This is a genomic window from Micromonospora sp. DT231 (assembly GCF_049847025.1).
GTDB lineage: Bacteria > Actinomycetota > Actinomycetes > Mycobacteriales > Micromonosporaceae > Micromonospora.
This window is the reverse complement of the sequence record NZ_JBNCNO010000002.1, coordinates 167,997-223,565: the sequence shown is the minus strand read 5'-3', so window position 1 is coordinate 223,565 and position 55,569 is coordinate 167,997. Positions and strand designations below refer to the sequence as shown.

Annotated in this window: 45 protein-coding genes and 2 pseudogenes (1 of these 47 cut by a window edge); 23 read left to right on the top strand and 24 right to left on the bottom strand. The window is 70.1% G+C overall.

Going from position 1 to position 55,569, the window contains the following annotated elements; all coding sequences use genetic code 11:
- Window positions 1-105: 105 nt before the first annotated feature.
- Window positions 106-2,052 (bottom strand): DNA topoisomerase (ATP-hydrolyzing) subunit B, encoded by a 1,947-nt coding sequence (gene gyrB, locus ACPXBU_RS05820; protein WP_393365084.1) that lies wholly within the window; start codon window positions 2,050-2,052, stop codon window positions 106-108.
- A 523-nt stretch (window positions 2,053-2,575) separates the two neighbouring features.
- Between gyrB and ACPXBU_RS05815 the strand changes: the two genes are divergently transcribed.
- Entirely contained in the window at window positions 2,576-3,130 is a 555-nt protein-coding gene (locus ACPXBU_RS05815; RefSeq protein WP_393365082.1) for a hypothetical protein, read from the top strand.
- Here ACPXBU_RS05815 and ACPXBU_RS05810 read toward each other — a convergent pair.
- Window positions 3,115-3,645 carry a MarR family winged helix-turn-helix transcriptional regulator gene (locus tag ACPXBU_RS05810; RefSeq protein ID WP_425756960.1) on the bottom strand — a complete coding sequence of 177 codons (531 nt, stop codon included), beginning with the start codon at window positions 3,643-3,645 and terminating at the stop codon, window positions 3,115-3,117. The two genes, ACPXBU_RS05815 and ACPXBU_RS05810, sit on opposite strands and share 16 nt — an antisense overlap.
- Window positions 3,646-3,763: 118 nt before the next feature.
- Here ACPXBU_RS05810 and ACPXBU_RS05805 point away from each other — a divergent pair, with 118 nt between their 5' ends.
- A complete protein-coding gene (locus ACPXBU_RS05805; RefSeq protein WP_393365078.1) occupies window positions 3,764-3,988 on the top strand; it encodes a hypothetical protein in 225 nt (74 codons plus the stop codon).
- A 9-nt stretch (window positions 3,989-3,997) separates the two neighbouring features.
- Here the strand turns inward: ACPXBU_RS05805 and ACPXBU_RS05800 are convergent, their stop codons facing one another.
- From ACPXBU_RS05800 to dnaA, 5 genes are all read right to left on the bottom strand, one after another.
- A complete protein-coding gene (locus ACPXBU_RS05800) occupies window positions 3,998-4,612 on the bottom strand; it encodes a DUF721 domain-containing protein (protein ID WP_425756958.1) in 615 nt (204 codons plus the stop codon).
- Window positions 4,602-5,735, bottom strand: coding sequence for a DNA replication/repair protein RecF (recF, locus tag ACPXBU_RS05795; RefSeq protein ID WP_393365074.1), 1,134 nt, complete (start codon window positions 5,733-5,735; stop codon window positions 4,602-4,604). Before recF ends, ACPXBU_RS05800 begins: the two co-directional genes overlap by 11 nt.
- Window positions 5,736-5,751: 16 nt before the next feature.
- Window positions 5,752-6,624, bottom strand: coding sequence for a phosphogluconate dehydrogenase (NAD(+)-dependent, decarboxylating) (gene gnd, locus ACPXBU_RS05790; RefSeq protein WP_425756956.1), 873 nt, complete (start codon window positions 6,622-6,624; stop codon window positions 5,752-5,754).
- Between the two features lie 40 nt (window positions 6,625-6,664).
- Window positions 6,665-7,798 (bottom strand): DNA polymerase III subunit beta, encoded by a 1,134-nt coding sequence (dnaN, locus tag ACPXBU_RS05785; RefSeq protein ID WP_393365070.1) that lies wholly within the window; start codon window positions 7,796-7,798, stop codon window positions 6,665-6,667.
- A 772-nt stretch (window positions 7,799-8,570) separates the two neighbouring features.
- Entirely contained in the window at window positions 8,571-10,397 is a 1,827-nt protein-coding gene (gene dnaA / locus ACPXBU_RS05780; RefSeq protein ID WP_393365068.1) for a chromosomal replication initiator protein DnaA, read from the bottom strand.
- A gap of 632 nt (window positions 10,398-11,029) precedes the next feature.
- On the opposite strand from dnaA, the gene rpmH reads away from it, so the two are divergent.
- From rpmH to ACPXBU_RS05735, 9 genes and pseudogenes are all read left to right on the top strand, one after another.
- Entirely contained in the window at window positions 11,030-11,167 is a 138-nt protein-coding gene (gene rpmH, locus ACPXBU_RS05775) for a 50S ribosomal protein L34 (protein ID WP_007453904.1), read from the top strand.
- 33 nt (window positions 11,168-11,200) lie between these two features.
- The gene (rnpA, locus tag ACPXBU_RS05770; RefSeq protein ID WP_425756954.1) at window positions 11,201-11,617 is read left to right on the top strand and encodes a ribonuclease P protein component; all 417 of its coding nucleotides are present in this window, start codon (window positions 11,201-11,203) and stop codon (window positions 11,615-11,617) included.
- Window positions 11,614-11,904 carry a membrane protein insertion efficiency factor YidD gene (gene yidD, locus ACPXBU_RS05765; RefSeq protein WP_393365064.1) on the top strand — a complete coding sequence of 97 codons (291 nt, stop codon included), beginning with the start codon at window positions 11,614-11,616 and terminating at the stop codon, window positions 11,902-11,904. The genes rnpA and yidD overlap by 4 nt, the downstream gene beginning before the upstream one ends.
- Window positions 11,905-11,906: 2 nt before the next feature.
- The gene (gene yidC, locus ACPXBU_RS05760) at window positions 11,907-12,902 is read left to right on the top strand and encodes a membrane protein insertase YidC (RefSeq protein WP_393365062.1); all 996 of its coding nucleotides are present in this window, start codon (window positions 11,907-11,909) and stop codon (window positions 12,900-12,902) included.
- A gap of 211 nt (window positions 12,903-13,113) precedes the next feature.
- Window positions 13,114-13,737 (top strand): protein jag, encoded by a 624-nt coding sequence (locus tag ACPXBU_RS05755; protein ID WP_425756951.1) that lies wholly within the window; start codon window positions 13,114-13,116, stop codon window positions 13,735-13,737.
- 142 nt (window positions 13,738-13,879) lie between these two features.
- On the top strand, window positions 13,880-14,590 hold the full coding sequence (rsmG, locus tag ACPXBU_RS05750) for a 16S rRNA (guanine(527)-N(7))-methyltransferase RsmG (protein WP_425757540.1): 711 nt from the start codon (window positions 13,880-13,882) through the stop codon (window positions 14,588-14,590).
- 605 nt (window positions 14,591-15,195) lie between these two features.
- Window positions 15,196-16,167, top strand: a complete 972-nt coding sequence (locus tag ACPXBU_RS05745; RefSeq protein WP_393367011.1) for a ParA family protein — start codon at window positions 15,196-15,198, stop codon at window positions 16,165-16,167.
- A gap of 195 nt (window positions 16,168-16,362) precedes the next feature.
- A pseudogene (locus tag ACPXBU_RS05740) lies at window positions 16,363-17,208 on the top strand (ParB/RepB/Spo0J family partition protein); the annotation flags it as partial.
- A gap of 2,129 nt (window positions 17,209-19,337) precedes the next feature.
- Window positions 19,338-20,198 (top strand): annotated as a pseudogene (locus ACPXBU_RS05735) (hypothetical protein); the annotation flags it as partial.
- Between the two features lie 574 nt (window positions 20,199-20,772).
- Here ACPXBU_RS05735 and ACPXBU_RS05730 read toward each other — a convergent pair.
- Both ACPXBU_RS05730 and ACPXBU_RS05725 read right to left on the bottom strand, forming a co-directional pair.
- Window positions 20,773-21,777, bottom strand: a complete 1,005-nt coding sequence (locus ACPXBU_RS05730; RefSeq protein WP_425756949.1) for a D-alanine--D-alanine ligase family protein — start codon at window positions 21,775-21,777, stop codon at window positions 20,773-20,775.
- A 7-nt stretch (window positions 21,778-21,784) separates the two neighbouring features.
- The gene (locus tag ACPXBU_RS05725) at window positions 21,785-23,098 is read right to left on the bottom strand and encodes a PLP-dependent aminotransferase family protein (RefSeq protein ID WP_393365054.1); all 1,314 of its coding nucleotides are present in this window, start codon (window positions 23,096-23,098) and stop codon (window positions 21,785-21,787) included.
- 293 nt (window positions 23,099-23,391) lie between these two features.
- Between ACPXBU_RS05725 and ACPXBU_RS05720 the strand changes: the two genes are divergently transcribed.
- The gene (locus tag ACPXBU_RS05720) at window positions 23,392-24,057 is read left to right on the top strand and encodes a GNAT family N-acetyltransferase (protein ID WP_393365052.1); all 666 of its coding nucleotides are present in this window, start codon (window positions 23,392-23,394) and stop codon (window positions 24,055-24,057) included.
- Window positions 24,058-24,073: 16 nt separating this feature from the next.
- Here ACPXBU_RS05720 and ACPXBU_RS05715 read toward each other — a convergent pair whose 3' ends face one another.
- The 7 genes from ACPXBU_RS05715 to murJ form a co-directional block, all read right to left on the bottom strand.
- Window positions 24,074-25,237 (bottom strand): N-acetylmuramoyl-L-alanine amidase, encoded by a 1,164-nt coding sequence (locus tag ACPXBU_RS05715; protein WP_393365049.1) that lies wholly within the window; start codon window positions 25,235-25,237, stop codon window positions 24,074-24,076.
- A gap of 186 nt (window positions 25,238-25,423) precedes the next feature.
- A complete protein-coding gene (trxA, locus tag ACPXBU_RS05710; RefSeq protein WP_053651673.1) occupies window positions 25,424-25,747 on the bottom strand; it encodes a thioredoxin in 324 nt (107 codons plus the stop codon).
- Window positions 25,748-25,778: 31 nt separating this feature from the next.
- Window positions 25,779-26,729, bottom strand: a complete 951-nt coding sequence (gene trxB, locus ACPXBU_RS05705) for a thioredoxin-disulfide reductase (RefSeq protein WP_425756946.1) — start codon at window positions 26,727-26,729, stop codon at window positions 25,779-25,781.
- A gap of 182 nt (window positions 26,730-26,911) precedes the next feature.
- A complete protein-coding gene (locus ACPXBU_RS05700) occupies window positions 26,912-27,898 on the bottom strand; it encodes a hypothetical protein (protein ID WP_425756944.1) in 987 nt (328 codons plus the stop codon).
- The gene (gene sigM, locus ACPXBU_RS05695) at window positions 27,895-28,611 is read right to left on the bottom strand and encodes an RNA polymerase sigma factor SigM (protein ID WP_425757538.1); all 717 of its coding nucleotides are present in this window, start codon (window positions 28,609-28,611) and stop codon (window positions 27,895-27,897) included. Before sigM ends, ACPXBU_RS05700 begins: the two co-directional genes overlap by 4 nt.
- Before the next feature lie 43 nt (window positions 28,612-28,654).
- On the bottom strand, window positions 28,655-30,256 hold the full coding sequence (locus ACPXBU_RS05690) for a protein kinase family protein (RefSeq protein WP_425756942.1): 1,602 nt from the start codon (window positions 30,254-30,256) through the stop codon (window positions 28,655-28,657).
- A gap of 445 nt (window positions 30,257-30,701) precedes the next feature.
- Complete coding sequence (gene murJ / locus ACPXBU_RS05685) at window positions 30,702-32,441, bottom strand: murein biosynthesis integral membrane protein MurJ (protein ID WP_425756940.1); 1,740 nt, start codon at window positions 32,439-32,441, stop codon at window positions 30,702-30,704.
- 126 nt (window positions 32,442-32,567) lie between these two features.
- On the opposite strand from murJ, the gene ACPXBU_RS05680 reads away from it, so the two are divergent.
- The 7 genes from ACPXBU_RS05680 to ACPXBU_RS05650 all read left to right on the top strand — a co-directional run bounded on the left by ACPXBU_RS05680 (window position 32,568) and on the right by ACPXBU_RS05650 (window position 40,721).
- Window positions 32,568-34,028 carry a CCA tRNA nucleotidyltransferase gene (locus ACPXBU_RS05680; protein WP_393365034.1) on the top strand — a complete coding sequence of 487 codons (1,461 nt, stop codon included), beginning with the start codon at window positions 32,568-32,570 and terminating at the stop codon, window positions 34,026-34,028.
- A 190-nt stretch (window positions 34,029-34,218) separates the two neighbouring features.
- Complete coding sequence (locus ACPXBU_RS05675) at window positions 34,219-34,617, top strand: hypothetical protein (RefSeq protein ID WP_425756938.1); 399 nt, start codon at window positions 34,219-34,221, stop codon at window positions 34,615-34,617.
- Window positions 34,610-35,320, top strand: coding sequence for a Crp/Fnr family transcriptional regulator (locus tag ACPXBU_RS05670; RefSeq protein ID WP_425756936.1), 711 nt, complete (start codon window positions 34,610-34,612; stop codon window positions 35,318-35,320). Before ACPXBU_RS05675 ends, ACPXBU_RS05670 begins: the two co-directional genes overlap by 8 nt.
- Window positions 35,321-35,529: 209 nt before the next feature.
- The gene (locus ACPXBU_RS05665) at window positions 35,530-36,183 is read left to right on the top strand and encodes a hypothetical protein (RefSeq protein WP_425756934.1); all 654 of its coding nucleotides are present in this window, start codon (window positions 35,530-35,532) and stop codon (window positions 36,181-36,183) included.
- A gap of 73 nt (window positions 36,184-36,256) precedes the next feature.
- Window positions 36,257-38,296 carry a hypothetical protein gene (locus ACPXBU_RS05660; protein WP_425756932.1) on the top strand — a complete coding sequence of 680 codons (2,040 nt, stop codon included), beginning with the start codon at window positions 36,257-36,259 and terminating at the stop codon, window positions 38,294-38,296.
- Between the two features lie 33 nt (window positions 38,297-38,329).
- The gene (locus ACPXBU_RS05655) at window positions 38,330-39,313 is read left to right on the top strand and encodes a hypothetical protein (RefSeq protein WP_425756930.1); all 984 of its coding nucleotides are present in this window, start codon (window positions 38,330-38,332) and stop codon (window positions 39,311-39,313) included.
- A gap of 7 nt (window positions 39,314-39,320) precedes the next feature.
- On the top strand, window positions 39,321-40,721 hold the full coding sequence (locus ACPXBU_RS05650) for a DUF4407 domain-containing protein (protein ID WP_425756928.1): 1,401 nt from the start codon (window positions 39,321-39,323) through the stop codon (window positions 40,719-40,721).
- 63 nt (window positions 40,722-40,784) lie between these two features.
- On the opposite strand, the gene ACPXBU_RS05645 is transcribed toward ACPXBU_RS05650, so the two are convergent.
- Genes ACPXBU_RS05645 through ACPXBU_RS05630 form a run of 4 tightly spaced genes read right to left on the bottom strand, consistent with a single transcriptional unit; the run spans window position 40,785 to window position 44,539 of the window.
- Complete coding sequence (locus tag ACPXBU_RS05645; protein WP_425756926.1) at window positions 40,785-42,317, bottom strand: flotillin family protein; 1,533 nt, start codon at window positions 42,315-42,317, stop codon at window positions 40,785-40,787.
- Between the two features lie 28 nt (window positions 42,318-42,345).
- Window positions 42,346-42,867, bottom strand: coding sequence for a hypothetical protein (locus ACPXBU_RS05640; RefSeq protein WP_393367007.1), 522 nt, complete (start codon window positions 42,865-42,867; stop codon window positions 42,346-42,348).
- A 41-nt stretch (window positions 42,868-42,908) separates the two neighbouring features.
- Window positions 42,909-44,024 carry a TolB family protein gene (locus ACPXBU_RS05635; protein ID WP_425756924.1) on the bottom strand — a complete coding sequence of 372 codons (1,116 nt, stop codon included), beginning with the start codon at window positions 44,022-44,024 and terminating at the stop codon, window positions 42,909-42,911.
- Complete coding sequence (locus ACPXBU_RS05630; protein ID WP_425756922.1) at window positions 44,021-44,539, bottom strand: SigE family RNA polymerase sigma factor; 519 nt, start codon at window positions 44,537-44,539, stop codon at window positions 44,021-44,023. Before ACPXBU_RS05630 ends, ACPXBU_RS05635 begins: the two co-directional genes overlap by 4 nt.
- Before the next feature lie 69 nt (window positions 44,540-44,608).
- On the opposite strand from ACPXBU_RS05630, the gene ACPXBU_RS05625 reads away from it, so the two are divergent.
- Window positions 44,609-45,088, top strand: coding sequence for a methylated-DNA--[protein]-cysteine S-methyltransferase (locus ACPXBU_RS05625; RefSeq protein WP_425756921.1), 480 nt, complete (start codon window positions 44,609-44,611; stop codon window positions 45,086-45,088).
- An 18-nt stretch (window positions 45,089-45,106) separates the two neighbouring features.
- On the opposite strand, the gene ACPXBU_RS05620 is transcribed toward ACPXBU_RS05625, so the two are convergent.
- The 3 genes from ACPXBU_RS05620 to ACPXBU_RS05610 form a co-directional block, all read right to left on the bottom strand.
- The gene (locus tag ACPXBU_RS05620) at window positions 45,107-45,748 is read right to left on the bottom strand and encodes a hypothetical protein (RefSeq protein WP_425756919.1); all 642 of its coding nucleotides are present in this window, start codon (window positions 45,746-45,748) and stop codon (window positions 45,107-45,109) included.
- Between the two features lie 164 nt (window positions 45,749-45,912).
- A complete protein-coding gene (locus tag ACPXBU_RS05615; RefSeq protein WP_393365019.1) occupies window positions 45,913-46,992 on the bottom strand; it encodes an inositol-3-phosphate synthase in 1,080 nt (359 codons plus the stop codon).
- 23 nt (window positions 46,993-47,015) lie between these two features.
- A complete protein-coding gene (locus tag ACPXBU_RS05610) occupies window positions 47,016-47,654 on the bottom strand; it encodes a PadR family transcriptional regulator (protein ID WP_393365016.1) in 639 nt (212 codons plus the stop codon).
- A 175-nt stretch (window positions 47,655-47,829) separates the two neighbouring features.
- Here ACPXBU_RS05610 and ACPXBU_RS05605 point away from each other — a divergent pair, with 175 nt between their 5' ends.
- The 3 genes from ACPXBU_RS05605 to ACPXBU_RS05595 all read left to right on the top strand — a co-directional run bounded on the left by ACPXBU_RS05605 (window position 47,830) and on the right by ACPXBU_RS05595 (window position 53,013).
- Window positions 47,830-48,279 (top strand): DUF5318 domain-containing protein, encoded by a 450-nt coding sequence (locus ACPXBU_RS05605; RefSeq protein ID WP_393365013.1) that lies wholly within the window; start codon window positions 47,830-47,832, stop codon window positions 48,277-48,279.
- A gap of 197 nt (window positions 48,280-48,476) precedes the next feature.
- Window positions 48,477-51,377, top strand: a complete 2,901-nt coding sequence (locus ACPXBU_RS05600; protein WP_425756916.1) for a transglycosylase domain-containing protein — start codon at window positions 48,477-48,479, stop codon at window positions 51,375-51,377.
- 127 nt (window positions 51,378-51,504) lie between these two features.
- Complete coding sequence (locus tag ACPXBU_RS05595; protein WP_393365007.1) at window positions 51,505-53,013, top strand: glycosyltransferase family 87 protein; 1,509 nt, start codon at window positions 51,505-51,507, stop codon at window positions 53,011-53,013.
- A 94-nt stretch (window positions 53,014-53,107) separates the two neighbouring features.
- Here ACPXBU_RS05595 and ACPXBU_RS05590 read toward each other — a convergent pair whose 3' ends face one another.
- A protein-coding gene (locus ACPXBU_RS05590; protein ID WP_425756914.1) for a hypothetical protein crosses the window boundary here: on the bottom strand, window positions 53,108-55,569 show its 3' portion. Its footprint extends 139 nt past the window's final position; the window shows 2,462 of its 2,601 coding nt (coding positions 140-2,601); its start codon lies off the right edge, out of view; it ends in the stop codon at window positions 53,108-53,110.

Here is a 55,569-nt window from a genome sequence, read left to right as displayed (position 1 = left end):
GGTTTTTTTTTTATCCCCCCGGGTGGGTCACCCGGCCCCGGGGGTTTAAAGGGGGGGGCCGGGGGGGGGGGGGGGGCCCCCCCCCGCCCCCTCCACCGCAGTCCGTCAGATGTCCAGGAACCGGACGTCCTTGGCGTTGCGCTGGATGAACGACCGCCGCGCCTCGACGTCCTCACCCATCAGCACGCTGAACAACTCGTCGGCGGTCGCCGCGTCGTCGAGCGTGACCTGACGCAGGGTACGCGTGGCCGGGTTCATAGTGGTTTCCCACAGCTCGGGATAGTTCATCTCGCCGAGGCCCTTGAAGCGCTGGATGTCGTCCGGCTTCGCGTTCGGCTTCTTCTGCTGGCGCAGCGCGATCAGCCCGTCCCGCTCGCGGTCGGAGTAGGCGTACTGCGCGTCGTCGCCCTTCTTGTTCCACTTGATCTTGTAGAGCGGCGGGGCCGCCAGGTAGACGTTGCCCATCTCGACAAGCGGCCGCATGAAGCGGAACAGCAGGGTGAGCAGCAACGTCTGGATGTGCTGGCCGTCGACGTCCGCGTCGGCCATCAGCACCACCTTGTGGTACCGCAGCTTCTCCATGTCGAAGTCGTCGTGGATGCCGGTGCCCAGCGCGGTGATCAGCGCCTGGACCTCGTTGTTCTTCAGCACCCGGTCGATCCGGGCCTTCTCCACATTGAGGATCTTGCCGCGGATCGGCAGGATCGCCTGGGTCCGTGGGTCACGGCCCTGCTTGGCCGAGCCGCCGGCCGAGTCACCCTCGACGATGAACACCTCGGACTCGCGCGGGTCGGTCGACTGGCAGTCGGCAAGCTTGCCCGGCATCGAGCCGGACTCCAGCAGCGACTTACGTCGGGCCAGCTTGCGCGCCTGCTGCGCGGCGATGCGGGCCCGAGCAGCCTGGGAGGCCTTCGTGATGATCATCTTGGCCTCGGCCGGGTTGCGGTCGAACCAGTCGACGAGCCGGTCGTTGCAGACCCGCTGCACGAAGCTCTTCACCGGGGTGTTGCCCAGCTTGGTCTTGGTCTGGCCCTCGAACTGCGGGTTGGCCAGCTTGACCGAGATGATCGCCGCGAGACCTTCGCGGATGTCCTCGCCGGAGAGCTTCTCGTCGCCCTTGAGCAGCTTCTTGTCGGTGCCGTACCGGTTGACGACGCTCGTCAGCGCCGACCGGAAGCCCTCCTCGTGGGTGCCGCCCTCGTGGGTGTTGATCGTGTTGGCGAAGGTGTAGACCGACTCGCCGTACGACTCGTTCCACTGCATGGCGATCTCGAGGGACATGCCCTCTTCCTCGGCCTCGAACTCGACCACTGTCTTGTGGATCGGGCTCTTGGAGGCGTTGAGGTGCCGGACGAAGTCGGCGATGCCACCCTCGTAGTAGAAGGTGACCTCGCGCTGCCGGCCGTCCTCCTCCTCGGCCACCCGCTCGTCGAGCAGGTGGATGCGCAGGGCGCGGTTGAGGAAGGCCATCTCCTGCAGGCGTCGGTAGATGGTCTGGAAGTCGAAGTCGACGGTCTCGAAGACGTCGGGGTCCGGCCAGAAGGAGACGGCCGAGCCGGTGCGGTCGGTGGTCTCGCCCTTCTCCAGCGGACTCGGCTTGGAGTGGGTGTAGTGCTGCCGCCACACCGAGCCGGACTTGTGGATCTCGACGAACATCTTGGTGGAGAGCGCGTTCACCACGGAGACGCCGACGCCGTGCAGACCGCCGGAGACCGCGTACGCCTTGCCGTCGAACTTGCCGCCCGCGTGCAGGATGGTCAACGCGACCTCGACACCCGGCTTCTTGAGCTTCGGGTGGAGGTCGACCGGGAAACCGCGGCCGTTGTCGGTGACCCGCACGCCGCCGTCGGCGAGCAGCACCACGTCGATGGTGTCGCAGTATCCGGCGAGGGCCTCGTCCACCGCGTTGTCGACGACCTCCCAGACGAGGTGGTGCAGACCGCGCTCGCCGGTGGACCCGATGTACATACCGGGGCGCTTGCGAACCGCCTCCAGCCCCTCGAGAACGGTGATCGACTCTGCGCCGTACTCCTGCTTGTCCTGCGCTGCCACCCTCGGCCACTTTCTCGCGTCAGCCGCGCCGGTAGGGGCGCGTCGGGCGCGGGTTCGGCGGACAGGACGCGACGTCGGCGCGTGGACCGGTGCCGGAGACCTCCGGACAGCGGGTCGAACGCGCCGGTCGCCGCGGTTGCCCGCGGATCGCGATCGGCTCGACCCGACGTGGAGAATGAACCTGGGGCCAACTGGCCCCGTCCCTCTCCCGCACCGGGTCTTCGTCTCACCGTCAATCCTACTGTGCGCGGGGGACAGAACCACCACTCGGCACCCTCAGAGAGGCTGCTGAGAAGTCCGTAGCCGGCAGAACCCCGTTGCCCGCGACTCCCCCCACACGCCAAGGTCCGATCGCACGCGCCGTCCCCGAACGGGTTGACCCGCGCTCGGGCGGGTCGGGGGTCGCGGCCGGAGCCTCAGTGCCGTACGTTTGCGGCGCTCCGGAACCAGGCTTGATCTTTACCGGCCGGAACCGGGACGATCGACCCGATCGACCCGACACGTGCTCTCTAAGAGGTGACAGATGGGGCTGGACAACGTCGCGGTGCACTGGCCGCGTACCGGCCGCTTCTACGATCCGGTCGCGCCGGCCGAGTTCGTCGACTTCGGCGAGATCGTCGACCTGCCGCGCATCTCCGCGCCGACGGCGGCGCTGGCCGAGCTGATCGCGAAGACCGGCACCATCCGGGCGACCGCGTACACCGAGTTGGTGGATCTGCTGCTCGGCCTGGAAGGTGTGTTGTACGCCACAGACGCCGCCGCCGAGGACGAGGACCCGGTGATCGACCCGGACGGCTGCTCCTGGATCGCCAGCGGCATCGAGCGATTCGTGGCCGGGCACCGGGCGCACGGTGAGGCGGTCACCTTCGACTCGGTGAGCACGGTGCTGCGCTCGTTGCTCGGCGACGGCAGGCTGGCCGAGCAGCAGCTGCGGTGGCTGGAGACCCGACTCGACGCGCTGCGCGACGAGCGCGGTGACCCGCCGCAGTGGAACTTCACCTGCGCCGAGTTGGGCGTGCTCGCCGCCTTCTACAGGCGCTGCGCGGAGCGTGGTTTCGCCGTCTACGCCGACGCCTGACCCGCCGCGCCGGTGCCCGCCGCGCCGGTGCCCGCCGCGCCGGTCTCCGCCGCGGGCTGGTCGCTGCCCGGTCGGTTGGCGGCGGCGATCACCTGGGTGAGCACCGCGTGCAGGTGTTGCAGGTCCTCGACGGGCAGCCCGAGTCGCCGCACGATCGCGGCCGGGATCAGCTCCGCCTGGCTCCGCAGCGCGGCGCCACTGGCGGTGAGGGTGACGGCGAGGCTGCGCTCGTCGCCGGGGTCGCGTTCCCGGCGTAGGTAGCCGGCCGCTTCGAGCCGCTTGAGCAGGGGTGAGAGCGTGCCCGGGTCGAGCTGCAACAGGCGGCTGAGGTCGCGACCGGACAGCGGCGCGTGCTGCCAGAGCGCCAGCATGACCAGGTACTGCGGATGGGTGAGCCCCATCGGTTCCAGGAGTGGCCGGTAGACGGCCACCACGCTGCGTGCGGCCACCGACAGGGCGAAGCAGACCTGCTGCTCCAGCGCCAACGGGTCGACGCGATCCGGTCGTTCGTTCATCGGTTGCTCTCCCCAGGCACGGTGACTACTCTACCGATCATTGGTGTACCAACCATTGGCACCCCAATCATCTGCTCGTGCGGCGGGCGGACGAACGCGAAGCGGGAAAGGGCGGCAGATGAGCGAGGACGGCGCGGTCAGCAGGGCCCCGGGCGAGGGCGGCCGACTCCTGAGCTGGGCCTTTCGGCACCTCGCCGGCCCGGCCGAGGGTGTCCAGGGTGCGGTGCAGGGCGGCTCGACCGAGGCCCGGGAGGCGTGGAAACGCGACCTGGCCGAACGCAAGCGCTACACCCGGGAACAGCGCGAACGCAGGCGAGCGGCCCGCGAGGCCCGCAACGGCTGAGGAGCCGCCTCAGCCGTACGTGTCGCGGGGGCCCCGGCCGCGTACCCGGCGTGGCCCCTTCCCCCAGGAGGGCGCGGCCGGGCCGTGGATGTGCAGCTTGCGCACCACGTTGTGGCCGACCTCGCTGGCGATCTGCTTGAGCAGCGATCCGGCGAGCAGACGCAACTGGGTCGCCCACGCGGTCGAACGCGCCTCCACGGTCAGCTCGCCGTTCTCCAGCTTGACCGGGCGACTGTGCTGGGCGACCTCCGCGCCGACGACCCGCTCCCAGGCGCCGAACACGGTGGCCTCCGCCGCCGGCTGCTGCCAGCCCCGCGCCTTCACCAGCCGGTTGAGCACCGCGCTGAGCGGCTGCGGATCGCGGGGGTCGGGGCCGGGCCCGGAGTAGCCGCGCAACCGCCGCCCCGACCCGCCGGCCGCGTCGCCGCCCGCGCCACCGGTGGTACGCCGGGCACGGGCCGCCGCCTGCCGGCGGGACAGCGCCGCGTCGAGCACCGCCCGAGCCAGCTCCGGCCCGGCGGCCGCCGCCGGCTCACCGCCGGTCGCTTCCACCTTCGGGGTACGCGCGGCTGCGGAGTCACCCTTGCCGGTCTCCGGTCGTCCGGGGCGTGGCTCATCCGACACGGTGTACCGTCCCTTCGCCGACCTGGTAGCGGGTGCCGCGCAGAGCCGCTGGCACATCATCGTCCACGGCGCAGGTGACGAGCAGTTGACTCGCCCCGCCGACCAGCTCCGCCAGCCGTTCCCGGCGGCCGGTGTCCAGCTCCGCGAAGACGTCGTCGAGCACCAGGACCGGCTCGATCCCGTCGGCGCGCAGCAGGTCGTACCCGGCCAGCCGCAGCGCGAGCGCGAACGACCAGGACTCGCCGTGGCTGGCGTACCCCTTGGCGGGCAGCGGGCCGAGGGCCAGCGCCAGCTCGTCACGGTGGGGACCGACGAGTGTGGTGCCCCGTTCGATCTCGGCGGAGCGGGACGCGGCCAGTGCGGTGGTCAGCGCGTCGGCCAGCGCGGCCCGGTCGGTGGTCGGCTCGGCCAGCTCGATCGAGGGTCGGTAGGCGATGCTCGCCGCGCCCCGGCCGGCGGCCACCGCGTCGTACGCCTTGGCGACGTGCGGGGTGAGCGCGGCCACGAGTTCCAGTCGACCGGCGAGCAGCTCCGCGCCGTGCTGGGCCAGGTGGGTGTCCCAGACGGCGAGGGTGCCGAGGTCACCGCCGCGGGTCCCGCCGGTCTTGCGGGCCAGGTACGCGGTGCGCAGCAGGGCGTTGCGCTGCTTGACCACCCGCTCGTAGTCGGCCCGCACGCCCGCGTACCGGGGCTGCCGGTTGACCAGCAGGTCGTCCAGGTAGCGGCGGCGCTCGGACGGGTCGCCCCGGACCAACTCAAGGTCTTCCGGGGCGAAGAGCACGAGTCGCAGGGCACCGAGCACGTCCCGGGCCCGCCGCGCCGGCGAGCGGCCCAGCCGGGCCCGGTTGGCCTTGCCGGGCACGATCTCCAACTCGACGAGGAGCTCCCGACCGTCGTGCACCACCGCGCAGCGGATCACCGCGGCGGTGGCGCCCATCCGGACCAGCGGAGCGTCGGTGGCGACCCGGTGTGAGTCCAGGGTCGCCACGTAGCCCAGCGCCTCGACGAGGTTCGTCTTGCCGACGCCGTTGGGGCCGGTCAGGACGTTCGCCCCCGGCTGGAGGTCGACGGCCACCCGCTCGTACGAGCGGAAGTCGACAAGTTCCAGCCGGTGGACATACACAGGTTGTGGATACCGCTCAGCGCTTGTGGACGGCGTGGCCACCGAACTGCTGACGCAGCGCGGAGACGGCCTTCATGGTGGGCGAGTCGTCCTGCCGCGAGGTGAACCGGGCGAACAGCGACGCGGTGATGACGTTCAGCGGCACCCCCAGCCGGACCGCCTCGTCGACGGTCCACCGGCCCTCGCCGGTGTCCTCGGTGTAGCCGCTCAGGTCGGCCAGCTCCGGGTCCTCGTCGAGCGCCCGGTCCAGCAGGTCGAGCAGCCAGGAACGGACGACTGTGCCCTCCCGCCAGGACTTGATGACGCCCGGCACGTTCGTCACCAACTCCGAGGCCGCCATCAGCTCGTAGCCCTCGGCGTAGGCGTGCATCAGGCCGTACTCGATGCCGTTGTGCACCATCTTCGAGTAGTGCCCGGCGCCGACCGGCCCGGCGTGCACGAAACCGAACTCGCCCTCCGGCTTGAGCGCGCCGAAGATCGGCATCAGGCGGTCCACGTGCTCCTGGGCGCCGCCGACCATCAGCCCGTAGCCGTTCTGCCGACCCCAGACGCCGCCGGAGACGCCGACGTCGACGTAGCCGATGCCCCGCTCGTCGAGCCGCTCGGCGCGGGGTGCGTCGTCGCTGAAGCGCGAGTTGCCGCCGTCGATGATGATGTCGCCCTCGCCGAGCACCTCGGCCAGTTCGTCGATGGTGGCGTCGGTGACACCGGCGGGCACCATGACCCAGACCGCGCGGGGCGACTCAAGCTTCTCAGCCAGGCCCGCGAGGCTCGTCACGTCGCTGATCTGCGCGTTGTGGTCGAAGCCGACAACGTCGTGACCAGCGGCGCGCAACCGCTCCCGCATGTTGCCGCCCATCCGGCCGAGTCCTACAAGGCCGAGCTGCATGTGTTTCTACCTCCGTGGATCTGGGTGTTGCTGGGCGCGATCAGCGCGAGACGCGGATCGGCATGATGAGGTACCGGTACCCCGGAATGACCTCTCCATCCTCGCCGGCGGGCGAGATCACCGCGGGCTTGAAGGCGTCGACGAACGAGAGCACGGCGGTCTGGGAACCGAGGTTGGCCAGGCCGTCGATGAGGTACTGCGGGTTGAAGCCGATGGTCAGCGCGTCACCGGTGAAGGTGGCCTCCATCGCCTCGCTGGCCCGCGCCTCCTCGGAACCGCCCGCCTCGACCACCAGGCCGTCGGCGCTGAAGCTCAGCAGCACCGGGGTGGTCCGCTCGGCGACGAGCGCGACCCGCTTGACCACCTCGATGAGGGTGCTCACCGAAACCCGGGCGGCGGCGTTGTGGGTGGCCGGGAAGAGCGAACGGACCGGCGGGTAGTTGGCGCCGTCGAGCAGGCGGCTGGTGGTGCGCCGGGTGCCGCCGGCCAGGCCGACCATGCCCTCTCCGGCAGCGCCCTGGGCGAGGGCGAGGGTGACCTCGCCGCCCAGCGGCCCGAGGGCCTTGGCGGTGTCGTTCAGGGTGCGGGCGGGCACCAGGGCGTTGATGCTCACCTCGGGGTCGTCCGGCTGCCACTGGATCTCGCGCAGCGCCAACCGGTAGCGGTCGGTGGCGAGCATCGACAGGGTGTTGCCGGAGAGCTCGACGCGGACGCCGGTCATCATCGGCAGCGTCTCGTCCCGGCCGGCGGCGATGGCCACCTGCGACACCGCGGTGGCGAACGCGGCGGCGTCGACGGTGCCGGCGCTCTGCGGCATCTCGGGCAGCGCGGGGTAGTCCTCCACCGGCATGGTGGGCAGGGTGAACCGGGCGCTGCCACAGACCAGCTCGAGGTGGGCGCCGACCGCGGCGATGTCCACCGGCTTGGCCGGCAGCGCCTTGGTGATCTCGGCGAGCAGGCGGCCGGAGACGAGGGCGGCGCCGTCGGCGTCACCATGCACCTCGACGGTCACCTGGCTGGAGACCTCGTAGTCGAACCCGGAAACCCGCAGGTTGCCGTCGGTGACCCGGAGCATCACCCCGGCGAGCACCGGTACGGATGGCCGGTTGGGCAGGCTCTTCGCGGTCCACGCCACGGCCTCGGCGAGCGCGTCGCGCTCCACTCGGAACTTCATCAATGCCTCCGCGTCGACGTCAGCGACAACTCTCTCATGCCGACCGCTGCCTACCGTCCCGCCCGACCGTGCGGGTACCCATCGCACCTTAGGGCGCGGGGGTATCGGCTGTGCGCCCGACCCCATGTTTCGTGTCGGTGCCGACCTGTCGATCGGGCAGCGTTCGGCACGATCCACAGAAAGCCCAACGGTGATGATTGGTTTTTGTTCTCTTAGAAGAGATAACTCATCGTCTTCATCGCACCTGTGCAAACTGTGGAAAACCCGGGTTTGCGCAGCTCAGACAGGTTATCTACAGGTGATTTACCTGTGGAGAACCGGGGGTACAACCGGCTTGCCTGTCCACAGCCCGATCTCGGCGCTCGGTTGTCCACCGTTGTCCACCGGTTGTCCACCGGTAATCCACCGACTTTCTCCCCAAGCCTGTGGACGACGATGAAGATCACCATTGCCGTCATCCCCAGAACCTTCAACAGCTCGTACACAGGTCGACTGTCGTCGGTGGAAAACCTGACGGTTGTCCCCAGGCGTCCACAGCTCCGTACACAGGGTTTCTCCACAGCCTGTGGGTAACCGGAGATGGACGGACCGTAGTTATCCACCGACGGTGGACAACGAGCTGTGGACAACGAGTGGGAGTCGAGGCGGTCACGGCCTCCATGCTGTGGCCTACACCATGTCGAGAGTCCAGGTGGAGGACCGAAAAACGCCCGACCGGAGATCCGGTCGGGCGTTTCCTGGGCTGCGTGCCGCCGCCGCGGCGGCGTACGCCTCAGCTGTTCTGCTTGATCCGGTTGGTCAGCTCGGCGATCTGGTTGTAGAGCGAGCGACGCTCCGCCATCTGCTGACGGATCTTCCGGTCGGCGTGCATCACCGTGGTGTGGTCCCGGCCGCCGAAGGCCTGCCCGATCCGGGGCAGCGACAGCTCGGTCAACTCCCGACACAGGTACATGGCCACCTGCCGAGCGTTCACCAGCACCCGGGACCTGGACTGACCGCGCAGGTCCTCCAGGCTCACCCCGAAGTAGTCGGCGGTCGAAGCCATGATCTGGTCGGCGTTGATCTCCGGCCCGGCGCCGTCGGGCATGAAGTCCCGGAGCACCTCCTCGGCCAGGGACAGCTCGACTGTCGACCGGGTCAGGCTGGCGAACGCCGTCACCCGGATCAGGGCGCCCTCCAGTTCCCGGATCGAGTTCGACACCCGCGAGGCGATGAACTCCAACACGTCCGGCGGGGCGTACATCCGCTCCTGCGCCGCCTTCTTCTGCAGGATCGCGATCCGCGTCTCCAGGTCCGGTGGCTGGATGTCGGCCAGCAGCCCCCACTCGAACCGGGTACGCATCCGGTCCTCGAGGGTGGCGAGCTGACGCGGCGACCGGTCGGAGGTGATCACGATCTGCTTGTTGGCGTTGTGCAGGGTGTTGAAGGTGTGGAAGAACTCCTCCTGCGTACGCTCGCGGTTCTCCAGGAACTGGATGTCGTCGATCAGCAGGATGTCGACGTCGCGGTAGCGCCGCTGGAACGCGCTCGTCTTGTCGTCCCGGAGCGAGTTGATGAAGTCGTTCGTGAACTCCTCGGTCGAGACGTACCGGACCGAGCGGGCGTTGCCGAGCGTCGTGGCGTAGTGCCCGATGGCGTGCAGCAGGTGCGTCTTGCCCAGCCCGGAGTGCCCGTAGATGAAGAGCGGGTTGTACGCCTTCGCCGGTGACTCCGCCACCGCCACGCTCGCGGCGTGGGCGAACCGGTTGGACGACCCGATGACGAACGTCTCGAACATGTACTTCGGGTTGAGTCGGTTGCCGCCGGTGTCGGCGCCGGGCAGCCGGCGATCGTCGCGGCCACCGGCCCGGTGGTCGACTCCGCTGCGCCCCGGGCCGCTGTCCGTGCCGCTGTCGCGGGGCATCGAGCGGATCACGTGCTGGTCGCGTGGCGACCCCGAATCTTCCCGGTAGCGCGGCTCGTAGGGCCGGGTGTCCGGGCCGGGCGGGTCGAGGCGGGCGGCCTGCTCGTCGTAGCCGCGCCGGTCCGGCCCTGGTCGGGGCGACCGCATCGGCTCCGCGAAGGAGGCGCTGAACAGCGCCTCCTGCCCGTCCCGGCTGGCGGGGATCATCCCGGGACGATGCGCGTCGACGCTCGGCGCGAGCGGCGGACCCGCGGGTGCGGGTGGCGCGACCGGCTCGGAGGTCCGCGGCGCGTGTGACTGCTCAGGGATCATGCTGTCGGCGTGCGCTCGTGCGCCGTGGTCGTCGAAGGGCGCGGCAGCCGGACCCTCGACGTCGAACGGGCTGGTCTCCGGGGCGCTGCGGTAGACGGTGCCGGCTGGTCGGCCCGTGGCATCCTCGGCCACCCGGACGGTGACCGCCACCTGGATCGGCCGGCCGAGCCGGCGGGTGAGCGCCTCGGTGATCGCCGGGCGTAGCCGTGACTCGATCACGTCGCGGGTGAACGCGTCCGGGACGGAGAGCAGCGCGGTGTCCTCGACGATCGCCCGCAGCCGGGTCAGTCGGAGGTAGGCGCGCTGCTGAGCAGAGATGATCTCGTCGGCAAGCTCGTCGGTCGCCGCTAACCACACTGCGGCAAGGTCGGTCGTACCGGCCACCGTCGTGCCACCCCCTCGCTTCTGCTCCCGGCCGCCGCTGTCTGCCAGCCGGCCATCCCGGGCCCGCCGCGTTCGCGGGTGGAACAACACCCCACCCGGTCGGCCGACCGGTGGTCATCCACAAGTTATCCACAGCCTGTGTACCGACCGATTGTGGCCGCTGCCGGACGCGGGTGGGACCTGCCCCCTGCCTGACCGGGCGCTGAAGCGGGTTCACCGTGCCGAACGATTCACTACCTTGTCCGGTCTTGCCTGCGCGACGACCGGCGCTTGAAGACGCTCACCGCAATCGGGCACGGTAACAGCGTTGTCCCTGCGCCATCAACCGGCGACGCGGCGACACCCTTGTCGGCATCAGCGAAAACCACCCCTCGGCCTCGGGCGCGTCCTGTTGGCCGCTCCTCGGGGTGTTTGACGGTCATTGCCCCCCTGCGTAGGCTGGAACGGTTGCTTTCTCGCCCTCTGCTAGGGTGATGGGTGCTTGCTGTCCGCGGTCGCATTCCCCCGCATCGTCGAGGTCCCGCACCGCCGGACAGCACCGATCGGAGGCCACCGTCGAGGTGGCCTGGACACCACCACACGACCCCGGCGATCCCGTCGCGCGGGGCGCGTACGAAAACGGAGAGCCTGACGTGAGCAAGCGCACCTACCAGCCGAACAACCGCCGGCGCGCGAAGACCCACGGCTTCCGGCTGCGCATGCGCACCCGTGCCGGCCGTGCCATCCTCTCGAGCCGTCGCGCCAAGGGTCGCACCACCCTGTCGGCCTGAGCCGACCGGGCCGGTCAGGGGACGTGAGCAGTCGTGCTGGCCGCCGCGCAGCGACTGCGGCGCAGCACTGACTTCGCCGCAGCGGTTCGCGGTGGCCGACGCGTCGGACGTGGCGCCGTCGTGGTCCACCTGACCGTGCCGGTGGTCGCCGACCCCAACCTTTCGACCTCGTCGGAGCCGGTGCGGGACGACAGTGCGGAGCAGTCACCCGCGCCGTCCCGCGCCGGCTTCGTCGTGTCCAAGGCCGTCGGCAACGCGGTGATCCGCAACCGGGTCAAGCGTCGGCTGCGGGCCCTGGTCCAGGATCGGCTGACCGCCCTGCCCGCCGGCAGCACCCTCGTCGTCCGGGCGCTGCCCGCAGCGGCGGAGGCGTCGTACCCCCGCCTCGCCACGGACCTGGACGCCGCCATCGCGGTCGCCCGGTCCCCCCGCGAGCGGCGGTCCCGATGACAGGTGCCGAGGAGACCAACCCACGTCCGCGGACAACCGGTGCCAAGGTGCTGATCGCGCCCATCATCGCGTACCGTCGGTGGATAAGTCCGGCGTTGCCGGCCCGCTGTCGGTTCTACCCGTCGTGCAGCGCGTACGCCCAGGAGGCGGTCGCTCGGCACGGCGCGCTCCGGGGAGCCGCGCTGGCGGTCCGGCGGCTGTTGCGCTGCCACCCCTTCCACCCTGGTGGGTATGACCCGGTGCCGGAGCCGGGCGGCCGCCGTCGTGCTGATGTGACTGGAGCCTGAGAGTGGACTTTAGCCTCGACTGGATCTACTACGCGATCTCGTGGATCCTGCTGACCTGGCACTCCGCCTGGGACGCCATCGGGGTGCCGGTTGGTGCGGTGATCGGCACCAACTTCGCCTGGATCCTGTCCATCATCTTCCTGGTGGTCACCGTCCGGGTGATCCTGTTCCCGGTCTTCGTCAAGCAGATCAAGTCCCAGCGGGCGATGCAGGCGCTCCAGCCCAAGGTCAAGGAGCTTCAGGAGAAGCACAAGGGTGACCGGGAGACGCTCCAGAAAGAAATGATGGAGCTCTACAAGAAGGAGAAGGCCAACCCGCTGATGGGTTGCCTTCCGATGTTCCTTCAGATCCCGGTCTTCCTGGGTCTCTTCCACACGTTGAAGCGGCTGGACCCGGCGAACCAGGGCAAGACCCTGTACGGGTGGAGCGTCGACCAGTTCACGAGCGCCTCGCAGGCGAAGCTCTTCACCGCCCCGATCGCCGGCAAGTTCGGCTCGACGGCCGACGAGTTGTCCCGCCTCGGCGCGACCGGCAGCACTGTCAAGATCATTGCCGGCATCCTGGTCCTGATCATGATCGCGACCACCTACCTGACCAGCCGTCAGATGATCCTGAAGACCGGCTGGGCGGAGGACCCGCAGCAGCGGATGATCCAGCGGCTGATGCTCTACGGCATCCCGGCGTCGCTGCTGATCTCCGGCGCGATCTTCCCGATCGGCGTCATCATCTACTGGGTCACCAACAACCTCTTCACCCTCGGCCAGCAGCAGTGGGTGCTGCGGAAGTTCCCGCCGCCGGTGACCGCCAAGAAGGCCGTCGCCCCCGCGGCGACGCGCAACCCGGTGCAGCCCGCCAAGTCCGGTGGTCTGTTCGGTCGTGGCAAGGCGGCCCCGCCGGCGCCGGTCAAGGCGACCGCGCCCAAGGTGGCCGGGCCGAAGCCAGGGGCCAAGCCGGTGAACAACCCGAAGAAGAGCCGTCCCGCCAAGCGGCAGGGCTGACCTGTGCGGGCCGTCGCCGGGTGACCGGCGGCGGCCCGTGCCGCACCGTGCAGCCGCCGTCCGGTGGCGCCGAGCGGAACCGACCGCGCATCCTGCGGCCACGGGCGACACTGCCCGTACAGACGTGCCCGCGGGCACCGGCGACCTCCCGCCGGCCCCGGGAAACCAGTCGGACCCGACGGTCCGGCCGAGCGAGTACGGAGATGAGACCGTGACCGAGACCAGCATCCCCCACGCCGAGCAGTCCCTGGACGAGGAGGAGACCGCAACGCTCGCGGTGGACGGTGACGACGACACCGAGACCGACGACGACAACGCTGCCGACGAGGACACCGACACCGCTGCCGGCGGCAGGGTGAAGAAGGCGGTCAGCGAGAGCGACCTGTTCCGGCAGAGCGAGATCGCGGCCGACTACGTCGAAGGGCTGCTCGACATCCTCGACTACGACGGCGACATCGACGAGTTGGTCGCCGCTGGGCGCCCGATGGTCGAGGTCGTCGGTGAGCGGTTGCAGAACCTGGTCGGCCAGCGGGGGGCCACCCTGGAGGCGCTCCAGGAGCTGACCCGCCTCGCCGTCTTCCGGCAGACCGGGACGCCGAGCCGGCTGCTGCTCGACGTCGGCGGCTACCGGGCGAACCGCCGCAAGGAACTCGCCGCGGTCGCCAAGAACGCCGTCGAGAAGGTCAAGGAGTACGGCGAGCCGGTCCGCCTGGACGCGATGTCCGCGTTCGAGCGCAAGTGCGTGCACGACGTGGTCAACGCCATGTCCGGTGTGGCGAGCGAGTCCGAGGGCGTGGAGCCGAACCGGCGCATCGTCGTACGGCCGGCGGACTGACCGGGTGACCCACGACGACAACACGGCCGACGCCGTGACCGGCCCGGGCGGCACGCCGCTCGGGCCGTCCGCTGTCCAACCCGCAGGGGCCGGCGCCGAATCAGACCGGCTCGACTCCGCCCCGTCGCCTGCCGACGCGGCGGTGCCGCCGGAACTGGCCCCGGCCGCACTCACCCTCTTCGGCGATCGTCTCGACCTGGCCGCCGCGTACGCCGAGCTGTTGGTCACCGACGGCGTGGTCCGCGGTCTGATCGGCCCCCGAGAAGCACCTCGCATCTGGGATCGGCACCTGCTCAACTGCGCCGCGGTCGCCGAGCTGATCCCGTCCGACGCGACAGTTCTCGACGTCGGCTCCGGAGCCGGACTGCCGGGTCTGGTCCTGGCCATCGCGCGCCCGGATCTCACGGTCACCCTGATCGAGCCGCTGGCCCGACGCACGTCGTTCCTGATCGAGGTCGTCGAACGACTCGGTCTGGCCAAGTCGGTGCGGGTGTTCCGCGGTCGGGCGGACGAGGCGGCCACCGGCTCGAGCGGCCGGGAACCGATAAGCGGCGACGTGGTGACCGCCCGAGCGGTCGCGCCACTGGATCGTCTGGCGGGTTGGAGTCTTCCCCTGGCGGTCCGTGGGGGCCGGCTGCTGGCGCTGAAGGGTTCGTCCGCGGCCGCGGAGATCGAGGAGCACGCCGAGGTGGTGGCGCGACTCGGTGGCGGGGAGCCGGCGGTGCGCCTCTGTGGGACCGGGGTGATCGATCCGCCCACCACCGTCGTGGAGATCGTCCGTGAGCGGATGATCGGCCCGGCACGGGTGGCGGCCACCAAGCGCTCCCGGAGCAGCCGCCCCCGCCGACGCTGACACCTCGTGGTACGTGGGCTTCCGGCGGGTGGGTTGCCTCGTTGTACCGGTACGGATGGACGAGGGGATGAGAACCCGACGTGGACCGGCCGCGCCCGTCCGCCGTAGGCTGACCGCGCGTCGATAGTGTGGAGCGGGCGACGGACGTCGCGGGTCTCCGACCGCTCCCGAGAGCCGTACGCTCTGGGTTGCGAGCGTGGGTGTGGCCAAGTTGACCGGGGCGCGGACCGACCATCCGAAGCGGGCAGGGATGACAGGTGCATGACGACGGCAGGTACGACGATCCACGCGTGACCGGGTCGACAGGCGATCCCGTTTCACGTGAAACCGACTACCCGAGCTGGTCGCCCGGTACGACCGGGCCAGCGACCCGACCTACGGACGGCGATCCGCCGGCGTTCGCCGGAGAACAAACGGCTCAACCGACCGGGCCCGACGTCGTGGACCCGGCGGCGGCTCGACGGGCATCGGAGGGGTCGACCCGACCCGCCAATGTCGTCGAGGTGCGGCAGACATTGGGGCGGCGTAACAGCGCGAGGGCTGTTCGCTTCGAGCCGGCGGTCCCGCACCAGCCCAGCGCGGCGGCCGTTCGGGACGCCGCGCCGGTGATCGCCGACCCACCTGTCGCTTCGACCGAGTCGTTGGCTGCCGTGGCGACCGACCCCACGTACGTTTCACGTGAAACCCCGACGCGCGAAGAGGATGACCCACCGTTGGCTATGGAGGCGATGCGCGCCGTGCAGATCCTGAATCCCAGTGGCGAGGTGACCATGCCTCGGCCCGACCGGACCCGGGTCATGTGCGTCGCCAACCAGAAGGGCGGCGTGGGCAAGACCACGACCACCGTCAACCTTGCAGTGGCGCTCGCCCTGCACGGCAACCGGGTGCTCGTGGTGGACCTCGACCCGCAGGGCAACGCCTCCACCGGGCTCAACGTCCCGCACCACACCGGAATCCCGGACGTCTACGACTGCCTGATCAACAGCGTCCCCCTGGCCGAGGTGGCCCAGGCGGTCGAGGGCATCCCCAACCTCTGGTGCGTACCCGCGACCATCGACCTGGCCGGCGCCGAGATCGAGCTGGTGTCGGTGGTGGCACGGGAGTCGCGCCTGGACCGGGCCATCGCTGCCTACCCGGGCGAGTTCGACTACGTCTTCATCGACTGCCCGCCGTCGCTCGGCCTGCTCACGGTCAACGCCCTCGTTGCCGCGCAGGAGGTGCTGATCCCGATCCAGTGCGAGTACTACGCCCTGGAAGGGCTCAACCAGCTGATCAACAACATCAACCTGGTACGCCAACACCTCAACCCGAAGCTCGACGTCTCCACAATCCTCCTGACGATGTACGACAGGCGTACCCGGTTGGCCGACGCCGTCGAGCAGGACGTCCGGAACCACTTCGGCGACAAGGTTCTCCAGGCGGTCATCCCCCGCAACGTCCGGGTCTCCGAGGCACCCAGCTACGGCCAGTCGGTGATGACCTACGATCCCGGTTCGCGGGGAGCCACGAGTTACTTCGAGGCCGCCCAGGAGATTGCCGAGCGAGGCGTCAAGGAGCCGGTGGGCCGGAATGCGTAGTGCGGACGAGTCGCTGGGAGGCGAGGCATGAAGAACCGTCCTCGGGGCGGTCTGGGTAGGGGCCTGGGAGCGCTGATCCCGACCGGGCCGGTGCCGGGTGCCGCCGAGACCGTAACGGCGGAGCCAGAGAGCGAGTACGCGGACGACACCGGCACCCCGGCCATCCCGGCGCCGCCCATCGGGGCGACACTGCACGAGCCGGAGTCCACGCTCAGCCCGGTACCGGGAGCGCGATTCGCCGAGATCTCCGTCGACGCGATCCTGCCCAACCCGAAGCAGCCCCGCCAGGTCTTCGACGAAGAGGCCTTGGAGGAACTCAAGACCTCGATCCAGGAGGTCGGCTTCCTCCAGCCCATCGTCGTCCGGCAGCTCGACGACGAGAAGTACGAGCTGGTGATGGGCGAGCGGCGTTGGCGGGCCGCCCAGGCGGTCGGGCGGGAGAATATCCCGGCGATCATCCGGGACACCCGTGACGACGCCATGCTCCGCGACGCCCTGCTCGAGAACATCCACCGAGCCAACCTGAACCCTCTCGAAGAGGCCGCCGCCTACCAGCAACTGCTGGAGGAGTTCGGGGCCACCCACGAAGAGTTGGCCCGCAGGATCGGCCGGAGCCGCCCGCAGATCTCCAACACGATCCGGCTGCTGAACCTGCCGGCCCAGGTACAGCGCCGGGTCGCCGCGGGGATCCTCTCGGCGGGGCACGCGCGCGCCCTGCTGAGCCTCGACGGCACCGAGGCGCAGGAGCAGTTGGCATTGCGGATCGTGGCGGAGGGCCTGTCCGTTCGGGCGACCGAGGAGATCGTCGCCCTCACGCTCAACGATGGGCCGGCGAAGAACCAAGCCGCGAAGCGCCGGCCGAAGGCGCACGCGCCGGCCCTGACCGATCTCGCCGATCGACTGTCCGACCGGTTCGATACCCGGGTAAAGGTCGACATCGGCCGGAGCAAGGGGAAGATCACCATCGAGTTCGCGACGGTGGACGACCTGGAGCGGATCGTCGGCATCATCGGAGTGCAGCAGGAGGAGAGCGGGGACTGAGCCCGCACCCCCTTCGCCCACGGCCGCGCACCCTCTCCGGGTGGCGCGGCCGTTCCGCGTCCGGCCGGCCGTGTTTCACGTGAAACGGCCGCGGTTCCAGGCTCGTCCAGCGCGGATTCTCTGGTGCGTGAGTTCGTGGTCGGTGGCCGGTCGGGGCGGACCGTGACAATTTCCTGCCATCGAACGTCAGGGCCATCCCTCGGGCGTCCGTCAGTCGACGCGGTCAATCCTCCTCGGCGCGGTGGGCCGACGACCGCAGCGGCGCGCAGGGCTTGTTTCACGTGAAACGGAGATCGGCCCATGTGGGCAACCTCTCGAACTCACCGGAATGACCATGAGGTCCGTTGCGGCCGCTGAGTGGCCCGCTGCCGCCTCGTGCGCCGTAGGGTGACCTCCCGTTGGCCCAGACCTCATCGAAGGCCTCTCGGCGCGAATACGACCCCCGGCGACTCCGCTGCCTCCCCTCGTCTGCCGCCTGACGTTCGGCTGCTGCCTCCCGGTCATTGGTTTCCCAGCTCGGTGCGGGTGCTTCCGGTCGCTGGCGCTCCTCTGGTCGGCGAGTCTTCCATCGTTGGTGTCGTCGCGAGCGCGCTGCTGCAACGGACGGTTCCGCCGGGTCCAAGGCTCGGCGGGTGGTCTGAGGACGGCGAGCAGAAACTTCCGGCCGCTGGCGTCGAGGCCCAGCGGGCACTCCAGTCGTTGGTGCGTGATGGTCAGCCGCGCCTCCCGTCTCCGGTTCTGGTGCCGGCCACGCCTCCCATCCTTGGTTCGTTGCGCCGGCCGCGCCTCTCGTCTTTGTTTCGTGACGCCGGCGCGCCTCTCGTCTCTGCTTCGTGGCCGCGCCGGCCAGGCTCCCCGTTGGGGTTGGACGGTCGGCCGCGCCTCGCGTCTTGGTCCGTGAACGACCGCTCTGCCCTCCGGCCGTCGGTACGTGACGCCCTCCGGCGCGTCCCGTCGTCGTCGCTCGGTTGCTGCCTCGCGTGCCCGTCGCCCTGACACTCCGAAGGGTTCACCTTCTGCTGAGGGGTCATCGACCATCGGTCCGTCGATGAGGCCGTGTCCTGCGTGTCCGTGGGCTCTGTGCCTGCGGGCCCTGAGGTTCGGCTGCTCTGTGTCTGGCTGCTCTGTGTCCGAGTGCTCTGTGCCAGCGTGCTCGATGTCGGCGGGACCTGTGCCTGTGTCCTGTGGTCCGCGATTGGGCGCCCTCTACGCCGAGCCGAGGCGTGATGTGTCGTCCGACGATCGGTGCAGCCCCACATCCCTTGAGGGACGCAGCACTCGCCTGCACCCTCTGGCGCTCGTCAAGCGGAGGCGCGGCGACCTTCTCAACGAGGCGTCGGCGTAGACACCCCCTGGGGTTACGGCTCGGCACAAAGATCGACTTCGGGGAACGCTCGGAGCCTGTCGGCGATCGGCGGTCAGCCAGCGCCAGGTGGACCCGACACCCGATACCCCGGCCACCCGATACCCCGGCCACCCGATACCCCGGCACCCGATACCCCGGCACCCGATACCCGGCACCCGATACCCGGCACCTGGCACCCGGCATCCGGCACCCGGCACCCGGCACCCGGCACCTGGGCCATGATCGTGCTCGAACCAGGATGTAGTGGCCTCGGTGACGGCAGAAGCCACTACATCAATGATCGAGCGCGATCTTGTGCTCCTTTAGACGCGGCCGAGACGGCCGCCCTCGGGAGCTCGGCACTCGCGCTGCCCCGGAAGCCTGCCGCCCCGGAAGCCCGCCGCCCCGGCACCCGCCATCCGACGACTCCGCGTTTGGGCAGCCTTCGCGGCGGCGGAGGACGGCAGATTGGCGCGGATGAGCCGGCGGTGTCGACTGGTTGTCGCCGCGCGGTTCAGCGGCCTGCGGACAACGACCGACCGGCCGAAAAGTTATCCACACCCTTTGTCCACAGGCACCCCCTGTTTCACGTGAAACAGCGCGTGAGAGCGGGTGCGAGCCTGTGGATGACGGCCTGTGTTGGCGATCTCGGCAGCCTGTGGATATCGGTTCGCCGCTCGGTGGTGACGTGGCACACCTGTCCGACCGAGGGCACTGATCCGGTCGGTCGGGAGCGGTCAAACAGGTAGGGACAGCGGTGCCAGACTCGGTTAGGGTCAGCGTCGTGCACGACACCCCTCCCTCAGTCCCGGACTTCACGCAGTGGCCGTCGTTTCCCTTCGAGGGGGACCTCCACGTGAAGCAACTCGATGATCCGGTCCCGGTCGAACCACCCCGGAAGGGCGAGGGTCTCCGGGAATGCACCGCTTGCAACGCACCCGATGAGGCCTACATTTGGGTCGGTGAGCGGTGGCGGGTCCGTGCCATGGACCGGCCCACCGGTCTGCCCATGGTGCTCATCCTGGAATCGCGAACGCACCTCGACCTTGGTGACCTGCCGAACCTGCTCGCCGCCGAGCTGGGCGTGATGACCGTGCGGCTGGAACGAGCCATCAGGTCGCTCGACGGTGTGGCGCGTGTGCACGTGAACCGGTGGGGAGACGGCTCGGCCCACCTGCACATGTGGTTCCTCGCCCGGCCGTACGGCCGTCTCCAACTGCGGGGCACCTTCCTGTCGCTGTGGGATTCGATCCTGCCGCCGATCTCCGAGGCGCAGTGGCGGGAGAATCTGGCGCTTGTCGCCGCCTGGCTCGCCGAGTTCGGCGGCCGTCCGCTGGCCGAGCCACCCCGGATTCAGTGGCAGGCGCCGTCCAGTCTGCTGGCCCAGTCCGCCGCTGCGGATGCCGCTGCCGCCGCCCAGGCAGCATCGGCGGAGGCAGCAGCCTCGGTCATCGAGGCAGCAGAGGAAACCCCGGAACCAGCGCCGGAACTCACCGCCAGCGCCGGTCAGATCGACGGTGACGAGGCACCCGCAGCCGATCCCGTCGTCCTGGGCTCGGACACCGACTCGCCGGCGGACACCGAACCGACGGGTGAACCGGCTCGTTTGGCATCCGCCACCAACGAGCCGGCCGACGGCGCATCCACCGCCCCAACATCCGGCACCGCAGCAGCCGGCACCTCAGCGACCGGCACCTCAGCGACCGGCACCTCAGCGACCGGCATCTCAGCGGCCGGCATCTCAGCGGCCGGAACCCGAGCAGCCGGCGCGCCCACATCCGGCACGTCAGCATCCGCCGTCGTTGGCACCGAGGAGCCGGTTCCCGGCGGATCCACAGACCTCGGCGGTGCCGCGGCCCGTCGCGACCGGGCGGGCAGCACCGATGTCGAAGCCACCCCCGGCGCGGCCAACGAGACCGCCCCGGAGGCCACCCGCGACAGCGCCACCCGCGACAGCGCCGAAGCGGACAGCGCCAACCCCGACAGCGCCAACCCCGACAGCGTCAACCCCGATAGCGCCGAACCGGACGGCGCCGAACCGGACGGCGGCACTGCGGTTGCCTCACCTGCCGCATCCGCGCTTCCCGACGGCCCGGGCGCATCCGACGTACGGACGGCTCCCTGAGCGCGGACCGACCATGAGGATGGCGCGGCCGTCCCGACGCGCGGCAAGCGCGCACGCCTCGTGGTCGGCCCGCGCCGAGGTGATGGGAAGTTGGTCAGGGGGCGGTGACGCGGGTCGCCGCACGGGCGACCAGGGTGCCGAGGAGTCGGCCGAAGTCCAGCCCCGCTGCCTGCACGGCGAGTGGCAGTAGCGACGTCTCCGTCATGCCCGGCGAGACGTTGACCTCGAGCACGTGGGGCTGGCCGGCGGCGTCCACGATGACGTCGACCCGCGAGAGGTCCCGCAGACCGAGCGCGGTGTGCGCGGCGAGGGCCACGTCGGCGACGGTGGCGGACACCTCCGGGTCCAGCCGGGCCGGAGCGTGCCAGGTGGTCCGCCCGGCCGTGTAGCGGGCCGCGTAGTCGTACACCCCGTTGCGCGGCACGATCTCCACCGGTGGCAGCGCCTGTGGCCCGTTGCCCAGGTCGATCACGGAGACCGCCACGTCCATGCCGGGCACGTACCGCTCCACTAGGGCGGTCGAGTCGTACGCGAAGCAGCCCACCATCGCGGCGGGCAGCGCCGCGGCGTCCCGGACCACCGCGCCCCCCAGCCCCGACCCGCCCTGTGCGGGCTTCACCATCAGCGGCAGGCCCAGCCGGTCGACGATCCGATCCAGGACGGCGACCGCGCCAAGCTCGGAGAAGCGGTCGTGTGGGAGGGCCACCCAGTCCGGGGTGGGGATGCCGTCCTCGCGGAGCACCGCCTTGGCCGACGGCTTGTCCCAGGCGACCCGGGAGGCACGGGCGTCGCAGCCGACGTACGGGATGTCGCACAGGTCCAGCACGCCGCGCAGCGATCCGTCTTCACCTGTGGCGCCGTGCAGTGCGATGACGACGGCGTCCGGCGGGTCGGCGGCGAGCGCCGGCAGCAGGGCCACGTCGGCGTCCCGCAGCTCGGCCTCCACGCCGACGGCGCGCAGCGCGTCGAGCACCCGGCGACCGGAGCGCAGTGACACGTCCCGTTCGTAGGAGAGCCCACCGGCGAGCACGACGACGCGTAGGTCGGCCGGAACGGCGGAATCGGTCACGAGGAGGCGCTCGGCAGCGGTCGTACCCATGCCGGCATCATGCCAAGTCGGGCCCGGGCACGTCGGAGCCGGCCTGGCCGCGTCGGCCGGCGGCGCCGCCCACGGCACCGAAGACCCGGCGCATCGCGATCTCCTGCTCCATCACACCGGCCAGCCGACGGACGCCCTCGCGGATCCGCTCCGGTGGCGGGAAGCTGAAGTTGAGTCGCATCGCGCCGGTGCCGGTGCCGTCGGCGTAGAAGCCGGTGCCGGGCACGTAGGCGACCCGGGCGGCGACCGCGCGGGGCATCATGGCCTTGGAGTCGAGGCCCTCGGGCAGGGTGGCCCACACGAAGAGACCGCCGGCCGGCGTGGTCCAGGTGGTGCCCTCGGGCATCAGGTCGGCCATCGCGTCGAGCAGTGCGTCCCGGCGTTCCCGGTAGACCTCGCGGTAGACCTTGAGTTGCTGCCGCCAGGGCATCGTGCCCAGGTAGGTGGAGACCGCGGTCTGGGCGTAGACGCTGGGGCAGAGGATCTGTGCCTCGCTGGCGATGACGAGTTTGTCGCGGACCGCGTGCGGCGCCAGGATCCAACCGACCCGCAGGCCGGGCGCGAAGGTCTTGGAGAAGGTGCTGAGGTAGAAGACCCCATCGCGGCGGCGGGCCCGCAGGGGCGCCGGGGCCTCACCCTCGAACCCGAGCTGACCGTACGGGTCGTCCTCGACGACGAGCAGGCCGGCGCGCTCACAGATGTCGAGCACCCGTTCGCGGCGTTCCTCGCTGAGGGTCACGCCGGCGGGGTTCTGGTAGGTGGGGATCGTGTAGAGGAACTTCACCCGGCGGCCGGCGCGGGCCAGGTCGGCGATGGCCGTCTCCAGCGCCTCCGGGATCAGCCCGTCCGCGTCCATCGGCACGTGCACGACCTGTGCCTGGGCGGCTTGGAACACCCCGAGCGCACCGACGTACGTCGGCCCCTCGGCCAGCACCACGTCACCCGGGTCGAGGAAGAGCCGAGCCACCAGGTCCAGTGCCTGCTGCCCGCCGACGGTGACCACGACGTCCTCGGGGGAGGCGCCACACGCGGCGTCGATCCCGGAGAGCGACATCACCTCGCAGATCCGCTCGCGCAGCTCGAGGGTGCCCTGGCCGATGCCGTACTGGAGGGTGGTGACGCCGTGCTCGGAGCCGAGCCGGCCGAGCATCTCACCGACCGCGTCCAGCGGAAGTGCGGCGATGTACGGTGCGCCACCGGCGAGCGAGACGACCTCTGGACGACTTGCCACCGCGAACAATGCTCGAATCTCGGAGGCGGTCATCCCGCGTACCCGCCGGGCGTACCGGTCGGTGTAGTCGTCGAGTGTCGTGCCGGTCATGACCTCACCTCGATCGCTGCTCGGGCGGCTACCGCTCCGGGTACCCCATACACCGACAACCATGACGATGGGACACCGATTGTCGATCCTAGTCCGCCAGAACCAGGCTGCCGCCCCACAAATACGGATCGACCACATGGCGGACCCTGCGGGGCGTCCCCCGGTGAGGTGGGCATCTGCGCGTCCCCTCCCGGATCGCCGATTGGCGGCGTACGATCGCTCGTCGGAGCAGGAAGGCGGCGCTGTCGTTACGGGCCGCACCTACCACCGAGCCTATTGTGGGGATGCGCCATATGTCGCGACGTCTGGTCAGCCTGACCCTCGACACGTTGGAAGACGTTCCTCGCCCGTGCCGGCAGTGCGTCTACTGGGAGCTTGATCCGGTCTCCGCCGACCGGGCCTGCGCCGCCGGCGATCCGGGCTTGGAGAAGGAGGCGTGGGTCTCCCAGACGCTGCTGGAGTGGGGCTCCTGCGGCAAGCTCGCGTACGTCGACGGCATGCCCGCGGGTTTCGTGACGTACGCGCCGCCCGCCTACGTGCCCCGCTCGATGGCGTTCCCGACCTCGCCGGTCTCCGCGGACGCGGCACTGCTGATGACCGCAAACGTGGTCGCCGCGTTCGCCGGTGGCGGGTTGGGCCGGATGCTGGTGCAGGGCGTCGCCCGGGACCTGACCAAGCGGGGGATCAAGGCCATCGAGGCGTTCGGCGACGCCAAGTTCGGCGACGCGGACGACCCCGTGGGCGGCTGCGTGGCACCCGTCGACTTCTTCCTCTCGGTGGGGTTCAAGACCGTACGTCCGCATCCGCGCTTCCCCCGGCTGCGCCTTGAGCTGCGGACCGCGCTGAGCTGGAAGTCCGACGTCGAGTACGCGCTGGAGAAGTTGCTCGGCTCGATGAGCCCGGAGACCCTGCTCCGTCCGGTCCGCCCCGCTCCGGCCACCCGCTCCACGAACACCTGATCGCCGAACCGGCGGATCAGTCGACCACCGTGCCGGCGGTCACGACGGCACGCAGTTCGCTGACGTCCAGCGAGCCGGTGGGCACGTCCCGCTCGATCGGGTAGTACATCCGCTGCACCGCCGCCACGATCGCCTCCACGACCCGGTCACGGAAACGGGGATCGACAAGTTGGGCGCGGTCCGTGGGCGAGGTGAGGTAGCCGACCTCGACCCGGACGGCCGGCATCCGCGTCAGCCGCAGCAGGTCCCAGGTCTTGGCGTGGGTACGGCAGTCCCGGAGGCCCGTCCGGGCGACGATCTCCCGCTGCACCAGCCCGGCCAGGCGCTCACCGGTCGCCGACGTCACGCCGTTGTCGGTGCCGTAGTGGTAGGTGGCGACGCCCTCCGCATCGGGGTTGGCGTGGCCGTCCAGGTGCAACGAGATGAACACGTCGGCGCCCAGCGAGTTGGCCAGCAGTGCCCGGTCGGTGTCCGGTAGGCACCTGTCGGGCGACGGCCCGCGGGTGAGCTGCACCCGTACCCCGGTCGCGGCGAGCCGCCCTTCCAGCCGGCTGGCCAGGTCATGAACCAGGTCCGCCTCCGTCCAGCGCAGCGACCCGTCGGGCACCACCATCCCGGGATCGGTGCCCCCGTGCCCGGGGTCGACGACCACCGTCTTGCCGACCAGCGCGGGCCCGGACTGCCGGATCGCGTCGGATTCGCGCAGCCACTGGGGTCGGCCACCGACCACCTTGCGGCCGATCCGGCGCAACGCGTTCATCGTGTGCGGGCCGCAGGACCCGTCGGGGGTGAGGCCGACCTCGCGCTGGAACTGGGCCACCGCGCGGGACGTCCGGATGCCGTAGACGGCGTCCGCCCGGCCCACGTCGTACCCCATCTCCAGCAGCCGCTCCTGCAGTGACCGGACGTCCTCGCCGCTGAGCGGGTCGGGGACCGCGTGGTAGAGGGTGCGGGCGCCGAGCCGCCAACGGGCGGCATCCAGGGCGCGCCAGGTTTCCGCGCCGACCCGGCCGTCCACGCTGAGGCCCCGGGACTGCTGGAACGCGCGGACCGCCCGCTCGGTGTCGAGGTCGAACTCGTCGGTGGCCGGTCCCGCGGTGGTGAGCAGGTCGAGGCCGGTCAGGATGCTGCGGATCTCCGTGACCGCGGGGCCCCGGTCACCGGATCGGATCGGACGCACGGCACGACCCCCTCTGCACGACACTGGCTGGCCGGGCGGCCCAGGGTTGAGGCTATGCGTTCCGGGGCGGCGAGGTGGCGTGGCCGGGAAAAACGTCGAGCGGCGCGGCCGGAAAGACAGCTGCCGGAAAGACACCGAACCCCGCACCCGACGAGCGGGGCGGGGTTCGGTGGATGTTCCTGCTGGTCAGAGAGCCGATTCGATGAGTCGGACCAGCTCGCCCTTCGGCTTGGCGCCGGCGATGGACTGCACCGGCTGGCCGTTCTTGAACACGGTGAGCGTCGGCACCGACATCACCCGGTAGGCGCGTGCGGTTTCCGGGTTCTCGTCGATGTTGAGTTTGACGATGCTGACCCGGTCGCCCATCTCGCCGGCGATCTCCTCGAGCAGCGGCGACACCTTGCGGCACGGACCGCACCACTCGGCCCAGAAGTCCACCAGAACCGGCTTGTCGGCCTGCAGCACGTCAGCGACGAAGCTCTTGTCGGTGACCGCCTTGGTATTTCCCACTGTGCCCCTCCTCCGGGATGTGTTTCCTGTTTCAGCTGAGCGTCGCGATGAACCGTTCGGCGTCGAGCGCCGCGGCACAGCCGGTGCCGGCCGCGGTGATCGCCTGACGGTAGGTGTGGTCGACCACGTCACCGGCGGCGAAGACGCCGGGGACGTTGGTGCGGGTGCCGGGGGCCTGGACCTTGACGTAGCCCTCGTCGTCCATCTCGACCTGACCACGGAAGAGTTCGCTGCGGGGGTCGTGACCGATGGCCACGAACACGCCTGTCACGTCCAGCACCTTGGTGTCACCTGTGTGCACGTTGCGGACCCGTACGCCGGTGACCTTGCCGTCGTCGCCGAGGATCTCCTCGACGGTGCTGTTCCACTCGACCTTGATCTTCTCGTTGCCCAACGCCCGCTCCGCCATGATCTTGCTGGCCCGGAACGAGTCGCGGCGGTGGATGATCGTGACCGACTCCGCGAAGCGGGTGAGGAAGCTGGCCTCCTCCATCGCCGAGTCGCCGCCGCCGACGACGACGATGTGCTGGTTGCGGAAGAAGAAGCCGTCGCAGGTGGCGCAGGAGGAGACGCCGTGGCCCAGGTATTCCTGCTCGCCGGGCACGCCCAGCGGACGCCAGGCCGAACCGGTGGAGAGGATGATGGATCGGGCCCGGTACGCGGTCTCGCCGACCCAGACGGTGCTCACCGCGCCGGAACCGGCGTCGCCGGTGTCCACCAGCTCGACCCGGGTCACGTCGTCGGTGAGGAACTCGGCACCGAACCGCTCGGCCTGCTTACGCATGTTGTCCATCAGCTCGGGGCCGAGGATGCCGTCGGCGAAGCCGGGGAAGTTTTCCACCTCGGTGGTGGTCATCAGCGCGCCACCGGACTGCACGCCCTCAATGATCAGTGGCTTCAGGTTGGCGCGTGCGGCGTAGACCGCCGCGGTGTAACCGGCCGGCCCGGAGCCGATGATGATCAGGTTGCGGACCTCGTCCACTGCCGTCTCCCGAGTGTGTGTGTTCAGCGTCGGTGAGCGCACCGGTGCTGATCCGAGTTGCCGACGCCTGGGTGGGGTCGACAGCTGACTTCCAGAACGTCATCGTACGAAGCGTGGATTCCCGAGACGGGCATCTGGTGGGTCAGGTCACGTGGGTGCTCATCGTGCCGATGACCGTGGATTCACCCTACCCGCGCCGAATACCGGCTGTCCGCGCCGGACCCCGGCACTCCGCACTCCGGGCCGCTCACCCAGGCCCAGCGGGCCCCGGTCGCGTCGGTAAATCGGATGATGAGCGTCTGCTCGCCTTGGAAACGCGCGTAGTCGATCATTTCGACCGCCAGTGGAGCGGATCCGTGCTCCGCCGCGACCTCGGCCAGGCAGCTGCTCAGTGCGGCCTCGGTGGTCAGCCTTGTCAACTGGTCCGGCCCGTCGGGCGACGAGCGTCGCTCCTGCTCGGTGCCCACCCCCGGCTGCGAACCCGGCACGGCACCGCTCGTCTGGCCGGACGTGGTCTGCCGGTCGGCGGCCGGCGCGTTGCCGAGGGTCTGCGGGGTGTAGTCCGTACCGCTGCGCAGTGTCGGGCCGGTGGTGCGGACCGCCGCGTCGCCCGCGGGCGCGACGACCGGCCGATTGATGGCGCTGGTGCCGGAGTCGTCGCTCGCGCGCATCGACAGCTGGTCGAGGCCGAGCCCGACCGCGACGACGGCGATCACGGCGGCGGCCACCGGCGTGCCACGACGGAGCCAACCGTGCCGGCGACCGGGGCCGGTGGACGCCCGGCGACCAGCACGGGCCGGTGCGGGGATGGTCGCCCACCGACGGGACCCGCCCTGCACCGGCACGACAGGCGATGTCGTGGGGCGGTCGACGTCGGCGGTGTCCTCGTCGGTCGCGGTGTCCGCGACCGACGGCCCCGCGTCGACAAGCGCGGCGACGAGACGGTCGGTGATCGCCTGCGGCATCCGCGGCGACGGCTCGGCCCAGCGGCCCAGGTCCGCGCGGACCTCCGCGAGCGAGGGGGCCAGCAGCGCGTACGCCTCGGTCCAGGCCGGGTCCGTGGACACCAGCCGGGCGACCTCCTCCTGCTGCGGGGTGCCGTCCAACGCCCCGCCGAGGTAGTCAGCGAGGAGATCGTCGTCGACCTCCCGGAACCCCTCGGTCGTCACGTGTCCTCCTGGTTGGCGTCCCGCCGGTATCGCACCGACCCCGATCCGACGCCCTCGACCGGGCCTGGGTTCCCCGGCGTGACGCCCGGCACCTCCCTGGTCGGGCCGGTCGGGTCCGGGCGGGCCGACGGCGGCGAGGTGCCGGCGGGCCGAAGGTGCCCGAGCAGCACGGCCAGCCGCGCCCGCCCCCGGGCGCACCGACTCTTCACCGTCCCCTCGGCGACACCGAGGATCCGGGCCACCTCGGCGACCGGGTAGCCCTGCACGTCCACGAGCACCAGCGCGGCACGTTGCTCGAGGGGCAGCGCGGCCAACGCCTCGCGGACCACAAGCGCGGTCTCGTGGTCCGGTGCGGGCGCGACCGGCTCGATCCCCCCGATGCCCGAGCCGTCCCCCGCCCGGTTGCCGTCCGGCAGCGGCACGGTCGGGTGCGCCTGCCGGCGACGGATCCGATCCAGGCAGGCGTTTACCACGATCCGGTGCATCCAGGTGGTGACGGCGGAGTCACCGCGGAACCGAGCGGCCGCCCGATGCGCGGAGAGCAGCGCGTCCTGGAGCGCGTCGGCGGCCTCTTCACGATCACCGAGCGTACGCAGAGCGACCGCCCAGAGCCGGTCGCGGTGCCTGTGGAACAGCTCGGCGAAGGCCTGCCCGTCGCCGTCGACGTGGGCGCGCAGCAGCTCCAGATCGGTAGCGGCGGCGCGCCCGTCCATCACCACGTCCTGCGGATGCGGTGCCACGGCGGAGATGCCAGGATCACGACCCCTGGACCGTGATCTCCTGCACCCCCAGCTTGAAACCACCCTCGGCCGGCGGCAGCTCGGTGATCCAGAACAGCAGGTACCGGTATTTGGTGTCGGCGTCGAAGCCGTTGAACGTCATGGTGGTGCCGTCGTGATCCTCGAACGGCTGGCCGATCGGCGTCTTGTAGTCCGCGACCAGCTGCTTGTCGCCGCTGGGACTTGACGGCGGGTTGGTGGTGCCGGCGAGGAGTTGGGCGGACGCGCCCGTGGCCGACAGCCCTGCCTGGACCGACTTGACGCTGTGCGGCTCGCCGAGGTCGATCCAGACGCCCATGCCCTTCTTCAGGTTGCCGAAGTTGGGCCGGTCGCGGTACGTCTCGGTCTCCCAGCCCTTGTCCTCGTCACCGTCGATGACCTTCTCCGCGCCGCCGACCTCGCTGCGGTTCTTGCTGTCCGGGTCGATGATCCGAACACCCTTCACGGGCAGCTTGCGGACCGCGACGGCGGCCGGAGTGGCGTCGTTGGCCGGGGCGCTTGCCGACGGCGCGGGGCTCTGGCTGGCCTGCGGGTCCTTGTCGCCAAGCGTGCTGATGCCGATCAGCAGACCCACCAGGGCTACCGCCAGCAGGCCGGCGATGCCCACGGCGACCTTGCGACCACCGGCGGCGGCCAACGGCGACGGCTCTTCGCCGGTGTCGGCGGCGAACCGCAACGGGCCGCTGTTTTCGAGGTAGTGCTCCTCCTCGGCCGGCACGTCGAGTCGGGCCAGCTCGGCGGCGAGCACATCGGACGACGGCGGCGCGATCTCGGCGTCGAGCAGATCCATTGTCAGGTCGTCCAGGTACGCGGGCACGCCCGCCCGGACCTGACGTGGCGCGGCGATGCCACCTCCGGCGTCGCGAACGGCGTCCGGGATGGCGGCCCGCCCGTGACCGGCGGTGGCGCCGTGCAGCGGCGCCTCGGCGTGTGGCCACGAGCCGGTGAGCGCGAAGTAGAGGATGCCGCCGACCGCCCGGATGTCGTTCTCCTGGCTGTCCGCGCCGTCGGTGCGGGCGTCGGCCAGGACCACCCGGCCCTCGTCACTGATCATGACGGTGCCGGGGTGGACGTTGCCGTGGACCATGCCTGTGGCGTGGACGGCGGCGAGCGCGCTCGCGACGGCGTTACCGATCGCGGTGGCACGGGCCGGATCCAGTGGACCGTCGGCCGCGAGGTCGCGCAGGGACTGCCCGTCGACCCACTCGCGCACCACGTACGCCCGCTCAGCCTCGTCGATCGCGTCGTAGACGCCGACCAGGTTGGGGTGGATGACCCGGCTGGCCGCGACGGCGGCCTGGAGCATCTCGGTGGCGGAGTCGCCACCCGGGTAGCGCAGCACCACCGCGACGGGACGGCGCAGGATGACGTCGACCCCGCGCCAGACCAGCCGACCCGCGCTGTCGTTGTTGATGTGCTCAACCAGTTCGTACCGCTCGGCGAGGACTTCACCGGCCGTGGGAGCACCGAAGGTCATAACCGGAGGAGCGCTTTCGTCCGCCTCCTGACCCTCGCCGACCTGGGTCACCCGTCCTCCCTCGGTGATCGTGTCGATCGATGGACCCGCACTGCTGGGCATGTGGCTTCCCGCTCTGCCGTTGAAGGAACCGGCCGACCGGTGTCGACGCGCAGCGTCGGCCCCTGCCGTACCCGTCGAGAGCGACCTTACCCGGGTTGCTCGTCTCCCCGACATGTCATCTTCCCGCCTTACCCGACGGGCTTCCGGCAGTCGAAGAACTCGTCCGGTTACGACCGTTGTCAGCCACGTTGCTGGCACATGTACTAGCTAATCTACGGCTTCACCGCAAGTGACCGACGCCGGGGCTGGGCTGGCGTGGCGCTCCCGCCACCGTGCCTGTTCCCCCCGATCGGCTTGCCACGCTCAGCCGTACGGTTGGTTATCCACAGGCCGATGCGGCAGTTGACCGGCGAATCGCGGAGTTATCCACAGCTGTGTCCCCAGCCTGGTGATCCGTGGTCACGTTCCGTGTGTGCGCAAACTTTTTGTGATCGGATGCTGGCGGTCAGCGACCGAGGCGGCGGCGGACCATGCCGACCACCTCGGTGATCTCGCCGATCCGCAGCAGCGTGGCCAGACCCAGGTAGCTCCCGCCGATCACCGCGCCACCGACGACGAGTTGGATCACCGCCTCGAACCAGCTCGGCCGGTCGCCGCCGGGCAGCAGGCTGATCACCAACCATCCGACCAGGGCCGCGCCGAGGGCGGCGACCACGACCCGGCCGAGGGTGCGCATGATGGCGCCCAGGCCGATCCGGCCGACCCGGGGCCGCAGCAACCAGGCGGAGGCGACCGCCGCCGCCACGTACGAGACCGCGTTGCCGATCATCATCCCGGCCGCCGCGAAGTGCGCGGCGAACGCGGCGAAGAGCACGATCTGCACGCCCACCCGCAGCGCCACCACCGGGATGTTGATCAGGGCCGGGGTGCGGGTGTCCGGCAGCGCGTAGAAGGCGAAGGTGAAGAGCTGACTGATCGCGAACGGCACCAGGGCGAGCGCGGCGGTCAGCAGCACGGTGGACGTCGCCGTCGCGTTCTCGGCGGTGAACGCGCCGTACCGGAAGACCACGACCGAGATCGGGGTGGACAGCACGGCGTAGCAGACCGCGATCGGCGCGAGCACCGCTGTCACCATCCGGACACCCCGGGAAAGGTCGGCGGTGACGTCGTGGAACCGGCCGTCCGCCGCCGCGGCGGCCATCCGGGGCATCAGCGCGGTGATGATCGAGACGGCGATGATGCCGTGCGCCATCATCAGCAGCAGGAAGACGTTGTTGTAGATCAGGATGCCGGCCTGGTCCGTGCCCGCGGCCCGGGTGAGGAGGTTGACCACCACGAAGAGGCCGAGCTGGTTGACCGCCACGTAGCAGAACATCCAGGCGCCGAGCTTGGCCAGCTCACGCAGCCCCAGCTCGCGGAAGTCGAACCGCCACTTCCAGCGGAAGCCGACCTTGCGCAACGCCGGCAGCAGGCCGGCGGTCTGCACCGCCACACCCAGCAGGGTGCCGCCGCCGACAAGCAGGATCCGGCCGAGGCCCATGTCCGACGGCTGCAGCCCCTTCGCCCCGTAGACCAGGATGTAGAGACCGAAGACGCCGATCACCACCAGGTTGTTGAGGATGGGCGCCCACATCGGCGCGGCGAAGTGACCCCGCGTGTTCAGCACCGCGGCGATCAACGCGCTGACGCCGGTGAAGAACAGCATCGGCAGCACCAGCCACGACAGGCGTGTGATCAGTTCGGTGTAGGCCTCGTCCTTGCCGCTGGCGTAGATGGCGGTCAGCCAGGACGCCGATGCCACGGCGATCAGGGCCGCCACGGCCAGTGCCAGCACCGCGAGGGAGAGCAGCCGCTGGGCGTACGCCTCGCCCCGGTCCGCGTCGCTCTTGCGCCGACGGACCAGCACCGGGATCAGCACACTTGTCAGCACGCCGCCGAGCAGGAACTCGTACACCTGGTTGGGGAGGAAGATGGCGGTCGTGTAGGCGTTGCCGATCAGGTTGCCGAGGGCGGCACCGATCATCAGGTTCCGGATGAAGCCGGTGCCCCGGCTGACCAGGCTGCCGATCGCCATGACGGCGCTGTTCGCGGCGGCGCTGGTCTCGCCGACGACCTCGGGCGGAGGCGCCGTGGCCTCCACCCCGGGCTGGTTCAGCGGCTCCGCGGAGATGAAGACCGCCCCGTCCGCCGGCGGCACGTTACCGTCCGGCGTGGCGTTGGCGCTGCGGTAGAGCCCGCCGCTCATCTCCAGCCTCCCAGGGGTACGTCGAGCCGGACACCGACCCGCACGCCACAGACCATAGTCAACCCCCACCCGTTACCCACGCCCGGCGGATCGGATCACACCCCGGCCCGATAGGCTGGCGATCCCATGTCCGAAGCCTCCGCTCCCCACGCCGCCGACCGCCGCGAACTCACCGCCGCGCAGCGCAACGCCGTCGCCGAACTGCTCCGGGTCTCCCCGGTCGCCGACGAGTTGGGCCGCCGGTTCGTCCGCGCCGGCCACGAGTTGCACCTGGTGGGCGGTTCGGTGCGGGATGCCCTGCTCGGCCGACTCGGTGACGACCTCGACTTCTGCACCGACGCGCACCCCGACGAGACGCTGCGGATCATCAAGGGTTGGGCCGAGTCGATCTGGGAGACCGGTCGCGAGTTCGGCACCATCGGCGCGCAGCGCGACGGCCTCCGGCTGGAGATCACCACCTTTCGTGCCGAGTCCTACGACCAGGTCAGCCGCAACCCGGTGGTGGTGTACGGCACAAGCCTCGACGAGGACCTCAAGCGGCGCGACTTCACGATCAACGCGATGGCGGTCAGCCTGCCGGAGCACCGGTTCACCGACCCGCACGGCGGCCTGGGCGACATCTCGGCAAAGGTGATCCGGACTCCGAGCACCCCGGGTGAGTCGTTCGGTGACGACCCGTTGCGGATGCTGCGGGCCGCCCGGTTCGCCGCCCAGTTGCGCTTCGCCGTGCACCCGGACGTGCACCGGGCCATGACCGAGATGGCCGCCGACCTGGACCGGATCACCGCCGAGCGGATCCGGGACGAGTTCACCAAGCTGCTCTGCGGCGCGGACCCGATCACCGGGCTGCGGCTGCTCGTCGACACCGGCCTGGCCGAGCGGTTCCTGCCGGAGCTGACCGGGCTGAAGCTGGAGATCGACGAGCACGCGCAGCACAAGGACGTCTACGAGCACACCCTGACGGTCGTCGAGAACGCGGTCTCCTACGAGGAGGAGGGCTGTGACTTCATCCTGCGGATGGCCGCCCTCCTGCACGACGCGGGCAAGCCGGCGACCAAGGCGGTCGGGTCCGATGGTCGGGTCAGCTTCCACCACCACGAGGTGGTCGGCGCTCGGCTGACCAAGGCCCGGATGAAGGCGATGCGTTACCCCAAGGACGTCACCGCGAAGGTGACCGCGCTTGTCGCGCTGCACCTGCGTTTCTACGGGTACGGGCGGGGCGAGTGGACCGACTCGGCGGTGCGTCGCTACGTCGCCGATGCCGGTGACCTGCTGCCCCGGCTGCACAAGCTGACCCGCTCGGACTGCACGACCCGTAACCGGCGCAAGGCCGCCCAACTCGCGGCCGACTACGACGCGCTGGAGGAGCGGATCGCCCGGATCGAGGCCGAGGAGGATCTGGCCCGGGTCCGCCCCGACCTGGACGGCAACGCGATCATGGAGCTGCTCGGCGTACCTCCGGGGCCGGTCGTCGGCCGGGCCTGGAAGCACCTCAAGGAGCAGCGCCTGGAGCACGGCCCGCTGGACCGCGACGCCGCCGAGGCGGAGCTGCTGCGCTGGGCCCGCGCCGAGGGCCTGATCACCTAACGTCCGTTCCGCCCGGCGGCTGCGGGCTAACGGGGTGCAAAACGCACCCCAAATAACTTCGGAACCGTCGTTCTGATCTATCTGTCGCTCTTTTTACAGCACCGAAGAATGTCGTTGCTGTCTGTTGTTACGAGTCTCCAGCCTGGCCTACCGTGGTGTCCGGCCTGTCGGTCACCTCTATGGGGGCACAATGGACGTCTCGGAGATCGCCCAGCTAGGTGCTGCGGCACTGATTAGCGCAATGGCCAGCGATTCCTGGCATTTGGTCAGGTCCCGCCTCGCCGAAATGTTCACTCCAAGCGACATGATGCTGTCCCGCATCGACGATGTCCGGGCCGAGATCGTCGCGGACGTCCCTTGGGCGCGGCCCCGGCGCGATCTGCTTCAGGGCGATCTTGAGGATCGCCTGCTGGCGGACGTGGAGCTGCGTAACCGACTAACCACGTTGCTGGCGGAGGTCCAGCCGTCCGTGACACAGGACAGCCGGCGCACCATTCAGCACGCCACCGCAGATCGGGGCGGGACGACGATTCAGGCGGGCCGCGACGTTGTCTACCCTCCAGGTCCACGGCACCGGACAGATGAGTGACGACAGCCCGCAGACGGACTGGCCCCGACAGACCATGCTCGGCCGTCTACACGGTCAAGCACTCACCGAGATCTGCGCAGCGGGCACCCGGGTCGACATCGCGAGTGGGCGATTGGTGTTCCGACAGGGCGATCGGTCCCGACACGTGCTGGTGCTGCTGAACGGCTCGGTCAAGGTCGTCGCGCTCACCGAGGGCGGCTACGAGGCGCTGCTCGCCGTGCGGGTGGGCGGGGAGATCGCCGGCGAGATGGCCGCAGTGGACGGAGATCCACGTTCGGCGAGGGGTGGTCGCCTGCGGCGCGGTGGCCGGACGACGAATCGAGCCGACCGAACTGCACCGGATCGACAAGCTGCACCCGGAGATCGACGCGGAGATACACCGTACATTCAGCCGGAGGCTTCACTGGGCGAACCGACAAAGTATCGATCTCCGCGCCTACGATGCGCCGACCCGAGTCGGCCGAATCCTCGTCTGGTTGGCGGAGATGCACGGCACGCCGAGCCCTCTGGGCCTGGAGTTGGGCTTCCCCTTCGGCAGGGCGAATTGGCGTCGATGGCCGGAGTGGCCCTTCCGACGGCCGAGAAAACACTCCTCGGCCTCGATCAGCAGGGGCTGATCAGCCGTGGTCATCGGCAATTGGTGATCAGGGATCTGCCGGGTCTGCGCAAGGTCAGCCAGATGACAGACCAGATCCCGTACTAATACGGGATTCTCGTCGCGACCGCATCGCAGGGTAGAGATGTTGTCGTTTGTAGGGAGAGGCCGGTCAATTGATGTCTGCTGGATCCTTTGACCGCAGATTATGCGTGTCTGTGGACGCGGAGAGTTACGGAACAAGGGACGACTGGGCGCAGGCGGAGCTACAGGGGCTCCTCGTCGGACTACTCGCTCGTGCTGCGGAAGCCGCTGGTGTGGACCGATCGAGGTGGGTCACCCAGCCCTCCGGCGACGGAGAGCTGGCTCTGGTGCCCCCGGGCAGGAACGAGCCCAGGGTCGTCGACGATTTCGTCCGCCACGTCGACGCCGAGCTTGCTCGGCTCAACCGTCGGCGGGCCGACGGCGAGCGCCTCCGGTTGCGGATCGCCTTTCACCATGGGGTGGCCTATCCCAGCGCGAATGGCTTCGCCGGGCAGGGCGTGGTGACGGTCAGCCGGCTGCTCAACTCGGCTCCCCTGCACCGGGCCCTCACCGCCGCGCCGGCGGCCAACATGGCAGTCGCCCTCTCCGACGACGTCTTCCGGACACTCGTACTCGGTGATCACACCACTCTCACCGAGCGGGATTTCCGCCCCGTCACGGTCACGGAGAAGGAGTATCAGGCCACCGCCTGGGTGCGGGTGCCCGGCACCGACATGCGTCTCCTGGACCTGGGTGAGCACGTGGGGCACTCGGGCCAGGAGGCGCTGGCCGCCAATGGCTCGACCGTCAACCAGGCGGGACGGGACATCGTGTTCGCTGGCGAGGAACGGCCGGTTCGCCGTGAGCCCGGTGTCATGAACGTATTCCACGGCGCGGTCGACGCGAGCCACGCGACCTTCGGGTTCTCCGGTGGCACCCGTGACTGAGTCGAATGGCACACAGACTGAGTCGACCCCGGCGGGGTCTTCGGAGCCCGACGTTTCGACACCGGATCCGGCCATGTCCCCGGCAGCGCCGGCGGCGGAGCCGACCACCGATCCGGACGAGCCGGATGCGCGCGATCAGCGACGTGACGCACGGGTCATCAACCAGTTCTACGGGCAGGTGCATGCCACCAGCGCGACATTCGGGGTGTCCGGCGGGGCGGTCGGCGGGGGGCACGCGTCGGTTGGGCGGCTCCCGGCCGTCGACGTGGACCACGCTTTGCGCTACTTCGCCCCGCCGGACGGGTACGTCCGCGCCGCTGTCCTGCTGCGGGAACAGGGCCTCGTCTTCCTCACAGGGGACGAGGGCACGGGGCGGCGAGCCTCTGCCTTCGCCCTGTTGCGCGACCGGATCGGCACCGACGGCCGCATCAACGGGCTCTCACCCGCGGTCTCCCTTGCCCAACTGGTGGAGTCCGAATTCGTCAGCGGGCGTGGCTACGTGGTTCTCGACTGGCTCGGCGAAAAACGTGACGGTGTCGTGCAGGCGTTCGACGCGGGGCGCCTCGCCGACCGGCTGAAGAGAGCCGGCGCCCACTTGGTCGTGACGACCGATCAGCGCGCCACCGCCCGGCGTGACCTGGGAAGCTTCACGGTCCAGTGGTCCCCGCCAGATCCTTCGTCCATCTTCCAGGTCTATCTGGAGCGTGCGGGCACCCTCGCCGAGGCGGAGATCGATCTCGTCAGCGCCAGGATCGCCGAGCTTCGTCTTCCCGGGGAGGTCGCCCGTCTGCTGGACCGTCTGCCGCAAGGTGTCGGCGCCGCGCTGGCCGAGGTCGAGCACACGGAACAGATCCGGGTGTCGAAGTGGTTCGCCACGACATCGTCGTGGGACGACCTGCTGTGGGTGGGGGCCCTGGCGTTTGCCCATGCGCTCCCCGAACGCACGTTTGAGGAGAAGCACGCTCGCCTGCGCGAGATCGAGCACGCCGAAGACCTCCGTCGGTCCACTCTCGTCGAGGCGGGCACGACAGCCGAGCCCTTGCAGGGACGGCGGACCCTCTACCGTGACGGCGGTCTGGTGGCACGTCGATACGGCGACGATCCCGTTGGCAACGTCGGCTGGGAGGAACGGCGGGTCGTGTTCGTGGCCGACGGCATGCGGGAGCACGTGCTGCGCGAGCTCTACGAATGTGACTATCGGCTCTGGCGCCCACTCCGAATCTGGATCAACGAGCTGGCCGGCAGTGGCAGCGTCGAGGTACGGCTGCAACTGGCCCTCGCGGTGACGTTGCTGGCCCGCGACCGCAATGCCGCCCCGGAGGTTTGGGACATGCTCGGACAGTGGAGCAGGGGCCGAGCCGCCGAACGTTTCACCGCCGTGTCGGCGTTGTCCTTCATGGCCGGCGAAGACGCCCTAGCGCCGGCCGCGCTACGGCTGGTCCTCGATTGGACCGACGGGGCCGGACAGAGCCCGGCAGTGACAGCCGCGATGGCCCTGGGCGGGCCGCTCGGCATGCGTTACCCCACGGAGGCCGAGCGCTGGCTGTGGCACCTCTCCACCCGTGGACGGCCGATTCGACTCCTCGCCGCCCGATCGCTGGGCCTGCTGTTCTGCACCGCCGCCGACGAGTTGGACTCCGCGACACTACTGCTCAAGCGCCTTGTGCTGCGTCTGCGGCGCACGCTGGAGCAGGCACCGGACCCACGGTGGGTGAGTTACGCCGTCGAAACAGTTCTGGAAGTGCTCTCCGCAGAACACCTGGAACATTCGGAACCGGTGGTGGCCCGCCTTCTACGGTTGTGCCCGAGCGCGGTCAAGCCGGTGGGCGTGCTCTGGGCGGAGGTCCTCCGCAGCCTGCCGCACCGCTCCACCGCCATGGACACGCTCAGCGCCACCCTGGAGTCGCTCGCGAAGCACAACGACACCGAGAACGCGGTTGGCGCCCTCGGTGACGTCCTGTGCCGGGAGCTGACGAGCGCCGAGTGCGTACTCCTGCGACGAGAACTGAGCTGGGCATTGTCGTCGCCGGTGGATCCCTCCATCTCTCGCCCGGTCATCGCCGCCCTGCTGGCGGCGCTGGCCGGAAAGGGCGCTCGTCCGGCCCTGGGCTGATTCCTTGTGCGCAGATCCGAAAGAAGGAAACGAATGGGATACCCCGTACTCCTGGAGAAGACCTTGCCGCCGGCGCCCCGTCGCCTGCTCGGACGGCGGAGGAACGCCACCGATCTGCCGCCGCTGCCCCCAGGCGCGGTGTATGTGTTCAAGGTCGACGGCCATCAGCGGCTCTATGGCGATCGGCACATCGACTACGGCGACGAGGTTGTGGTCGACGCCGTTGCGGTCAGCGTGGTGCAGCGACGCACCGCGACCCTGACCAGCCAACTGCCAATTCCGTCGATCAGTGCGGCGGACGAGTTCACAGTAATCACCACGTTCCGCTGCCAGGTGCTTGCCCCGGAGGCGGTCGCCGAGACCGGGTTGACGGATCTCGTCACGGTGCTCACCAACCACCTCTGGCAGGACCGCGAGCTGAAGAACCTCGGCCTGGACTACCGGATCGACGACATAAACGACGTCCGCCGGCTGGTGGACGCTCGAATAACCGCCTACTGCACCCTGGTGCCCCCGTCGGTCCCCGGAATGGCGATCGAGCTGACCTCGGTGATGGCACACCCCTCCGCTGATCTGCGTGACCACGGGCGCAAACTGCGGGACAAACAGTGGGATCAGCAGTTGGGCCGGCTGGACGTGGCGTGGCAGAACGAGGACGTCGAGCGTGTGGCGTCCTTCCTCTCCGCCGGGCCCACGTACGCCGACGCGCTCGGCGTCAGCCGCAACGAGATCAACGTCGGCCAGGTCGCCGAGCGGATGCACGATGCGGAGGCGCTGCGCCGACAGCAGCTCAACGAGACTCTCCAAGAGATGGTCAAACGTGGCTTCTTCGACCGGGTGTCGATAGACCCGGTGCGCCTGATGGACGAGGTGGTCGGGCTTGGCGCCGCCGCGGAGCCTCGTTCGGTTCCGGCCGCCGACGAGCCCGCGCAGCTGCCGCACCGTCGGCGGAGCGTTTCTCAGCAGGGTGAGGACGCTGAGCCGGACTTCATCCCGAACGAGGCCGACATTGACTAACGAGGACATGCGAGCGCCGCGTCACCAGCCCGGTGAGGGTTCGCGGCGCTCGGTCCGGGATCCGTCCCGGCTCCTACGGGCGCTGGCGGGTGTGGACGAGGCGCTGCTGCGAAAGGTCTGGCACGAGCGGGCCCGACACACCGCGCTCGGTGGGGTTCTAGTTGGCACGTCGTTGATCGCCGGATTTTCCATGTACATAGCGATCAACCAGGCGATGGGGCGGACGTCGGCGCTGCACCTGATCCCCGCGCTGCTCTGGTCGCTGTTCATCCTCAACCTGGACCGCCTGCTTGTGACCAGCATGGCCGGCAACGCCAGGCGAATAGGCCCGTTGCTGATGCGGCTGGGCGTCGCCCTGATGTTCGGATTCATCATCGCGGAGCCACTCGTCATGCGGATCTTCGAGACGGCCGTCGAGGAGCACATCAAGGCCGACCGCAGCAAGCAGATCGACACGCTGCGGACCCGTCTCATGGCCTGCAACGGTGAGCAGAGCGCCACCGCCGCGAACACCACGATCACACCGGAGTGCCGGGAGTACACCTTGTCGTTCCAGACGACACCGGCATCGATGAGCCGGGAACTCGCCGGTACCCGGGCCGAGGCAGCAAGCCTCCAGGACATCATCAATCGGGATGGGGCGCAGCTCAACCGCCTCCGTGACAACGCGGCCAAAGAGTGTGCCGGCGGTCGCGGCACCGGTTTCACCGGGCGGCCCGGCGACGGACCACGTTGCAGGCAACGCACCGCGGACGCGAACGAGTTCGCCCGCACCCACCCCATTGCCGAACAGGGGCAGAAACTCAGCGAATTGCGCGGCCGGATCGCGGAGTTGGAACGCGGACTCGGTAGCGCGGTGCTCACCTTCGAACAGGCACGAAACGGTCTCGTCGAGGCCCGGCTCGAAGAGGAACGCAGTCATCAGGGGCCCATCGGGTTCCTTGAGCGGATGGATGCCCTGCATGTACTGGCGGGAAGCAGTTCCGCGCTCTTCGTGGGCACCTGGGCGGTCCGGCTGTTCTTCGTCGCCATCGACTGCCTGCCCGTCGTGATCAAGTTCTTCGGCGGCAGCAGCACCTACGACAACCTCTACCGGATCAAGAGTGAGAGTTCCCATCGGGTCTTCGCCGACCAGGTGAACACCGAGGAACGCAGAGTCACCGACGCGTACGCCGCCGAGCGCGACGGCATCGACAATCAGGCGAGGATGCGGCGTGCGGAGCACGACTTGCACCTCCAGGAACACCAGGTCGAGCTCAAGGCGCGCCTCGGAGCCGCGGTCAGCGCGTACGCCGCCGACCTGCTCCGCGAGCCGACTTCCCCTGCGGCGAAGGCACCACCGAGGACGGCCGAGGAGGCCACTGCCGGTACGGGCTCGGCCGGCGTCAACGGGCGTTCGCTGATCTGACCCGTACCGACGTGACGGGTGCCGCCCACGAGAGGGGCGGCACCCGTTGTCGGAGGAGACGGGTCAGCGGGTCTCGACGGCCGTTCCGTCCACGGACGCGCCTTTGCCGGCCGACGTGCCGTTGCTGGTCGACGTCGACGCCGAGCCGAGCCGAGCCAGCAGACCGGCCAGGTCGATGCCGGTCAGGTCACTGCCGAGTTGGAGCCCCTGGGCCACGTTGCCGGCCACCGACTTCGTCAGCGACGACGCGCCGTCGGTCGAGATGACGGTCATCTTGTCGATCGCCCCGATCGGCGCGCTGGCCGCCTCCACCACCTGCGGCAGCACCTTGACCAGCAGGTCCAACACCGCCGCCTCCCCGTACGCGGCGAACGCCTCGGCCTTGCGCGCCATCGCGTCCGCCTCGGCCTCACCCCGGGCGAGGATGGCCGCGGCCTCGGCCTGACCCTCCCGCTCCACCGCCTCGGCGATCGCCGAACGGCGGCGCTGCTCGGCCTCACCCTCCTTGGCGCCCTCGATCGCGTTCGCCTCGGCGAGCGCGGCACGTCGGGCCCGCTCGCCCTCACCGGTGAGCCGCGCCTGCTCGGCGGAGGCCTGCGCGGCGGCGATCACGGACTGCCGCTGCGCGTCGGCGTGCAGCACCGCCGCGGCGCGGGACGCCTCGGCCTCCTGCTCCACCTTGTACCGGGCCGCGTCGGCGGGCTTGCGTACCTCGGTGTCCAGTTGGCGCTGCTTGAGTTCGGCGTTGCGCTCGGCGACCTTCTGCTGCTCGGAGAGGATCGCCTGGTCCCGCTCCGCCTGGGCGAGCGGCCCGGCGGCCGCGGACTTCGCCTTCGCCGCGTCGATCTCGGCCTGGATGCCGGCCTGCTTCAGGGACAGGTTCCGGTTGGCCTCCGCGATGGCCTCCTCGGCGAGCAGGCGTTCCTGCTCCGCCTGCTGCCGGGCGCGCGCCTCGGCGATGGCCGCGTCCTTGAGCACCCGGGCGGCCTCGGGCCGGCCCAGGTCCTGCAGGTAGGAGCCCTCGGCCAGGATGTCCTGAAGCTGGAAGGTGTCCAGCACCAGACCCTGGTTGGTCATCGAGTGCTCGGCCTCCTCGGCGACCGCGTTGGCGAACGCCGCCCGGTCCCGGATGACCTCCTCGACCGTGAGGCGGCCGACGATCGACCGCAGCGCGCCGGCCAGGACCTCCCGGGTGAAGTTGTCGATCTCGTCCTGCTGGTGCAGGAACCGCTGGGCGGCGGCCCGGATCGCGTCCTCGGTGCCGCCGACCTTGACGATCGCCACACCGTGCAGATCGGCGCGGATGCCCTGCTTGCTGACCGCGCCCCGGATGCCGACGTCGATGCGTCGGCTGGACAGGTCGAGCGACTGGAGCTTCTGCACCACCGGCAGCACGAAGACCGAGGCGCCCAGCACGACCTTCTGCCCGGAGTTGTCGGTCGACCGGCCGCCGTCGGCGGTCTGCGTGGTGCGGCCCTTGCGGCCGGTGACGATGAACGCCTCGTTCGGCCCGGCCACCTTGATCCGGGAGAGCACGAAGAGCACCAGGATGAGCGCGAGGACAACCGCGCCACCGATGGCGATGAGCAGGGCCATATCAGGAGTCCCGTCTACGAGGAGTGGATCAGTAGGTCTCGACGTGCACGCTTGTCTCGCTCAACGCCTGCACGACGAAGACCTGGGCGCCGAGCGGGATCGGCTGGTCCGCGCGGGCGCTGAGCTTCACCGGTTGGCCGGCGAGGCGAACGCGGACCTCGCCGTACCCGTTGGCTGGCACCGGGGTGACGACCAGGCCGAGCGCGCCGACCAGGTCGTCACGGGTGGGGGTGGGATCGGTGCGCATGTTCCGCGCCGCCCGGCTCAGTCGAGACGCCAACCACGCGGTGGGCACGGCCGCGAGCAGGCCGCCGGCCGCCGCGCCCGCGATCAGTGCGGGGGTACGCGCGCCGAGCAGCTCGTTCACGATCGCCCCGCCGAACCCGAACGCGCCGGCGAACCCCGCGACCGTCTCGGTGGAGATCGGCCCGTCCACGTCGGCGTGCCCGAAGTGCAGCAACTCGCTGCCGAGCAGGGCGAGCGCCAGAACCCCGACACCCGCCCCGCCGATGATCAGAAAGATGAGCGTTCCCGTGGCCACGACCCGCACGGTATCGACGTCGTGCAAAGGTCCATGATCGGCCGAACGGCTCAGCGTGGCGCCACGCTCACCTCCAACTCGGCCAACTGGTCGGGCAGTGGCTGGCGGATCAGCTCACGACCCGTCGGGTCGGCGAGCACGAAATCGCCCGACTCGTCCGGCGGCCGATAGAGCAGCCGGTCGTCGCCGACCCAGGTGACGTCGGCGGTGGGCAGCGGGTTGACAACCCGCCCGGTGGACGTCTCCACCAGCAGCGGCTCCTGCTGGCCCTGGACGACCGCCAGGGTGCCGTCCGGCGACCAGGCCCACGGCCCGGCCGGGTCACCGGGGAGCGGCTCGAACCGGGTCGGTAGGCCGTTCTCGGCGGAGAACATCTGCACGCCGCTGCGGGGGTGGCGGACCGACTCGGACCGGGCCTTGCCCTGCGCGGTCTGCTGCAGTGCCACCTCCCGGCCGTCCCGCGTCCAGACGAAGAAGCAGTGGTCGGTGCAGAAGTAGCGCTGCCGGGACACCGGGTAGGTGCGCTTCGTGCCGTCCCGCTCGACGACGACGAAGCCGAAGTGATCCCTCTGGTCGGTGGTGAACAGCAGACGCCGACCGTCCGGTGACCAGGCCGGGCGGGTCAGGGCGCGGCCGACCTGGTGCCAGCGGGTCTTACGGGTGGCCAGGTCGATCAGACCGACCTCGCGTGGACGGTCCTCCTCGACGACGGCGACCAGCGAACCGGTCGGCGCGGGATAGATACCGTCGTAGCGGTTGGTGGCCACGTAGCGGCCCCGGCCCTGGCTCCGGTCCAGCAGAAAGCCGTTGCCCGACCCACCGGTGAGCTGTGCCCGGGTCACCACCCAGTCGCCGGGCAGGACCAGGGGCGCAACGGTCCAGTTCGCACCGGGGGTGGGCCGTACCGACGGCGACGGGCCGGCGGTCGCGGGCGGCGTCGCCGGTGGCGTCGCGGGGAGTGGGGCCGGGCGGGGCCGGAGCAGCACGAACGGCACGGCCACCCCGACGACCGCGACCAGGGCGGCCGCGCCGGCGGTCAGCCGCCGCCGCCGACGCAGCCGGCGACCCCGACCGATCGCGCGGACGGCGAGGTCCGGAGCGGGCGCGGCACCGTCGGCGAGGTCGCGTACGGCCCTGCGAAGCGTCTCGTCCAGTCGCGTGGTCATCGCGTCACCTCCGAGCGGCTGGTCAGCTCGTCCAGCCCTGGCACCAGGCGCCGGAGCCGTGCCAGTGCCTTGGCGCTCTGGCTGGCCACCGTGCCGGCACGGCAGCCGAGCAGCGTCGCGGTCTGCTCGACGCTCAGGTCCTCCAGGTAGCGCAGGGTCAGCACGGCCCGCTGCCGAGGTGGCAGCGCCCGCAGCGCCCCCAGCAGCAGCAACCGCAGGTCGGCCTCCTGGCCGCCGTCGCGGTCCGCCGGCCGCTCCGGCAACTCGGCCACGGGCACCTCCACGCGCCGTGCCCGTCGACGCCAGCCGGATACCTGATCGTGGTAGAGGATGCGCTTCACATACGGCTCGGCGTCACCCCTGATCCGCGGCCAGCGGGCGTACGCCTTGGCCAGCGCGTTCTGCAGCAGGTCCTCGGCCGCGTGCTGATTGCCGGCCAGCGCGTACGCGACGCGCAGCAGAGCGCCGCCCCGCTCCCGAACGAACATGGTGAACTCCCCGTCGATCTCTGCCACCGTCCACCTCCGTAGCTCAGACGCCCGGCGGAGGGGAAACTTTGCCTCACCGCGCGGGACAATGTCGGGATGAGGTGGACTGTGCTCGACTCGCCGATCGGCGAGTTCTCGGTCGGCACCGAGGTCGAGGGTGTTCGTGCGGCGCACTTCGGCAGGGTGGAGTCGGCGACCGACGAAGCCGGTGACGACACCGCCCGGCAGGCCGTCGCCGAGCTGCGGGCGTACTTCGCCGGCGAGCTGACCGCGTTCACGGTACCGATGTCGCAGCCGGGCGGCTCGGCGTTCGAGCGGGCGGTGTGGCGGGAGATGACCCGCATTCCGTACGGCGAGACGCTCACCTACGGCGAGGTGGCGCGTCTGCTCGGCGATCCCGGGGCGGCACGAGCGGTGGGCGTGGCCTGCAACCGCAACCCGATCCCGGTGCTCGTGCCGTGCCACCGCATCGTCGGCGCGGGCGGAAAGCTCGTCGGGTTCGGCGGCGGCTTGACTCGCAAGGTCAAGCTGTTGGAGCTGGAGGCCGGGGTCGCGCTGCGCCACGCCTGGTCCTGAGCGGGCCCCGGCGGCGCGTCACTCTCTGCCGGATGGCGAGTCCGGGCGGCCGATGGGTTCACCTTCGGAAACCATCGGCACGCTGACCTCGGGGTAGGCGGGGTCGACCCCCCACCGCCGGAAGAATTCGTTTGCCGACGGCAGGGCCAGCAGCACCAGCGCGACGGTCACCGCCAACGGCGCGCCCACGCCCAGGATGAACAGCACGGGTTCCAACCACTCCGGCATGCGGTCCCGGGCCAGGGCGGTGATCCGGTCCAGGTTCTCGTCGGAGTACATGAACGAGAGCGGTCGCGGTGACCGGGCCACGCCGACAGTGGCGCAGCACGCGAAAAGGGGTGCCGCCACCCAGGAGGCGATCCGTGCCCCGTTCACGCCGACGGCGTTGACGGCGCTCAGCACGAGGAGGCCGATCGCCAGCACCGCGGTCAACAGGTCGGCCCCCAGTACGGCGACGCTGCCCACGGCCGCGAAGGCCACCCCGCTCTCGGGTTCGAAGGACTCGGCGGCGGTTTCGAAGAACGCCTGATGCCAGTAGGTGAGCGGCAGCACCGCCAACTCCGCGACGGCGGCCAGCGCCAGCAGCAGGCAGGAGATGGTGACGATTCGGGGTCGCGGCGGTCGGGCCGGACCGCCCCGGGGTGTTGGCGTGCCTGTCATCTCTTGCATGATCCAAGTGTCGGACGAGGCGACGGCCGTCTGCTGTCCCGAAGTCGGTGGCAGGGATCACCAATCTGTCGCGTACCCGTGAGATGTCGAGCTGGACGCGGCGAGGGCCGGGTCCCGACGGACCCGGCCCTCGGCCGTGCTTGCCGCTCAGCGGGTCAGCGCTCGACCTCGCCGGCGATGAACTCCTCGACGGCCTGGTGGGCGTCGTGGTCGGCGTACTGCACCGGCGGGGACTTCATGAAGTACGACGAGGCCGACAGGATCGGGCCGCCGATCTTCCGGTCCAGCGCGATCTTCGCGGCGCGGACCGCGTCGATGATGACGCCGGCCGAGTTCGGCGAGTCCCACACCTCGAGCTTCAGCTCGGCATTCAGCGGGGTGTCACCGAACGAACGGCCCTCCAGGCGGATGTACGCCCACTTGCGGTCGTCCAGCCACGGCACGTGGTCCGACGGGCCGATGTGCACGTCGCTCTTGCTCATCTCGTGCGGGATCTGCGAGGTGACCGACTGGGTCTTCGAGATCTTCTTCGAGACCAGCCGCTTGCGCTCCAGCATGTTCATGAAGTCCATGTTGCCGCCGAAGTTGAGCTGGTACGTGCGCAGCAGCTCGACGCCGCGGTCCTCGAAGAGCTTCGCCAGCGCGCGGTGCACGATGGTGGCGCCGACCTGGCTCTTGATGTCGTCGCCGACGATCGGCAGGCCCGCGTCGGTGAACTTCTGGGCCCACTCCGGGTCGGAGGCGATGAAGACCGGCAGGGCGTTGACGAACGCGCAGCCGGCGTCGATCGCGGCCTGGGCGTAGAACTTGGCGGCCTGCTCGGAGCCCACCGGGAGGTAGCAGACGACGACGTCGACCTGCGCGTCGCGCAGCGCCTGCGCCACGTCGACCGGGGTGGCGTCGGACTCCTCGACGATCTCGCGGTAGTACTGGCCCAGACCGTCGAAGGTCGGACCGCGCTGCACGCTGACGCCGGTCGGCGGCACGTCGCAGAGCTTGATGGTGTTGTTCTCGCTGGCGACGATCGCCTCCGCGAGGTCCATGCCCACCTTCTTGGCGTCCACGTCGAACGCCGCGACGAACTCCACGGTGTTGACGTGGTAGTCGCCGAAGGCGACGTGCATGAGACCCGGGACGCGGTCGTTCGGGTTGGCGTTCCGGTAGTACTCGACGCCCTGAACCAGGGACGAGGCGCAGTTACCCACACCGACGATGGCGACGCGGACGGAGCCCATAGCGTCTGCCTCCTTCTTTTCTGTCACGGCCGCTCATTCCTGGTCTCTCCAGGCGGAGGCGGGCTGTTGTCTTCTCGTCGGCCGCCGGCCGTCCCGATGTCCGGGACCGTCGGGGCTCGGCCGGAGCGCTCGTTGGCGATGAGCTCCTCCAGCCAGCGGACCTCGCGCTCACAGGCGTCAAGGCCGTGGCGCTGTAGTTCCAAGGTGTAAGCGTCGAGGCGCTCGGCTGCCCGGCCCAGCACGTCGCGAAGCCCTTCGCGACGCTCCTCGATCTTGCGGCGGCGACCCTCCAGAATGCGCAGTCGGGTCGCCTGGTCGGTACGGGCGAAGAACGCGAAGTGCACCCCGAAGCCCGTGTCGTCGTACGTCTCGGGCCCGGCCTGTGCGATCAGCTGGGCGAAGCGTTCCTTGCCGTCCGCGGTGATTTTGTAGACCACCCGACCTCGTCGGCTGGTCAGCGCGGGAACCTCCTCGGCAGTGGCGGGTGTCTCAGCAGCTTCGGTGATCCAACCCGCCGCCTGGAGCCTGCGTAGGGTCGGGTAGAGCGAGCCGTAGCTGATCGCCGCCCGGATCGCGCCGAGTTTGGCGGTCAGCTCCTTGCGCAGCTCGTAGCCATGCATCGGAGACTCCTGCAGGAGGCCGAGGATGGCGAACTCGAGCACTGGCCACCCTCTCTTTCCCCTCCGGCGTGGAGCGGTAACCGCCGCGATGTATCGGACCGATACATCGCACGTTAGCGGGTCGCGCCGGCCAGGGCAAACCCCCGATCCGAGACGTCCTCGTCACGGATCGTGAGCATGGTCGCCTGCTCGGGCCGGACCGCGTACCCTTCTCCGCATGCGTACGCAGCGCCAGGTCGTGGACTACTCGCTTCAGAAGCGAGCAGTGCTGCGTGAGCTCCTGGCCGGCCGGGTCGGCACGTACGACGTCTGCGACGCGTCGCCGTACCTGAAGAACGCCGCCCGGTTCCACGGCGAGCCGACCGACCGGCGCTGCCCGATCTGCCGCAGTGAAAACCTGACCCTCGTCCACTACATTTACGGCGACGAGCTCAAGCAGTCCGCCGGGCAGGCACGGACACTTACCGAGTTGCCCGTGTTGGCGATGACGCTGCGTGAGTTCCAGGTCTTTGTGGTGGAGGTGTGCCTCGGCTGCGACTGGAACCATCTCGTCGAGCAGTACCTGCTCGGCCGGGACGGTCTGACCGGCGACAGCGACGGCACCGGCGAGCAGAGTGTGGCGGCCGTCGACGGTGTAGGTCGGCGGAGGCGAGAGGCGCAACGGTGATCGCAGCTGGTTGGACCGGCCCCGGGGCCATCGACAGAACCCGGGACGGCCAATCGCTCGATAGTCCGATTGGCCCGATTGATACGGCATTGACTTCGGCGAGGCGGCACCCCCGTGCCGCTGTCCCGGGTGAAGCAACTCACGGCAACCCGGTGGCGGCGCAGTCGCGCCCCACCGCGACCGGCAGGGTGTGAGGAATGAACTCGTACGGCGATCCCAGTTCTGCGCGCGGACGGGCCCAGTACCCGGGCCCGGCGGGCGACTCCGGGGCGGGCGCGGACGACGCGTACCGCCGGCCCGGCGGTGACTCCCGCGGAGGTGGCTGGTCGGCCTCGGAGGGCGGAGCGGCAACACCGGGTCGCGCCTCGGTGACGCCGCCGGCCGCCGGTGGGCGGGCCACGGTCGGCGGATCGGCCTCGGTGCCACCGCGCGGTGGCGCGGCCGCCGGATCCGCCTCGGTGGGCTCGGCGGCCCCGGGCCGACCGGGACGTGCCTCCGTGCCGGTGTCCCCGGCACCCGGAGCGGCCGCCGGCCGCGCTGGCGCCGGACGGGCCGGCGCCGGACGGGCCGGCGCCGGACGGGCCTCGGTGCCGGTGTCCCCGGCACCCGGAGCGCCCGCGGGTCGGGCGGTGGTCGGTGCCGCCTCGGTCGGATCCGCCTCGGCGGGGCGCGCCAGCGTCGGCTCCGCGTCGGTGGGTGGCCGGGCGGCGGTCGCCCGAGCGAGTGTCTCCCCGGTCTCCGGCGGGCCGGGTGGGCCGGGTGGCCCCAACGGTCCCGGTGGACCCAACGGCCCGGGCCGGGGCGGTCGTGGTGCGGGCGGCGCGGGTGCGGCGCGGTCGAAGAAGCGCAAGCGGATGAACCTGCTGATCGCCGGGGTCGCGATCTTCATCATGCTGGCCGGTGTCGGCGTGGTCGGGTTCACCTACTACTCGACGAACGTGGTCATGCCCAACGAGTTGCCGCTGCCGCTGTCCACCACCGTCTACGCCAAGGACGGCAAGACGCAGTTGGCCAAGCTGGGCAGCGAGAACCGCACCTTCGTCACCATCGACCAGATCCCGGTGCACGTGCAGCACGCGGTGGCGGCCGCCGAGGACCGCAACTTCTACCGGCACTCCGGCGTCGACTACAAGGGCATCGTCCGGGCCGGATGGAACAACATCTCCGGTGGCGACAAGCAGGGCGCCTCGACCATCACCCAGCAGTACGCCCGCAACGCGTTCGAGAATCTCCAGGACGACTCGTACGGCCGGAAGGTGAAGGAGGCCATCCTCGCCTCCAAGCTGAGCGAGCAGTACGACAAGCCGGAGATCATGCAGCACTACCTCAACGTCATCTACTTCGGACGCGGTGCCTACGGCATCGAGGCCGCGGCACAGACCTACTTCGGCAAGGCGGCGAAGGACCTGACCGTGGGCGAGGGCGCGGTGCTCGCGGCGGTCATCAAACAGCCGAGGCCGAGCGCCACTCACAAGGGCTTCGACCCGGCGGAGAACCTGCCGGATGCCAAGTCGCGGTGGGACTACGTGATCGGCGGCATGAAGAAGGAAGGCTGGGTCGACGCCGCGGGGGAGCCCGCGTCGCCGACCGAGTACCCGAAGGTGCTGCCGCCGAAGAAGGGTGGGAACGGGTTCGGTGTCGACAGCCCACGGGGCAACGTCATCAACTACGTCCGCGAAGAGATGGACGCGATGGGCCTCTGCTCCGACAACGGCGCGGAGGGCAAGAGGAGCTGCGTGGACGCGCTGCGCGACGACGGCTACCGGATCACCACCACCATCGACCCGAAGCTGCAGACCGCCGCCGAGAACACGGCGATGCAGTCCAAGAAGGGCTCCGAGCTCAACGACCAGCCGAAGAACCTGATGGCCGCGGTGGTGTCGATCGACCCGTCGAAGGGTCGCGTGCTCGCCTACTACGGCGGTGACAGCGGCGCCGACTTCGACTACGCCGGCAAGAACACCGACAAGAACGGCGACCTGACGGGTGGCCACCAGCCGGGCTCGTCGATGAAGGTGTACACCCTGGCCGCCGCCATCGAGGCGGGCATCTCGGTCAAGTCGCACTGGGACCCGACGCCGTACAAGCCCAAGGAGTCCAGGGACACGATCGGCAACGCCGGCCGTACCAACCTCAAGTGCGGCAAGTACTGCACCCTGGAAGAGTCGACGATCCAGTCGTACAACGTGCCCTTCTACTGGGTCGCCGACACGCTCGGTGCGGACAAGGTCGTCGACATGGCCCGGAAGGCCGGCGTGACCACCATGTGGGGCGTCGACCCGCCGCAGGCCTTCGACCTGTCGAAGAAGGGGCCGAACCCGTTCGACCAGTACACCGGTTTCGGCAAGTACCCGATCACCGTGTTCGACCACGCCAACGCTTTGGCCACCTTCGCCAACGACGGCAAGTACATCAAGGCTCACTTCGTCATCAAGGTGGAGCAGCAGGACAAGGACACCGGCAAGTGGAAGGTCGTCGGCAGCGAGCGCATCAAGGTGGATCAGCGGATCCCCAAGAAGGTCACCGACGAGGTGACAGGTGTCCTGAAGCAGATCCCGCGCGTCAACAGCATCTCCCTGGAGAACGGCCGCCAGGCCGCCGCCAAGACCGGCACCTGGGAGTACGACAAGGACGACAACTCGCACGCCTGGACGGTGGGCTACACCCCGCAGAACGCCACAGCGGTGTGGGTGGGCAGCCGCGACCCGAAGCATCCGGAGATCCGGCTCGCCAGCGGCAAGGACATCGGTGGTTCGACGCTCCCCGGCCCGATCTGGGAGAAGTACATGAACACCGCGCTCAAGGGCCTGGAGGAGATCCCCCTGCCCAACGTCACCGGCGAGGGTGACGTCACGAAGGGCAACGGCAAGGAGCCGCCGCCGACCCTCCCGGGTCTGCCCGGTCTCCCGGGTCAACCGGGTGTTCCCTGCGACCCGCTGACCGACCCGTTCTGCACGGTCCCCGGCGGCAACCCGGGTGGTAACCCCGGCGGCAACCCGGGTGGTAATCCCGGCGGGCCAGGTGGGCCGGGCGGGCCCGGTGGACCAGGTGGTGGTGGCGGCGGACTGCTGCCCGGCGTACCGCCCAACCGGGACTGACCCCCAGCTCCACACGACGCCGCCGCCGGCCGGACGACCTGTTCGGCCGGCGGCGGCGTTTCCGTACCCAGATCTCTCCGCGTCGGGACAGGACGGGTACCCCGGTCATACGGCAGGATGCCTTTTCATGAGCACCCAGTCGACGCCCGGCATCGACGACGCCGGAACCACCGACCACCCGTCCCGGTCCGACGGGTTCGTCCGCGGCCTCTCCGGCGCGATCGGCGGCCCACTGGGCGACCACGCGACAGCGCTGGACCGGCCAGCCGGCCAGGAGCGACGCTTCTGGACCGCCGTCCGGATCGTGCTGGCCCTGGCCTGCCTCACCCTCGCGCTGCACTGGGTGCAGAAGTCGCCCTGCCAGGACGGCGCCTGGCAGAACAACGTCCAGTACAACCGGTTCTGCTACACCGACGTCCTCGCCCTGTACTACGCCGAAGGGCTCAACGAGGGCAAGGTTCCCTACCGTGACCACCCCGTGGAGTACCCAGTACTGACCGGCTACTTCATGGGCGCGCTGGGCCTGCCCGTGCACGCCGTGGGTGACGGCGACCCGAGCATCAACCAGGGCCAGTGGTTCTACAACCTGAACGCGCTCGTGCTCGGCGCGCTCGCGGTCGCCACGGTGGCGGTGATCCTGGCGCTGCGCCGCAGACGACCCTGGGACGCCGCGTTGTTCGCACTCGCCCCGGCGCTGGTGCTCACCGCCACCGTCAACTGGGACCTGCTGGCCATCGGGCTGGCCGCCTTCGGCCTACTGGCCTGGGCCCGAAAACGACCTGCGGTCGCCGGCGTGCTGCTCGGGCTGGCCGGCGCGGCGAAACTGTGGCCGCTGTTCGTGCTCGGGCCGATCCTCGTCCTCGGACTACGGGCCGGCCGGCTCCGTGCCGCACTCACCGCCGTCGGCACGGCGGTCGCCGCCGTGGTGCTGGTGAACCTGCCCGCCGCACGGGCCTACCCGGACAACTGGGACCGGTTCTTCGAGCTGAACACCACCCGGCCGATCGACTGGGGCACCCTCTGGTACATCGGGCGCTACCTGGACGGCAAGGTCGGCAACGACCCCGGCCAGCTCGGCCCGTTCGAGTGGCTGAACGCCAACATCCCCACCCTCAACAACATCTCGTACGCGCTGTTCGGGCTGGCCTGCCTCGGGGTGGCCGTGCTGGCGTTGCGGGCACCGCGCCGACCGCGGCTGGGCCAGCTCGCCTTCCTGGTGGTCGCGGCGTTCCTCATCTTCAGCAAGGTCTGGTCGCAGCAGTTCGTGCTGTGGCTCCTGCCACTCGTGGTGCTGGCCCGGCCGAAGTGGGGAGCCTTCCTGGCCTGGCAGATCGCCGAGGTCTGCTACTTCGTCGCCTTCTACGGTGAGCTGCTCGGCGCGGCGACCAGCCGCCCGGTCTTCCCGGAAGGGGTGTTCGTGCTGGCCTCGACGTTGCGGCTGACCACAGTGGTGGTGCTCTGCGTGCTGGTGGTCAAGGAGATCCTGCACCCCGAGCGGGACGCCGTGCGGGCCACCTACTCGGACGACCCGGACGGCGGCGTCCTCGACGGCGCACCGGATGCGCCGTGGCTGGACCGCTGGCGCCGCCGCCCGACGACAAACGAACCCGAACCCGAGCCCGCCGCGGCCACCTGACAGTTGGGCCGAACTCGGCCCGCACCACGTCAGGAGTTTTCGGGGGAGCCGCCTGGAGCCGGTTGGGGCTCCCCCGAAAACCCGCCCCAAAGCGTCACAGGCGATAGACGACAGCGTCGCCGACTTCCTGCCGGGTGATGCCGAGCGACTCGACAGGCGCGTCGATGGTGATCTCCCACGGCGTGCCGGCCACCTGGCCGCGCAGCAGCACCACCGTCCGGACGCCGAGCGTGCGCAGGTAGTCGACGCTCGTCTGGTTGGGGAACGACTGACTCACCCGACGGACGTCGTCAAGCTGACGGGGCGTGAAGCCGCTGCCGCCGTTGACCACATCGGGGAACCCGCTGGTCGACCAGAGCATCACGTGCTGGTCCAGGTTCTGACTGCTGGGCAGCACCAGCAGAGGCCCCTCGGCCGCCCGCAACGCGGCCGGCTGGGTCGGCACCACCGGGTGCGGGGTGTTGTTCAGCCCCTCGACGGTCACCAGCAGCAGCGGCAGCAACGTGGCCATCCGCAGCCACGGCCCCGGCCACGACGGGATCCGCTGCGCGGTCAGCTCGCGGACCCGATCGGTGAGCGCGGTGACCGCTCCCGCCGCGAGCAGGCCCAACAACAACGTGGTCCACAACATCAACCGACCGGGGGTACGCAGAGCACTCCAGCCCGGCACGTGCTCGAAGAGCGGCACGTAGGTGAAGGTGCCGTCGAAGAACCGGGTGCCCATCGCGAAGGCCATCGTCACCAACACCCCGGTGAGCAGCAGCAGTCGGTGCCGCAGCCGCCAGACCGAGAAGAACAGCCCACCCAGGGCGAGCGCGTAGAGCACGTAGCCTGGCAACAGCGTCATCTCCGGGTGCCACGGCAGCGCCGCGCGGGCGCCCTTGTGCAGCCCACCCCAGATCAACGACTCCGCGGGTGACGTCACGAAACCCGACGCCGGCGGCGAGAAGACGCCGACGTCGTCGATGGTGCGCTCGGCGTACGGGTGCAGCTCGGTGACCCGGAAGAACGGGAGCGCCAGGAGCACACCCACACCGGCGAACAACACCCCACCGAGCAGGTTCGCGACGAACAACCGGCGACCGAAGGGCACGGCCTGGCGGGTGCGCAGCCGCCGTACGAAGAAGAGGACGACGGCGACAAGCACCGCGCCACCCAGGAAGTACGCGAACGGCAGCCCGATGCCGAAGCCGAGGCTGAGCTGCCAGGCCGCCACCAGCCAGCCGCCGTAGACCCAACCGTCGTGCCGCCGCTCGGGGCGGTAACCGTGCCGCAGAGACCAGCCGTGCCCGCGCGCCAACATCGCAAACGCCAGCGGAATCCCGCCGTTGGAGAGCACGTGCAGGTGCCCGGCCTGGGACAGCAACCACGGCGCGTAGGTGTAGGTGACACCGGCGACGGCGGCACCGATCCGACCGGCGCCCAACTGCCGAGCCAGGGCGTACGCCCCGAACGTGGCGAGCGCGTGCGCCAGCACGAACATGATGTTGTAGCGAAGAATCGCGTCCTCGGGGCCGCTGCCGAGCATCCCGGCCGGGGCGTACCCGAGCAGTGTGTCGGAGAACGCGAAGCTCCACAGCTCGGGGAAGAACGTGTTGGACTGCCACAGGTGCGCCGGGTCGGTCAGCAGGATGTGCCCGGACCAGGCCATCTGCCAGGCCTGCAGGCTCGGGTCCCAGTAGTCCTGCGGGAGTGTGTAACGCGGGTAGCGCAACGTCGGCCAGGTCATCAGCACGGCCAGCGCCAGCGAGCCGAGGGCGGCGAGCGTCCACTCGTGGATCAGGAAGCGGCCGACGGCCCGGCTGGCCCGGCTCACGATTGACGGTTTCGGCTCCGGAGCGGAAGCGAACGCCTCCCAGCGATCCGGGTCGGCCGGCTTGGCCTCGCCATCCGGACCGTTGGCGTCGCTCGCCTTCGCGCTCTTGGCCGTGCCACCGCTCGTGGCCGCGTCGTCCTTCGAGTCGCCGTCCTTCGAGTCGCCGTCCTTGACCGGGTCACCGTCCTTGACCGGGTCGCCGACCTTGACGGCGCCGGCCTTGGCGCTGTCCCCCTTGGCCGCTTTGCCGCGCTTGGTCAGGCGGCTGATCCAGCCGCGCTTCGGTGCGTCCGTACCGGCGACGTCCTGGGCCGCGTCGATGGTCTTGCCCGTGTCGCTGGTCTTGGCCGCGTCGCTGGCTTTGGCTGTGTCGCTGGTCTTGCCCGTATCGCTGGCTTTGGCTGTGTCGCTGGTCTTGCCCGTATCGCCGGCTTTGGCTGTGTCGCTGGTCTTGGCTGTGTCGCTGGTCTTGGCTGTGTCGCTGGTCTTGGCTGTGTCGCTGGTCTTGGCCGTGTCGCTGGTTTTGCCTGTGTCGCTGGTCTTGGCCGTGTCGCTGGCTTTTCCCGTACCGCTGGTCTTGGCCGCGGTGTCCTTCTCGGGAGCGGGTTCGATCTCACCGGTGGCGGCGCTGGCGTTCGTGGGCCTGCCGTTCCTCGCCGCTTTGGGCTTCGCGTCGTCGGTCGGGCGCGGGGACCGCTCGGCGCTTTCCGCGGTCGTCGCGGCCGATGCCTCGGCGGATT

Bases quoted from the DNA above. Each gene is read 5' to 3' on its own strand.
- ACPXBU_RS05605 (WP_393365013.1), top strand. From the start codon at position 47,830: ATGCGTACGCAGCGCCAGGTCGTGGACTACTCGCTTCAGAAGCGAGCA.
- ACPXBU_RS05600 (WP_425756916.1), top strand. From the start codon at position 48,477: ATGAACTCGTACGGCGATCCCAGTTCTGCGCGCGGACGGGCCCAGTAC.
- gnd (WP_425756956.1), bottom strand. From the start codon at position 6,624: ATGCAGCTCGGCCTTGTAGGACTCGGCCGGATGGGCGGCAACATGCGG.
- yidD (WP_393365064.1), top strand. From the start codon at position 11,614: ATGACAGGTGCCGAGGAGACCAACCCACGTCCGCGGACAACCGGTGCC.
- sigM (WP_425757538.1), bottom strand. From the start codon at position 28,611: ATGGACGGGCGCGCCGCCGCTACCGATCTGGAGCTGCTGCGCGCCCAC.
- ACPXBU_RS05670 (WP_425756936.1), top strand. From the start codon at position 34,610: ATGAGTGACGACAGCCCGCAGACGGACTGGCCCCGACAGACCATGCTC.
- ACPXBU_RS05675 (WP_425756938.1), top strand. From the start codon at position 34,219: ATGGACGTCTCGGAGATCGCCCAGCTAGGTGCTGCGGCACTGATTAGC.
- ACPXBU_RS05805 (WP_393365078.1), top strand. From the start codon at position 3,764: ATGAGCGAGGACGGCGCGGTCAGCAGGGCCCCGGGCGAGGGCGGCCGA.
- ACPXBU_RS05650 (WP_425756928.1), top strand. From the start codon at position 39,321: ATGCGAGCGCCGCGTCACCAGCCCGGTGAGGGTTCGCGGCGCTCGGTC.
- murJ (WP_425756940.1), bottom strand. From the start codon at position 32,441: ATGAGCGGCGGGCTCTACCGCAGCGCCAACGCCACGCCGGACGGTAAC.
- ACPXBU_RS05810 (WP_425756960.1), bottom strand. From the start codon at position 3,645: ATGAACGAACGACCGGATCGCGTCGACCCGTTGGCGCTGGAGCAGCAG.
- ACPXBU_RS05615 (WP_393365019.1), bottom strand. From the start codon at position 46,992: ATGGGCTCCGTCCGCGTCGCCATCGTCGGTGTGGGTAACTGCGCCTCG.
- ACPXBU_RS05645 (WP_425756926.1), bottom strand. From the start codon at position 42,317: ATGGCCCTGCTCATCGCCATCGGTGGCGCGGTTGTCCTCGCGCTCATC.
- ACPXBU_RS05690 (WP_425756942.1), bottom strand. From the start codon at position 30,256: ATGCCCAGCAGTGCGGGTCCATCGATCGACACGATCACCGAGGGAGGA.
- ACPXBU_RS05655 (WP_425756930.1), top strand. From the start codon at position 38,330: ATGGGATACCCCGTACTCCTGGAGAAGACCTTGCCGCCGGCGCCCCGT.
- ACPXBU_RS05595 (WP_393365007.1), top strand. From the start codon at position 51,505: ATGAGCACCCAGTCGACGCCCGGCATCGACGACGCCGGAACCACCGAC.
- ACPXBU_RS05680 (WP_393365034.1), top strand. From the start codon at position 32,568: ATGTCCGAAGCCTCCGCTCCCCACGCCGCCGACCGCCGCGAACTCACC.
- ACPXBU_RS05730 (WP_425756949.1), bottom strand. From the start codon at position 21,777: ATGGGTACGACCGCTGCCGAGCGCCTCCTCGTGACCGATTCCGCCGTT.
- ACPXBU_RS05815 (WP_393365082.1), top strand. From the start codon at position 2,576: ATGGGGCTGGACAACGTCGCGGTGCACTGGCCGCGTACCGGCCGCTTC.
- ACPXBU_RS05635 (WP_425756924.1), bottom strand. From the start codon at position 44,024: ATGACCACGCGACTGGACGAGACGCTTCGCAGGGCCGTACGCGACCTC.
- dnaN (WP_393365070.1), bottom strand. From the start codon at position 7,798: ATGAAGTTCCGAGTGGAGCGCGACGCGCTCGCCGAGGCCGTGGCGTGG.
- ACPXBU_RS05720 (WP_393365052.1), top strand. From the start codon at position 23,392: ATGTCGCGACGTCTGGTCAGCCTGACCCTCGACACGTTGGAAGACGTT.
- ACPXBU_RS05620 (WP_425756919.1), bottom strand. From the start codon at position 45,748: ATGACAGGCACGCCAACACCCCGGGGCGGTCCGGCCCGACCGCCGCGA.
- ACPXBU_RS05725 (WP_393365054.1), bottom strand. From the start codon at position 23,098: ATGACCGGCACGACACTCGACGACTACACCGACCGGTACGCCCGGCGG.
- ACPXBU_RS05660 (WP_425756932.1), top strand. From the start codon at position 36,257: ATGTCCCCGGCAGCGCCGGCGGCGGAGCCGACCACCGATCCGGACGAG.
- ACPXBU_RS05625 (WP_425756921.1), top strand. From the start codon at position 44,609: ATGAGGTGGACTGTGCTCGACTCGCCGATCGGCGAGTTCTCGGTCGGC.